The 57,304-nt window shown below is 74.2% G+C and carries 46 protein-coding genes and 2 pseudogenes (1 of these 48 cut by a window edge); 26 read left to right on the top strand and 22 right to left on the bottom strand.

Annotation, left to right across the window (positions count from 1 at the left end):
- Together AC4IJH_RS13965 and AC4IJH_RS13960 are read left to right on the top strand one after the other, a co-directional pair.
- Positions 1 to 665, top strand: the final stretch of a protein-coding gene (locus AC4IJH_RS13965; protein ID WP_490851976.1) for a S9 family peptidase. 1,420 nt of this gene lie to the left of the window's left edge; 665 of the gene's 2,085 nt are visible here — the last part of the coding sequence; the start codon falls outside the window, past its left edge; the stop codon is at positions 663 to 665.
- Between the two features lie 153 nt (positions 666 to 818).
- Entirely contained in the window at positions 819 to 2,645 is a 1,827-nt protein-coding gene (locus AC4IJH_RS13960; protein ID WP_490851975.1) for a CocE/NonD family hydrolase, read from the top strand.
- 10 nt (positions 2,646 to 2,655) lie between these two features.
- Here the strand turns inward: AC4IJH_RS13960 and AC4IJH_RS13955 are convergent, their stop codons facing one another.
- Both AC4IJH_RS13955 and AC4IJH_RS13950 read right to left on the bottom strand, forming a co-directional pair.
- Complete coding sequence (locus AC4IJH_RS13955) at positions 2,656 to 2,850, bottom strand: ferredoxin (protein WP_490851974.1); 195 nt, start codon at positions 2,848 to 2,850, stop codon at positions 2,656 to 2,658.
- A 74-nt stretch (positions 2,851 to 2,924) separates the two neighbouring features.
- Positions 2,925 to 4,130, bottom strand: coding sequence for a cytochrome P450 (locus tag AC4IJH_RS13950; RefSeq protein WP_490851973.1), 1,206 nt, complete (start codon positions 4,128 to 4,130; stop codon positions 2,925 to 2,927).
- 227 nt (positions 4,131 to 4,357) lie between these two features.
- Between AC4IJH_RS13950 and AC4IJH_RS13945 the strand changes: the two are divergent.
- Positions 4,358 to 4,516: pseudogene (locus AC4IJH_RS13945) on the top strand (DUF2867 domain-containing protein); the annotation flags it as partial.
- Positions 4,517 to 4,581: 65 nt separating this feature from the next.
- Here the strand turns inward: AC4IJH_RS13945 and AC4IJH_RS13940 are convergent.
- On the bottom strand, positions 4,582 to 5,382 hold the full coding sequence (locus AC4IJH_RS13940; RefSeq protein ID WP_490851972.1) for an ABC transporter ATP-binding protein: 801 nt from the start codon (positions 5,380 to 5,382) through the stop codon (positions 4,582 to 4,584).
- A 200-nt stretch (positions 5,383 to 5,582) separates the two neighbouring features.
- Here AC4IJH_RS13940 and AC4IJH_RS13935 point away from each other — a divergent pair, with 200 nt between their 5' ends.
- Positions 5,583 to 6,575, top strand: coding sequence for an ABC transporter substrate-binding protein (locus tag AC4IJH_RS13935; RefSeq protein WP_490851971.1), 993 nt, complete (start codon positions 5,583 to 5,585; stop codon positions 6,573 to 6,575).
- The gene (locus tag AC4IJH_RS13930) at positions 6,575 to 7,789 is read left to right on the top strand and encodes an alpha/beta hydrolase family protein (protein ID WP_490851970.1); all 1,215 of its coding nucleotides are present in this window, start codon (positions 6,575 to 6,577) and stop codon (positions 7,787 to 7,789) included. The genes AC4IJH_RS13935 and AC4IJH_RS13930 overlap by 1 nt, the downstream gene beginning before the upstream one ends.
- Before the next feature lie 84 nt (positions 7,790 to 7,873).
- Here AC4IJH_RS13930 and AC4IJH_RS13925 read toward each other — a convergent pair whose 3' ends face one another.
- Entirely contained in the window at positions 7,874 to 9,013 is a 1,140-nt protein-coding gene (locus AC4IJH_RS13925) for a M20 family metallopeptidase (protein WP_490851969.1), read from the bottom strand.
- Between the two features lie 166 nt (positions 9,014 to 9,179).
- Between AC4IJH_RS13925 and AC4IJH_RS13920 the strand changes: the two genes are divergently transcribed.
- Genes AC4IJH_RS13920 through AC4IJH_RS13910 form a run of 3 tightly spaced genes read left to right on the top strand, consistent with a single transcriptional unit; the run spans position 9,180 to position 18,132 of the window.
- A complete protein-coding gene (locus AC4IJH_RS13920; protein WP_490851968.1) occupies positions 9,180 to 16,493 on the top strand; it encodes an amino acid adenylation domain-containing protein in 7,314 nt (2,437 codons plus the stop codon).
- Positions 16,494 to 16,495: 2 nt separating this feature from the next.
- Positions 16,496 to 16,699, top strand: a complete 204-nt coding sequence (locus AC4IJH_RS13915) for an MbtH family protein (RefSeq protein WP_490851967.1) — start codon at positions 16,496 to 16,498, stop codon at positions 16,697 to 16,699.
- The gene (locus AC4IJH_RS13910) at positions 16,696 to 18,132 is read left to right on the top strand and encodes a DHA2 family efflux MFS transporter permease subunit (RefSeq protein WP_490851966.1); all 1,437 of its coding nucleotides are present in this window, start codon (positions 16,696 to 16,698) and stop codon (positions 18,130 to 18,132) included. Before AC4IJH_RS13915 ends, AC4IJH_RS13910 begins: the two co-directional genes overlap by 4 nt.
- Positions 18,133 to 18,274: 142 nt before the next feature.
- Here the strand turns inward: AC4IJH_RS13910 and fes are convergent, their stop codons facing one another.
- Both fes and fhuB read right to left on the bottom strand, forming a co-directional pair.
- Positions 18,275 to 19,483: an enterochelin esterase gene (gene fes / locus AC4IJH_RS13905; protein ID WP_490851965.1), complete on the bottom strand. Its 1,209-nt coding sequence runs from the start codon at positions 19,481 to 19,483 to the stop codon at positions 18,275 to 18,277.
- Positions 19,484 to 19,589: 106 nt separating this feature from the next.
- Positions 19,590 to 21,818: a Fe(3+)-hydroxamate ABC transporter permease FhuB gene (fhuB, locus tag AC4IJH_RS13900; protein WP_490851964.1), complete on the bottom strand. Its 2,229-nt coding sequence runs from the start codon at positions 21,816 to 21,818 to the stop codon at positions 19,590 to 19,592.
- Positions 21,819 to 21,978: 160 nt separating this feature from the next.
- On the opposite strand from fhuB, the gene AC4IJH_RS13895 reads away from it, so the two are divergent.
- From AC4IJH_RS13895 to AC4IJH_RS13830, 14 genes are all read left to right on the top strand, one after another.
- On the top strand, positions 21,979 to 22,755 hold the full coding sequence (locus tag AC4IJH_RS13895) for a 2,3-dihydro-2,3-dihydroxybenzoate dehydrogenase (protein WP_490851963.1): 777 nt from the start codon (positions 21,979 to 21,981) through the stop codon (positions 22,753 to 22,755).
- A gap of 435 nt (positions 22,756 to 23,190) precedes the next feature.
- Positions 23,191 to 24,339, top strand: coding sequence for an isochorismate synthase DhbC (dhbC, locus tag AC4IJH_RS13890; RefSeq protein ID WP_490852028.1), 1,149 nt, complete (start codon positions 23,191 to 23,193; stop codon positions 24,337 to 24,339).
- A 50-nt stretch (positions 24,340 to 24,389) separates the two neighbouring features.
- On the top strand, positions 24,390 to 25,997 hold the full coding sequence (locus tag AC4IJH_RS13885) for a (2,3-dihydroxybenzoyl)adenylate synthase (protein ID WP_490852027.1): 1,608 nt from the start codon (positions 24,390 to 24,392) through the stop codon (positions 25,995 to 25,997).
- A 19-nt stretch (positions 25,998 to 26,016) separates the two neighbouring features.
- Positions 26,017 to 26,649 (top strand): isochorismatase family protein, encoded by a 633-nt coding sequence (locus tag AC4IJH_RS13880; protein WP_490851962.1) that lies wholly within the window; start codon positions 26,017 to 26,019, stop codon positions 26,647 to 26,649.
- A 14-nt stretch (positions 26,650 to 26,663) separates the two neighbouring features.
- Complete coding sequence (locus tag AC4IJH_RS13875) at positions 26,664 to 26,894, top strand: phosphopantetheine-binding protein (protein WP_490851961.1); 231 nt, start codon at positions 26,664 to 26,666, stop codon at positions 26,892 to 26,894.
- Complete coding sequence (locus tag AC4IJH_RS13870; RefSeq protein WP_490851960.1) at positions 26,891 to 29,356, top strand: condensation domain-containing protein; 2,466 nt, start codon at positions 26,891 to 26,893, stop codon at positions 29,354 to 29,356. The genes AC4IJH_RS13875 and AC4IJH_RS13870 overlap by 4 nt, the downstream gene beginning before the upstream one ends.
- A 258-nt stretch (positions 29,357 to 29,614) precedes the next feature.
- On the top strand, positions 29,615 to 30,385 hold the full coding sequence (locus tag AC4IJH_RS13865) for a 4'-phosphopantetheinyl transferase family protein (protein WP_490851959.1): 771 nt from the start codon (positions 29,615 to 29,617) through the stop codon (positions 30,383 to 30,385).
- Between the two features lie 105 nt (positions 30,386 to 30,490).
- Positions 30,491 to 30,739: a LapA family protein gene (locus tag AC4IJH_RS13860; protein ID WP_490851958.1), complete on the top strand. Its 249-nt coding sequence runs from the start codon at positions 30,491 to 30,493 to the stop codon at positions 30,737 to 30,739.
- Positions 30,740 to 30,795: 56 nt separating this feature from the next.
- The gene (locus AC4IJH_RS13855) at positions 30,796 to 32,256 is read left to right on the top strand and encodes a CoA transferase (RefSeq protein WP_490851957.1); all 1,461 of its coding nucleotides are present in this window, start codon (positions 30,796 to 30,798) and stop codon (positions 32,254 to 32,256) included.
- Between the two features lie 116 nt (positions 32,257 to 32,372).
- Entirely contained in the window at positions 32,373 to 32,918 is a 546-nt protein-coding gene (locus AC4IJH_RS13850; protein WP_490852026.1) for a GNAT family N-acetyltransferase, read from the top strand.
- A 197-nt stretch (positions 32,919 to 33,115) separates the two neighbouring features.
- Positions 33,116 to 33,337 (top strand): hypothetical protein, encoded by a 222-nt coding sequence (locus AC4IJH_RS13845; RefSeq protein WP_490851956.1) that lies wholly within the window; start codon positions 33,116 to 33,118, stop codon positions 33,335 to 33,337.
- Between the two features lie 82 nt (positions 33,338 to 33,419).
- The gene (locus AC4IJH_RS13840) at positions 33,420 to 33,788 is read left to right on the top strand and encodes a glyoxalase superfamily protein (RefSeq protein ID WP_490851955.1); all 369 of its coding nucleotides are present in this window, start codon (positions 33,420 to 33,422) and stop codon (positions 33,786 to 33,788) included.
- Between the two features lie 66 nt (positions 33,789 to 33,854).
- Positions 33,855 to 34,763, top strand: coding sequence for an arginase family protein (locus AC4IJH_RS13835; RefSeq protein WP_490851954.1), 909 nt, complete (start codon positions 33,855 to 33,857; stop codon positions 34,761 to 34,763).
- 117 nt (positions 34,764 to 34,880) lie between these two features.
- Positions 34,881 to 36,959, top strand: coding sequence for a DUF5107 domain-containing protein (locus tag AC4IJH_RS13830; RefSeq protein ID WP_490851953.1), 2,079 nt, complete (start codon positions 34,881 to 34,883; stop codon positions 36,957 to 36,959).
- Between the two features lie 96 nt (positions 36,960 to 37,055).
- On the opposite strand, the gene AC4IJH_RS13825 is transcribed toward AC4IJH_RS13830, so the two are convergent.
- The 7 genes from AC4IJH_RS13825 to AC4IJH_RS13795 all read right to left on the bottom strand — a co-directional run bounded on the left by AC4IJH_RS13825 (position 37,056) and on the right by AC4IJH_RS13795 (position 43,729).
- Positions 37,056 to 38,588, bottom strand: coding sequence for a SulP family inorganic anion transporter (locus tag AC4IJH_RS13825; protein ID WP_490851952.1), 1,533 nt, complete (start codon positions 38,586 to 38,588; stop codon positions 37,056 to 37,058).
- 12 nt (positions 38,589 to 38,600) lie between these two features.
- Positions 38,601 to 39,203, bottom strand: coding sequence for a carbonic anhydrase (locus AC4IJH_RS13820; protein WP_490851951.1), 603 nt, complete (start codon positions 39,201 to 39,203; stop codon positions 38,601 to 38,603).
- A 94-nt stretch (positions 39,204 to 39,297) separates the two neighbouring features.
- Positions 39,298 to 39,705 carry a hypothetical protein gene (locus AC4IJH_RS13815; protein WP_490851950.1) on the bottom strand — a complete coding sequence of 136 codons (408 nt, stop codon included), beginning with the start codon at positions 39,703 to 39,705 and terminating at the stop codon, positions 39,298 to 39,300.
- Between the two features lie 474 nt (positions 39,706 to 40,179).
- Positions 40,180 to 41,580, bottom strand: coding sequence for an MFS transporter (locus AC4IJH_RS13810; protein WP_490851949.1), 1,401 nt, complete (start codon positions 41,578 to 41,580; stop codon positions 40,180 to 40,182).
- 42 nt (positions 41,581 to 41,622) lie between these two features.
- The gene (locus AC4IJH_RS13805) at positions 41,623 to 42,144 is read right to left on the bottom strand and encodes a glycine-rich domain-containing protein (RefSeq protein ID WP_490851948.1); all 522 of its coding nucleotides are present in this window, start codon (positions 42,142 to 42,144) and stop codon (positions 41,623 to 41,625) included.
- Positions 42,145 to 42,198: 54 nt separating this feature from the next.
- Positions 42,199 to 43,437: a hypothetical protein gene (locus AC4IJH_RS13800; protein WP_490851947.1), complete on the bottom strand. Its 1,239-nt coding sequence runs from the start codon at positions 43,435 to 43,437 to the stop codon at positions 42,199 to 42,201.
- Between the two features lie 142 nt (positions 43,438 to 43,579).
- The gene (locus AC4IJH_RS13795) at positions 43,580 to 43,729 is read right to left on the bottom strand and encodes a hypothetical protein (protein ID WP_490851946.1); all 150 of its coding nucleotides are present in this window, start codon (positions 43,727 to 43,729) and stop codon (positions 43,580 to 43,582) included.
- Positions 43,730 to 43,970: 241 nt separating this feature from the next.
- Here AC4IJH_RS13795 and AC4IJH_RS13790 point away from each other — a divergent pair, with 241 nt between their 5' ends.
- Positions 43,971 to 44,894 carry an NADP-dependent oxidoreductase gene (locus AC4IJH_RS13790; RefSeq protein WP_490851945.1) on the top strand — a complete coding sequence of 308 codons (924 nt, stop codon included), beginning with the start codon at positions 43,971 to 43,973 and terminating at the stop codon, positions 44,892 to 44,894.
- Between the two features lie 15 nt (positions 44,895 to 44,909).
- On the opposite strand, the gene AC4IJH_RS13785 is transcribed toward AC4IJH_RS13790, so the two are convergent.
- From AC4IJH_RS13785 to AC4IJH_RS13765, 5 genes are all read right to left on the bottom strand, one after another.
- On the bottom strand, positions 44,910 to 45,260 hold the full coding sequence (locus tag AC4IJH_RS13785) for a VOC family protein (RefSeq protein ID WP_490851944.1): 351 nt from the start codon (positions 45,258 to 45,260) through the stop codon (positions 44,910 to 44,912).
- A gap of 23 nt (positions 45,261 to 45,283) precedes the next feature.
- Complete coding sequence (locus AC4IJH_RS13780) at positions 45,284 to 47,998, bottom strand: GH36-type glycosyl hydrolase domain-containing protein (protein WP_490851943.1); 2,715 nt, start codon at positions 47,996 to 47,998, stop codon at positions 45,284 to 45,286.
- Positions 47,999 to 48,106: 108 nt separating this feature from the next.
- Positions 48,107 to 49,615 (bottom strand): bifunctional phosphatase PAP2/diacylglycerol kinase family protein, encoded by a 1,509-nt coding sequence (locus AC4IJH_RS13775; protein WP_490851942.1) that lies wholly within the window; start codon positions 49,613 to 49,615, stop codon positions 48,107 to 48,109.
- Positions 49,616 to 49,751: 136 nt separating this feature from the next.
- Entirely contained in the window at positions 49,752 to 50,234 is a 483-nt protein-coding gene (locus AC4IJH_RS13770; RefSeq protein WP_490851941.1) for a CBS domain-containing protein, read from the bottom strand.
- Between the two features lie 175 nt (positions 50,235 to 50,409).
- A complete protein-coding gene (locus AC4IJH_RS13765; protein WP_490851940.1) occupies positions 50,410 to 50,730 on the bottom strand; it encodes a DUF2795 domain-containing protein in 321 nt (106 codons plus the stop codon).
- A gap of 301 nt (positions 50,731 to 51,031) precedes the next feature.
- On the opposite strand from AC4IJH_RS13765, the gene AC4IJH_RS13760 reads away from it, so the two are divergent.
- Both AC4IJH_RS13760 and AC4IJH_RS13755 read left to right on the top strand, forming a co-directional pair.
- Positions 51,032 to 51,553 carry a phage holin family protein gene (locus tag AC4IJH_RS13760; RefSeq protein WP_490851939.1) on the top strand — a complete coding sequence of 174 codons (522 nt, stop codon included), beginning with the start codon at positions 51,032 to 51,034 and terminating at the stop codon, positions 51,551 to 51,553.
- Between the two features lie 84 nt (positions 51,554 to 51,637).
- Complete coding sequence (locus AC4IJH_RS13755; RefSeq protein ID WP_490851938.1) at positions 51,638 to 52,474, top strand: GNAT family N-acetyltransferase; 837 nt, start codon at positions 51,638 to 51,640, stop codon at positions 52,472 to 52,474.
- 45 nt (positions 52,475 to 52,519) lie between these two features.
- Here AC4IJH_RS13755 and AC4IJH_RS13750 read toward each other — a convergent pair whose 3' ends face one another.
- Genes AC4IJH_RS13750 through AC4IJH_RS13740 form a run of 3 tightly spaced genes read right to left on the bottom strand, consistent with a single transcriptional unit; the run spans position 52,520 to position 55,619 of the window.
- Positions 52,520 to 53,611 carry an enolase C-terminal domain-like protein gene (locus AC4IJH_RS13750; RefSeq protein WP_490851937.1) on the bottom strand — a complete coding sequence of 364 codons (1,092 nt, stop codon included), beginning with the start codon at positions 53,609 to 53,611 and terminating at the stop codon, positions 52,520 to 52,522.
- Entirely contained in the window at positions 53,608 to 53,763 is a 156-nt protein-coding gene (locus tag AC4IJH_RS13745) for a hypothetical protein (RefSeq protein WP_490851936.1), read from the bottom strand. The genes AC4IJH_RS13750 and AC4IJH_RS13745 overlap by 4 nt, the downstream gene beginning before the upstream one ends.
- A complete protein-coding gene (locus tag AC4IJH_RS13740; RefSeq protein WP_490851935.1) occupies positions 53,760 to 55,619 on the bottom strand; it encodes a thiamine pyrophosphate-requiring protein in 1,860 nt (619 codons plus the stop codon). The genes AC4IJH_RS13745 and AC4IJH_RS13740 overlap by 4 nt, the downstream gene beginning before the upstream one ends.
- Before the next feature lie 342 nt (positions 55,620 to 55,961).
- Between AC4IJH_RS13740 and AC4IJH_RS13735 the strand changes: the two genes are divergently transcribed.
- Positions 55,962 to 56,894, top strand: a complete 933-nt coding sequence (locus tag AC4IJH_RS13735) for an RNA polymerase sigma factor SigF (protein WP_490851934.1) — start codon at positions 55,962 to 55,964, stop codon at positions 56,892 to 56,894.
- 62 nt (positions 56,895 to 56,956) lie between these two features.
- Here AC4IJH_RS13735 and AC4IJH_RS13730 read toward each other — a convergent pair.
- Positions 56,957 to 57,304: pseudogene (locus tag AC4IJH_RS13730) on the bottom strand (PAS domain-containing protein); the annotation flags it as partial.

Here is a 57,304-nt window from a genome sequence, read left to right as displayed (position 1 = left end):
TGGACCTGGAGGTCGCCTACTTCACCTCCCGCGGCTTCGGCGTCGCCGAGGTCAACTACGGCGGCTCGACCGGCTACGGCCGTGAGTACCGCGACCGGCTGCGCGAGCAGTGGGGCGTGGTGGACGTGGAGGACTGCGCGGCGGTGGCCGAGGCGCTGGCGGAGGAGGGCACCGCCGACCGCGCGCGGCTGGCCATCCGCGGCGGCAGCGCGGGCGGCTGGACGGCGGCCGCCTCGCTCACCACCACCGACGTCTACGCCTGCGGCACGATCCGCTACCCGGTGCTGGACCTGCTGAACTGGGGCAGCGGCGAGACCCACGACTTCGAGTCGCAGTATCTGGAGACCCTCATCGGCCCGCTCTCGCAGGTGCCCGACCGCTACCGGGACCGCTCGCCGCTGCACCGCGCCGACCGCATGTCCGCGCCGTTCCTGCTGCTCCAGGGCCTGGACGACGCGGTCTGTCCGCCGGCGCAGTGCGACCGCTTCCTCGCGGAGGTCGCCGGGCGGGGCATACGGCACGCCTATCTGTCCTTCGCGGGAGAGGGGCACGGCTTCCGCAAGGAGGAGACCCTGGTCCGCGCCGTGGAGGCCGAACTCTCGCTGTACGCCCAGACCTTCGGTATCACCCGTACGGACGTGCCCGTGCTGGAGCTCCACAAGTGAGCCCTGCGGCCTGAAGCCGCAGGGCGGCCCAGGGGCGTAACCCGGCCATCAACAGCCGCCTGCGCCCCAGGTGTTGACGCCGGTGTTGCGCCCGTCACATCATGGTGCGCCCTTGCCGGCCGGCCGGTGTGCCCTGCCCCTGTGGAGGCCAGCGTGTTCCGCTTTGTCCCACGCGCCGTGCTCGCCGGGCTGTCCGGCGCGGCGCTCGCCGTGCCGCTCGCCCTTGCCGCACCCGCCAGTTCGGCGGCCCAAGGGCGCGGGGCTCAGACGTCTGCCGGGTATTCCGTCACCGCGCTGAAGCTGACGGTGCGCGCGGGGGAGCGCGACTGCGCGGTGGACGCCGACCTCTACCGGCCCGCGGGCGCCGACGCCGCCCACCCCGTGCCCGCCGTGCTGACCACCAACGGCTTCGGCGGCAGCAAGGCGGACGGCTCCACCGACGCCATCGCCAAGGCCTTCGCGTCCCGCGGCTACGCCGCCCTGGCCTACTCGGGCCTGGGCTTCGGCAAGAGCGGCTGCCCCATCTCCCTGGACGACCCCCGGGTGGACGGCGCCGCGGCGAGCGGCATCCTGGACCTCCTGGCCGGTGCCCGCGCCGCGGACGACGGCACCAGGGTCGACTTCGTGGCCAAGGACGGCCCCCGCGACCCACGGGTGGGCATGATCGGCGGATCGTACGGCGGCGCGATCCAGCTCGCCACCGCCTCGCGGGACCACCGGGTGGACGCCCTGGTCCCGCTGATCACCTGGAACGATCTGTCCTACTCCCTGGACCCCAACGCCGCCGGGCGCACCCACGGGGTGACGGGCCCGGTCCCCGGCGCGTACAAGTACCAGTGGGCCAACGGCTTCTTCCTCATCGGTGAGGCGCAGGGCCTGCTCAACCCGGGCCTGGACCCCTCGCGGCTGGGCGGCGGGGGCTGTGCGCACTTCGTCGCACCCGCGTGCGCCACCAAGCGCCTGCTGGACAGCGGGAGGTACCCGGACGGCCGTACGCAGGAGATGGTCGACTATGCGCGCAGCGTCTCCCCGGTTTCGTACCTCGCGACGGTCAAGGCGCCGACCCTGATCATCCAGGGCCAGGCCGACACCCTCTTCAACCTCAACGAGGCGGCCGCCACCTACCGCACCCTGCGCGCGCAGGGGACCGAGGCCAAGATGATCTGGCAGTCCTGGGGGCACAGCGGCGGGATGCGCAACCCGGCCGAAGGCGAACTGGACATCGCCAAGGGCAACTTGGAGACCAGCTACGTCGGGCAGCGGATCCTGGCCTGGTTCGACCGCTATCTGCACCGGCGCACCGCGACCGACACCGGCCCGGCCTTCGCGTACTACCGCGACTGGGCGCCCGGCAGCGGGGCGTACGGGACCGCGGGCGCCTTCCCCGCCGGGGGCACCCAGCGGCTGTACCTCTCCGGCGACGGCGCGCTCGTCGGCAGCCCGCAGGAGGTGGTCCGCGGCAGCCGCGAGTACCGCAACCTGCCCTGGGCGACCAGCCATTCGGAGAGCGCGCTGGCCCGTACGCTGGGCCTGCCGGACCCGGCGCCGTACGACACCGGCGGCACGTACCTGGACTGGACCTCGCGGCCGGTCCAGGGCGCGCCGGTCGATGTGGCGGGCGTGCCCAGGGTGACGCTCAAGGTCGCCTCGCCGCGCACCGAACAGGTCCAGCACTCCGGCGACGCGGCCGACAAGCTCGTGCTGTTCGCCAAGCTCTACGACCTCGCGCCGGACGGCACCAAGACCCTGGTGCACCGGCTCGTCGCCCCGGTGCGGGTGCCGGACGTCACCCGGGAGTTCACCGTCGACCTCCCGGGCATCGTGCACCGCTACGCACCGGGGCACCGGCTGCGGCTGGTCGTTGCGGCCAGCGACACCTCCTACTACGGCAACCGCGGCATCAAGCCCGTGACGGTCACCAGCGCACCCGGCGACACCGGTGTCCTCGAACTCCCGGTGGTGGGCGGCTCGTTGCGCTGAGCCGCCGCTATCAGTCGTCCTCGACGGTGATGGCCTGCACCGGGCAGGCGCGGGCGGCCTCACGGACCAGCGGGTCGCCCGCCCCGTCCGCCATGCCCGGCAGCAGCTCGCTGAAGCCGTCGTCGTCCTGGGTGAAGACCCTGGGCGCGGTCAGCACGCACTGACCGGATCCGATGCAGGTGTCCTGCTCGATGGTGATGCGCATCTGCGACCTCTCTCGTCCTGCGGTGGCACTGCTCGTGTACGGTGCCGTGCCGCGCCGGCCCGGCACGTCAACTGCTACCAACGCACCGGCAGTTCGACCATCCCCTGGAGGGTGTCGCCGGGCTTGAAGGGGATCTCGGCGGCGGGTACGGCCAGCCGCAGCGTGGGGATGCGCTCGAAGAGCGTGCGCAGCGCGATCTCCAGCTCCATGCGGGCGAGGTTCTGGCCCAGGCACTGGTGCACGCCGAAGCCGAAGGCGATGTGGTGGCGGTCGGCGCGGTGCCAGTCCAGCACATCCGGCTCGGGGAACGCCTCGGAGTCCCGGTTGACCAGCGACGTGGAAAGGATCACGCCCTCGTGGGCGCGGATCTTCTCACCGCCGATCTCGATGTCCTCGGTCGCCACCCGCAGCATGCCGTCCGCGATCGACAGGAACCGCAGCAACTCCTCGACGGCGGCGGGCATCAGGGACTCCTCGGCCCGCAGCGCCGCCAGCTGCTCGGGGTGTTCCAGGAGGGTGAAGGTGCCCAGCGAGATCATGTTGGCGGTGGTCTCGTGGCCCGCCACCAGCAGGATCATGGCCAGGCCCACCGCCTCGGAGCGGTCCAGGTGGCCGGCCTTGAGCCGGTCCTCGATCAGCTCGTCCAGCAGGCCCTCGTCCTCGATCCGTCCCGCGGCCCGCTGTCGCTGCTTGGCGTCGATCAGATCGTTGAGATAGGCGTCCAGCTCGCCCCGGGCCTCGATGGCGTCCTGGGCCGTACGGCTGGTGAGCATGCGACGGGAGCGGGCCTCGAAGAACTCGTGATCGGCGTAGGGGACACCCAGCAGCGAGCAGATCACCATGGAAGGAACGGGCAGCGCGAAGGCGGACACCAGCTCGGCGGGCGGCCCCTGGGTGAGTACGGCGTCCAGCAACTCGTCCACCACCCGCTGGATCTGGGGCCGCAGCTTCGCGATGCGCTTGACGGTGAAGCTGGGGATCAGCATCCGCCGCTGCACGTTGTGTTCGGGGTCGTCCACGCCCAGCAGGGGCGTCCGTATCCTGCGGATCGCCTCACCGCGCGCCACGGGAATGGGAAAGGCCGGATTCTGCCGGTCGGAGGAGAGCCGCGGGTCGGCGAGCAGGGCCCGCGCCTCGGCGCGCCCGGTCACCACCCAGGCGGGGCTGCCGTCGTAGAGCGTGACCTTCGAGAGCGGCCGCTGCTCGCGCAACGGGCGGTAGCCGGTGGGCGGGTGGTAGGGACAGGCGCGGTCCTGCGGAAAGGGAATGGTTTCGGTCATGTGGAGGCCTCCCGGATGAGGGGGGAAGGGGTTCCGTACCGATCTCAACTAGATGCCTGATGCATGGAAAAGGTCTACGCGCAGTTCGGCCAAAAAGTGCCCCCGTTCCCCGCGCGGCCGCGCGCGTCCGCCACGGCGTCAACGGACCAGGGTGGCGGAGCGTTCCGCAGGGACGGGTGCGGCGGTGGCCCGCTGCCCCTCGTCAGTCGCGGCGCAGGAAGGTGCCCAGTACGGTCGTGCGCACCCACAACGCGGCCGGGCGGCTGTACTTCGCCGTGGTCCGGCGGGCGCATCCCGCGATGGCGCGCAGGATGCTGCGCCGTACGCACCGGGCGCTGGCCCTGGCGGCGCCCGGCGCCGCGGAGCGCGAGCTGTCCCGGGGCGGGCGGCGTCCGCGGAAGCCGTCAGGGTCTGAACCGCCGCCCGCGGGCGGGCTGTTGGGGCCCTGGGGTCAGGCGCGCGCGGGGGCCGGGGCGGGTGCCGGGGCCGAGGGGACGACCACGGGGGAGCCGTCCCCGGGGGCCGCGAGGATGTCGGCGTCGATGCCGTAGAGGTCCTTGACCAGGGCCGCGTCGACGACCTCGCGGGCCGGGCCGTGCGCCACGACCTTCCCGGCGTTCATGGCGACGATGTCGTCGGCGTAGCGGGCCGCGCTGGCCAGGTCGTGCAGCACCATCACGACGGTGCGGCCGGCCGCCGCCACCTCGCGCACCAGCTCCAGCACCTCCACCGCGTGCCCCAGGTCCAGGGCGCTGGTCGGCTCGTCCAGCAGCACGATCGGCGTCTGCTGGGCGAGCACCATCGCCAGCCAGCAGCGCTGGCGCTGGCCGCCGGAGAGCTGGTCCAGGCGGCGCTCGGCGAGTGCGGCGGTGCCGGTGGCCGTCAGCGCCTCGTGCACCGCGGCCTCGTCCTCGCGCGACCACTGGCGGAACAGGCCCTGGTGCGGGTGGCGCCCGTAGCGCACCAGCCCGGCGACGGTCACCGCCTCCGGGGCCTGCGGGGACTGCGGCAGCAGCGCGATACGGTGCGCCGCCTGACGCTGTTTGAGCTGCCACAGGTCCGCGTCCCCGGCGCGTACGGTGCCCGAGCGCGGAGGGTGGAGGCGGGCGATGGTCCGCAAAAGGGTAGATTTGCCGCATCCGTTGGGGCCGACGATGGCCACGACCCGGCCGGAGGGGATCTCCAGGTCCACGCCGTTGACGGCGAGATGGCCGGGGTAGCCGGCGGTGAGCTGGTCGACGCGGAGTTCCACGGATACCGGGCCTTTCTGGGTCCCACTTGCGCGAAAGTCGTAAGGTAAGGCTAACCTAATGGTCGCCGGGCGTTCCGTGGGGGTCCGTGGGGCTCTTCGGGGCTGCCGTTTTCACCGCTGCCCCAGTGTCCTCGTGCCCTGGTGACCCCGCGCGTCTCGTATGCGCCCGACCGTCGTCCCTTCATGACCGGAGCCCTTCCATGACGTCCACCAGCCGCCGCTTCCCGACCGCCCGCCGTCGCACGCTCTCGTGCGTGGCCGCCGTGGGAGCGGCCGCCCTGCTGCTGGCCGGGTGCGGTTCCGACGCGGACAAGGGCGACAAGAAGGACGCCACGTCGCAGGCGGACGGCGGCGGTACGCGGACGGTCAAGGACGCCACCGGCAAGGCGGTCCAGGTGCCGGCCAACCCCAAGCGGATCGTCACGCTCACCCAGGAGGACCTGGACGCGGTGCTCTCGCTCGGCATCAAGCCGGTCGGCATCACCAACGGGCAGGGCCTGGCCGAGCCGCCCGCCTACCTCAAGGACAAGGTCAAGGGCATCGACGTCGTCGGCAATCTGCTCCAGCCGGTGATGGACAAGGTCGTGGCGGCCAAGCCCGACCTGATCCTGGCCGGTGACATGCAGGACGAGCAGGTCCTCAAGCAGCTGCGCGACATCACTCCCGCCACGCTGGTCACCATGGCCCCCACCGACGACTGGAAGCTCTCGCTGCGCGGCGTCGGCAACGCCGTCAACAAGCTCGACGCCGCCAACAAGGTCATCACCGCCTACGAGGCCAAGGCCAAGAAGACCGGCGGCGAGCTGGGCAAGTCCAAGGGCGCCGAGGTCTCCATCGTGCGCTGGAACCCGGACGGCCCCAGCTGGATGGAGAACAAGCAGTTCGCCAGCGGCATCGCGCTCGACATGGGCCTCAAGCGCCCCAAGTCGCAGAACAAGGACGGCAACGCGCACACCCCCACGCTCAGCCTGGAGAAGATCAACGAGATCGACGGTGACTGGCTGTTCCTGAGCACGCTGACGCCGGACGGCGCCAAGGCCCTCAAGGACGTCCAGAGCAAGCCCGCCTACAAGGAGCTGAACGCCGTCAAGAACGACCACGTGGTCACCGTGAACGGGTCGGTGTGGTCCACCCGCGGCGGTCCGCTGGCCGCCGACGCCGTCATCCAGGACATCAAGAAGGCGCTCTCCTGATGCGCGAGGGGGGCATGGGGCGCGCCGCCGCCCCTGGGGGAGTTCTCTCGCGCAGGACGCTGCTGCGCATCTCGGCGGCCACCGCCGCGGCGGCCGCCGTCACCGGCGGGACGGCGGGCGCGGCCCACGCGCTGGCCGCCCCGGCGGACGGGCCCGTCGCCCTGCCCGCGCCGAGCGGCCCGTACGCGGTCGGAACCGGCAGCTTCCACCTCGTGGACGACGCGCGGACCGACCCGTTCGCGCCGACGCCCACCGCGCGCGAGCTGATGGTCCAGGTCTGGTACGCCACCGCCGCCACGGCAGGCCGCGAGCGGGCCCGATACCTGGACCCCGCGCTGGTGCCGGTGGTGGAACAGCGCTTCACGCTGCCGGCCGGCTCCCTGGCGCGGGTACGGACCGAGACCTGGCAGGACGCGCCGGTCCACCCCGAACTGTGCCGTGCGCCGGTGGTGTTCCTCGGCCCGGGGCGCCAGGACCCGGCCGCCACCCTCACCGCCTTCGCGACGGACCTGGCCAGCCACGGCTATCTCGTCATCGGCGTCAACCACACCTACGACGGGCCGGTGCGCTTCCCCGACGGGCGGGTGGTCCCGCAGAACCCGGCCACCGGTGACGCCGCGCTGCTGCGCCAGTACTCCGATGTGCGCGGCGCCGACCTCAGCTTCGTCCTGGACGCGTTCACCGGGCAGCGCGGTCAGAGCCCCGCGCCGCAGCTCACGGCCGCCATGAGCCGGGAGCGCATCGGGGTCTTCGGGCACTCGCTCGGCGGCTCCGGCGCCGCCGAAGTGCTGCGGCGCGACGCCCGCTTCACGGCCGGGGCCTGCCTGGACGGCGCGCTGCAGACGGCCGCCGCGCAGACCGGCCTTGCGCAGCCCTTCATGCTCTTCACCGAGAACATGCCCAAACCGCCGCCCAGCTGGGCGGAGTTCATGGCGCACCACCGCGGCTGGGGCCGCCGGATGATCCTGGACGGGGCCCGCCACTACAGCTTCACGGACCTGGCGCCGCTGGGCGTCGGGCTCGGGCTGGACCGGGTCTGGCCGCCGGAGCAGTTCGCGAAGTACTTCGGCACTCTGGAGGGCCGCCGCTCCCAGTTCGTGACCGGGGTGTACGTACGCGCCTTCTTCGACCGCTGGCTCAAGGGGCGCGAGGAGCCGGTGCTGGACGCGGCCGACGGGCGCTTTCCCGAGGTCACCGTCGGGTGGAAGGTGTAACCGGCGGGGCGTGCCGAACAGGCCGAGGTGTCGAGGCCGTGCAGGGGCCCGGCGGGATGCGAACGTCCCGCCGGGCCACGGCCGTCACCTGTCCGCGAGGCGCCCGGCGGCGAAGTCCGCCGCCGTCCAGGCCATGCCCACCGCGCCGTCGAACAGGGCCTGTTCGGCGCGCGGGGAGAGCGCGGCCTCGGCGAACGCGGCCTCGTGGGGGCCGCAGGTGCCGCCGGAGATGTCCAGGACCGGATGGATCGAGGGGACGGCGTGCGAGACATTGCCCATGTCCGTACAGGCGAAGGCGGGGCGCGACTCGGGCTCGGGGCGGCCCAGTTCGCGGGCGTTGGCCCGCCACAGGGCGATCAGGCCGGGGTCGGTGCGGAAGTCGAGGTAGTCCGGCTCGGGGCGGGTCAGGGACACCTCGCAGCCGGTGGCCAGCGCGCCCGCGCGGAAGCACGCCTCCACCCGCTCGCGCAGCTCGCCCAGGTCCTCGGCGGCCGAGGCGCGGATCTCGTACTCCGCGGTGGCCCGGTCCGGGATCGCGTTGGGGGAGTGGCCCGCGGCCGTCGTGATGCCGTGCACCTTCCAGTGCGGGGGCAGCTGCTGGCGCAGCAGGCCGAGCGCCACCTGGGCGACGGTGAGCGCGTCCGCGGCGTTGCGGCCCTCGTGGGGGTTGAGGCTGGGGTGCGCGGGGCGGCCGGTGTAGGCCACGCTGAGGGTGCCCAGCGCGAAGGAGCGGAACTCGGCCACCTCGAACGGGCAGGGGTGCACCATCATCGCGGCGTCCACCCCCTCGAAGGCCCCGGCCTCGATCATCAGCGCCTTTCCGGCGCCGCGCTCCTCGGCGGGGGTGCCCAGGACGCGTACGGTCAGGCCCAGTTCGTCGGCGAAGGGGGCCAGGCCCAGTGCGGCGCCGACGCCGGCCGCCGCGATGAGGTTGTGGCCGCAGGCGTGGCCCAGCTCGGGCAGGGCGTCGTACTCGCAGGCCAGGGCGAGGGTGACGGGGCCGGAGCCGATCGTGGCCCGGAAGGCGGTGTCCAGGCCGTACGCCGGGGCCGTCACGTCGAAGCCGTGCTCGCGCAGCAGGTCCGCGCACCAGGCGGCGGCGCGGTGCTCGGTGAACGCGGTCTCGGGGTGGGCGTGGATGCGGCGGCTGAGGGAGAGCAGCTCCTCCCGGTGCCCGGCGACCCGTTCGCGTATGCGGGGCTTGAGGTCTGGCGGGGCAATCATCGGCGGGCTCCTGTGTTCGTGCTGGTCGGGGCGGGTGCCGGGGGCCACCCAAGGGTGGGGGCGGGGCACCGCTCGACCGAAACATAGCTTAGGCTTACCTAAGTCGCGCTCCCGGGGGTCCGGTGTGCGCTGGTCTGTCGTCGCCGTACACAAGGAGCCCCACTCCATGCGCCAGTCAGGTGCCACCCCTGCCACCTCCGCCGGTCCCGTCGCCGACGCGGCCGGCGCCCCCGAGGAACTGCCGCTGCTCGCCGCCCAGGTGGGGATCTGGCACGCCCAGGCCCTGGACGCGGACAACCCCGTCTACAACACCGGCGACTGCGTGGAGATCGACGGCCCGCTGGACGCGGACCTCTTCGAGCGGGCACTGCGCCGTACCGTGGCCGAGGCCCAGACGCTGAACCTCGCCTTCGAGCCCGGCACCGACACCCCCACCCAGCGCGTGGCCACCGGCGACGGCCCCACCCTGCGCCGCCTGGACCTGCGCGGCGCCGAGCAGCCCGAGCGGGCCGCCGAGGAGTGGATGCGCGCCGACCTGGCCCGCCCCGTCGACCCGGCCCAAGGGCCGCTGGTCACCCAGGCGTTGATCCGCGTCGGCCAGGAGCGCTACCGGTGGTATCAGCGCGTCCACCACATCGCCGTCGACGCCTATGCGCTGACCCTGATAGCCCGCCGCTGCGCCGAGGTCTACACGGCCCTGGCCGCGGGCGAGGACCCCACCGCGAACCCCTTCGGCACGCTCGGTGAGCTGCTGGCCGAGGAGCGCGCCTACAGCGACGGCGAACAGCGCGCCGCCGACCGGGACTTCTGGCTCGGCCGGCTGGCGGATGCCCCGCGCCCCGTCTCCCTGAGCGCCCACCCGCCCGCCCCCGCCCGGCAGGTGCGGCGCCACCCCGGCGCGCTGAGCGCCGAGCAGGCCGGCCGCATGGACCGCGCGGCCCGCGAGGTCAAGGCCACCTGGGCGGAGCTCGTCGTCGCCGCCACCGCCGGATATCTGCACCGCACCACCGGCGCCCAGGACATCGTCCTCGGCCTGCCCCTGATGAACCGCCGCGGCCCGGCCGCCCTGCGCACCCCGGCGATGACCGTGAACGTCCTGCCGCTGCGGATCGCCGTACGGCCCCAGGACAGCGGCGCCGACCTGCTGCGCCGCGTCGTCCTGGAGATCCGCGCCGTGCGCCGGCACCAGCGCTACCGGCTGGAGGACCTGCGCCGCGATCTGGGCCTGTCGGGCGACGCCCGGCCGCTGTTCGGGCCGATGGTCAACATCAAGGCCTTCGAGGGCGATGTGGACTTCGGCGGCATCACCGGCACGGTGCGCAACCTGGCCGCCGGGCCCGTCGACGACCTGGCCGTGACCGTCACCCCCGCACCCGGCGGCGCCCTCAACTTCGGCCTGGACGCCAACCCCGGCTGCTACGACGCCCCGGAGCTGGCCCGGCACGCCGACGGGCTGCACCGCTACCTGGACGGCCTGGCCGAACTGCTGCTGACGGACCCGCAGCGCCCCATCGGCGCCGTGGACCTGCTGACCCCCGAGGAGATCCGCGAGGCCACCGCGGGCCGCGGCGAGCCGGCCGCGCGGCTGACCCTGCCCCAGCTCTTCGCCGAACAGGCCGCCCGCACCCCCGAGGCCGTCGCGGTCGTCGACGGGGACAGTACGCTCACCTTCCGCGAACTGGAGCACGCCGCCAACCGCCTCGCCCACGAACTCGCGCACCACGGGGTCGGCGCCGGAAGCCCGGTCGCGCTCGCCCTGCCGCGCTCGGCGGACACCGTGATCGCCCTGCTCGCCGTCCTCAAGGCGGGCGGCGCCTGCCAGCCGCTGGACCTGGGCCACCCGCGGCAGCGGATCGCCGCGCTGCTCCAGGACGCCCGCCCGGTCTGCGTCATCGGCACCGCACCGGCCGTACGCGCCCTGCCGCCGCACCCGATGACGACGCTGCTCCTGGACGACCCCGAAACCCGGGACCGCCTCCAGGCCCGCCCCGAGACCGCGCCGCCCGCGCCCGAGCCGGGCCAGGCCGCGTACCTCATCCACACCTCCGGCTCCACCGGCCGCCCCAAGGGCGTCGTCGTCACCCACGCCTCCCTGGCCAACCTCCACGCGGGCCACGGCAGCGACCACATCGCACCCGCCGTCCGCCGCACCGGCCGCGCGCGGCTGCGCGTCGCACACAGCGCCTCCTTCGCCTTCGACGCCTCCTGGGACCCCTTCATCTGGATGGTCCACGGCCACGAACTCCACCTCCTGGGCGACGCGGCCTACCGCGACCCGGCCGCCCTGACCGGATACGTCCACCAGCACGCGATCGACTACCTCGACATCACCCCCTCCTACGCCGAAGCCCTCATCGCCGAGGGCCTGCTGGAGCCGGGACGGCACCGCCCGGCCGTGCTCGTCGTCGGCGGCGAGGCCGTGCCCGAAGCGCTGTGGCAGACCCTGACCGCCACCGAGGGCGTCACCCCGCTCAACCTCTACGGGCCGACCGAGACCACCGTGGACGCCTACTACTGGCGGCCCGGCGCCGACGGGGAAGCGGCCACCGGCAGCCCCGTACGCGGTTCGCGCGCCTACGTCCTGGACACCTCCCTGCGCCCCACGGCCCCGGGCACCACCGGTGAGCTCTATCTCTCCGGCGCCTGCCTGGCCGCCGGATACCTGGGCCGCCCCGACCTGAGTGCCGAGCGCTTCGTCGCCGACCCCTACGGCGCGCTGCACGGCGACCCGGGGGCGCGGATGTACCGCACCGGCGACCTCGTACGCAGGCGCCCGGACGGCACCCTGGAATTCCTCGGCCGCGCCGACGACCAGGTCAAGATCCGCGGCTTCCGCATCGAACTCGGCGAGATCCAGACCGCTCTGGCCGCCCACCCGGACGTCTCCCAGGCCGCCGTCATCGCCCGCGAGAGCGCACACGGCAAGCGGCTGCTGGCCTACGCCGTCCTGGCCGAGGGTGCCGCGGCCGGACCCGAGGCGCTCCGCGCCCACCTCGCGTCGCGCCTCCCCGAGCACATGGTGCCCGCGGCCCTCACGCTGCTGGACGCGCTGCCCCGTACGGCCAACGACAAGCTCGACCACCGCGCGCTGCCCGACCCCGAGCCCGCCGCCGCTCCGGCCCGCACCGCCCCGCGCACCCCGCGCACCCCGCGCGAGGAGATCCTGTGCGGTCTGTTCGCGGACGTCCTGGGCCTGGACGAACTCCCCGGCCCCGACGCCGACTTCTTCGCCCTCGGCGGCCACTCGCTGCTGGCCGGACGGCTCGCCGCCCGCGTCCGCGACGCCTTCCCCGCGGCGCAGGGCCTCGGCCTGGCCGATGTCTTCCGTCATCCCTCCCCCTCGGCGCTCGCCGGCTTCCTCACGTCCTTCCGCAAGGACGCGACCGCACCCGAGCCCCGCCCCGAACTCACCCCCGCGCCCCACCAGGAGCGCTCCCCGCTCTCCCCGGCCCAGAAGCGGCTGTGGTTCATGCACCGCCTCGAAGGCCCCAGCCCCACCTACAACATCCCCCTGCTCCTCACCCTCGACGGCCCGCTGGACCACGACGCGCTCCAGCTCGCCCTGGAAGACCTCACCCAGCGTCACCAGACACTACGAACGGTATATCCGGCCACTGACAACGAGCCGTACCAGACCGTCCTGCCCGTCGAACAGGCCCGCCCCCGCCTGCACATCGAGCCCCTCGGCGAGGACTCGGGCGACGCCGCCCTGCGCGCCGCCGTCCGCCACACCTTCGACCTGGCCGCCGAACCCCCGCTGCGCACCACGCTCTTCACGCGGGGGTCCGGGGGCCGTACCCCGGGTGAGCACAGCACCGACGGGCAGCGCGGCCACACCCTGCTGCTCCTGCTGCACCACATCGCGGGCGACGGCGCCTCCACCACCCCCCTGGCCCGCGACCTCGCCGCCGCCTACAGCGCCCGCGCCGAGGGCCGCGTACCCCAACTGGCGCCGCTGACCGTGCAGTACACCGACCACACCGCCTGGCAGCAGCGCCTGACCGGCACCGCCCAGGAGCCCACCGCGCTCGCCGCCCGCCAGCTCTCCCACTGGCGCAAGGCCCTGGACGGGCTGCCCGACCAGCTCGAACTGCCCACCGACCGCCCGCGCCCGGCCATCGCCTCCCACGACGGCGACACCGTCCCCTTCCACCTGGACGCGGACGCCCACACCGCCCTCAAGGCACTCGCCCGCACCACCGGCACCAGCGTCTTCATGGCCGTCCAGGCCGCCCTGGCGGCGCTGCTGACCCGGCACGGCTGCGGCACGGACATCCCCATCGGCACCCCGGTCGCCGGACGCGACGAGCCCGCCACCGAAGACCTGGTCGGCTTCTTCGTCAACACCCTGGTCCTGCGCACCGACGTCTCCGGCGCCCCCACCTTCCGCACCCTCCTGGAGCGGGTGCGCGGCTGTGTCCTGGCCGCCTACGAGAACGCCGACCTGCCCTTCGACCGCCTGGTCGAGGAGATCAACCCGCCGCGCTCGCTGGCCCGCCACCCGCTGTTCCAGGTGATGCTCGCCTGGCAGTCCGTGCCCGACGCCGCCTTCACCATGGGCGGCGCGAGGGCCCGTATGACGGCCGTGCCCTCCGGCACCGCCAAGTTCGACCTCACCCTGAACGCGGGGGAGCGGCCCGAGGGCGGCATCGCGGGCTTCCTGGAGTTCCGCACCGACCTCTTCGACCGCGCCACCGCCGAGGGCCTCGCCGACCGCCTGTCCCGGTTGCTCACCGCCGCGTGCGCGCACCCGGACACCCCCGTCGGGCAGCTCGCGATGACCGGCCGGGACGAGCAGCGCCGCGCCGTGGTGGAGTGGAACAGCGCCGCCGGCGCCCCCGCGCCCGCCCGCACCCCGCTCGCCACCCTCCCCGAGCTCTTCGAGTCCGCCGCCCGCAGCCACCCCGGCTCCGCCGCCGTCACCTGCGCGGGCGCGTCGCTGACGTACGCCGAACTGGGCGCCCGCGCCAACCGCCTGGCCCGCCTGCTGACCGCCCGCGGCATCGGCCCCGGCGCGATCGTGGCGCTCGCCCTGCCCCGCTCCCTGGACCTGGTCGTCGCCCTGCTGGCGGTCGCCAAGTCCGGCGCCGCCTACCTCCCCATGGACCCCGACTACCCGGCCGACCGCCTGGCGTACATGTTCCAGGACGCCGCCCCGGCCGCCGTGCTGACCGACTCCGCCACCGCGCCGCAGCTGCCCGCCCACGACGGCCTGCCCTGCGTCCTGGTCGACGGCACCGAGCAGGACACCTACGGCGACGGCGACCTCGCACAGCACGAGCGCACCCGTCCGCTGCTGCCCGGCGACACCGCGTACGTCATCTACACCTCCGGCTCCACGGGCCGCCCCAAGGGCGTTCCCGTCACCCACCACAACGTGCTGCGCCTGTTCACCGCCACCGACCACTGGTTCGGCTTCGGCAGCGACGACGTCTGGACGCTCTTCCACTCCTACGCCTTCGACTTCTCGGTGTGGGAACTGTGGGGCGCCCTGCTGCACGGCGGCCGGCTCGTGGTCGTACCCCACCTCGTCAGCCGCGATCCCGCCGCCTTCCTGGAGCTGCTGGCGCGCGAGAAGGTCACCGTCCTGAACCAGACCCCCTCCGCCTTCTACCAGCTCAGCGCCGCCGACCGGGAGCGCCCCGGCACCCGGCTGGCCCTGCGCTACGTCGTCTTCGGCGGCGAGGCGCTGGAGCTGGGCCGCCTGGAGGACTGGTACGAGCGGCACGCCGAGGACGCCCCGCGCCTGGTCAACATGTACGGCATCACCGAGACCACCGTGCACGTCTCCTACTTCCCCCTGGACCGCGCGAGCGCCACCGCCGAGAGCGCCAGCACCATCGGCGTGAACATCCCCGACCTGCGCGTCTACGTCCTGGACGAGTACCTCCAGCCGGTGCCGCCCGGTGTCACCGGCGAGATGTACGTCGCCGGGCAGGGCGTGGCCCGCGGCTACCTGGGCCGGGCCGCACTGACCGCGGGACGCTTCGTCGCCGACCCCTTCGCCCACCACTTCGGCGAGAGCGGCACCCGCATGTACCGCTCCGGCGACCTGGCGCGGCGCCGCGCGGACGGCACCCTGGAGTACTTCGGGCGCGCCGACCAGCAGGTCAAGATCCGCGGCTTCCGCATCGAACTGGGCGAGATCGAGGCCGCGCTGGCCGCGCACCCCGAGGTCGCCGACGCCGCGGTCATCGTCCGCGAGGACACCCCGGGCGACCAGCGCCTGGTCGGCTACGCCGTGCCCGTACGCGGCGAGGGCCTGGGCCCGGACCCGGCCGCGCTGCGCGAGCACACCGCCGGCGCGCTGCCCGCCCACATGGTCCCCTCGGCCGTCGTCCTGCTGGAGCGGCTGCCACTGACCGCCAACGGCAAGCTCGACCGCAAGGCGCTGCCCGCCCCCGACCTGGCCGGGGCCGTCACCGAGGGGCGGGCCCCGCGGGGCCCCCGCGAGGAGCAGCTGTGCGCCCTGTTCGCCGAGGTCCTGGGCCTGCCCCGGGTCGGCGTGGACGACAACTTCTTCGACCTGGGCGGCCATTCGCTGCTGGCCGTACGCCTGGCGGGGCGCGTCAAGGAGGCGCTGGGCGCCGACGTCGGCATCGGCACCATCTTCCAGGCCCCCACCCCGGCCGCCCTGGACAGCGCCCTGGACCGGGCGGGCGACAGCGCCGACGCGCTGGACGTCCTGCTGCCGCTGCGCCCCGCCACCGAGGGCGACCGCGCGCCGCTGTACTGCGTGCACCCGGCGGGCGGCCTGAGCTGGTGCTACGCGGGCCTGATCCGCCACCTGCCCGCCGATGTGCCGATCTACGGCCTCCAGGCGCAGGGCGTGGGCCCGGCCACGGCTCAACTGCCGCTCCCGCAGAGCCTGGAGGAGCTGGCCGCGCACTACGTCGAGCGGCTGCGCGAGGTGCAGCCGCACGGCCCCTACCGCCTGCTGGGCTGGTCCACCGGCGGCATCATCGCGCAGGCCATGGCCACCCGCATCCAGGACCTGGGCGAGCAGGTCGAACTGCTGGCGATCCTGGACGCCTACCCCGCCGAGGGCTTCCGCGAGCTGCCCGTACCCGACCAGGACGAGGCACTGGAGGCGCTGCTGACCATGGGCGGTCACGGCCCGGAGAGCCTGGCGGGCAAGCCGCTGGAACTGGGCGCGGTCACCGAGGTGCTGCGCCGCGAGGGCAGCCCCCTGGCCAGCCTGGACGACGCCACCTTCGAGGCGCTGAACGCCATCTACCTCAACACCAACCACCTTGTGCGCCGCTTCGACCACCGCGTCTTCGACGGCGAGGTCCTCTTCTTCCGCGCCACCGTCGACACCATCGACGACACGCTCACCCCCGAGACCTGGACGCCGTACGTCACCGGGCCCATCACCAACACCGATGTGGCCTGCTCGCACAAGGACATGACCCTGCCCGAACCGATCGCGCACATCGCGCGCGTGGTCGCCGACCGCCTGACCGCCCTGGAGAAGTAGCCATGTCCGACGCACCCGCCAACCCCTTCGACGGCGAGGGCGAGTTCTACGTCCTCGTCAACGGCCGCAACGAGCACAGCCTGTGGCCCGCCTTCGCCGAGGTCCCCGAGGGCTGGCGCACCGCCCACGGGCCCACCGAGCGGCAGGCCGCCCTGGACTGGGTCACCGCCAACTGGAGCGACCTGAACCCGGCAGCCGCCCGGTGACGCGCCGTTTCACGGTGTCCTCCCGCATCGCCGTCGTGATCGTCTACACGGCGGCGATGTGCATGAACGGGCTGGACTCCACCATCGTCAACCCGGCGCTGCTGACCATCGCCCGCGACTTCGGCGAACCGGTTTCGGCCGCCAACACCGTCGAGGTCGCCTTCCTGGTGAGCCTGGCCGTCGCCCTCCCGGTGGCGGGCTGGCTCGGCGACCGCTTCGGCACCAAGCGCGTCTTCCTGGGCGCCCTGGCGCTGTTCACCGCCGCCTCCGCGGCCTGCGGACTCTCCCAGGACCTCACCACCCTGGTCCTGTCGCGCGTGGTGCAGGGCGTGGCGGGCGGGCTGCTGACCCCGGTCGGCATGACGCTGCTCTTCCGCGCCTTCCCGCCGCACGAGCGCGTCAAGCTGTCCAAGGTGCTGATCGTGCCCACCGCCCTGATGCCGGCGCTCGGCCCGCCGCTGGGCGGCCTGCTGACCCAGCACCTGTCCTGGCACTGGCTGTTCTTCGTCAATGTGCCCATCGGCGCCGCCGCCGTGGCCCTGGGCGCGCTGCGGCTGCGCGAGGACGTGGCGGGCACCGAGGGGCGCTTCGACGCGGCGGGCTTCCTGCTCGCCACGCCCGCCCTCGGCCTGCTCACCTACGCCCTCGGCTTCGGCCCCTCCCACGGCTGGACCTCGCCGAGTGTGGCCACCGCCGCACTGCTCGGTACGGCGCTGCTGATCGCGGCCGTGGTCCACCAACTGCGCGCCGCCACCCCGCTGCTGGAGCTGCGCCTGCTGGCCGAGAAGGTCTTCCGCGCCGCCACCGCGCTGGCCCTGCTGACCTCGGCCGGGCTGATGGGCATCCTGTTCGTCTACCCGCTGCTCTACCAGGCGGTCCTGGGCGGCTCCGCGCTGGACGCCGGGCTGAGCGTCTTCCCCGAGGCGCTCGGTCTGATGCTCGCCTCGCAGGTGGTCGACCGGCTGCTGCCACGTATCGGCCCGCGGGCGCTGGCCGCCCCCGCGCTGCTGCTGGCCGCCGTGGTCTTCGCGGCGCTCGCGCTGCCCGCCGTGGCCGACAGCCAGTGGGCCGTACGGGCCCTGATGTTCTGCGTCGGACTGGTGCTGGGCGCCGGTGTCCTCACGATCCAGATCGCCGGCTTCGAGAAGGTCGAACCGCCCCGAATGGGCCAGGCGATGGGCCTGTTCACCATCGTCCGCACGCTCGGCGGCGCCCTCGGCATCGCGGTGAGCGCGGCGGTGGTCGCAGCCCTCGGCGGCTCCGACGCCTCCCACGGCACGACCGGCTCGGGCCCGTACCAGGCGGCCATCCTCGTCACCGCCGCCCTGGTGGCCCTCGGCGCAGCGCTCGCCCTCCGGATGCCCAGGACGGCCGCCGCACCGCCGCCCCTGGAGGGCGCCCCGGAGGACGAGCCGGTGCTCTCGACGGCGTGACGCGGGGCGCTGCGCCTGAGGCGTGACCGCGCCCGCGCCCCGAAAGGGGCGCGGGGCCGCGTCGATGTGCGGCTCCGCCGCGTGGGCGCGACCAGCCCGCACCGGCCCGCGGGTTCATGACCGCGTGAGCCCAGCGCAGCGGTCAGGCGGACAGCAGGTCCGCCAGCCCGTCGGCCAGCCCGCCGTGCCAACAGGCGTAGTCGTGACCACCGTTGAACTCGCGGTAGGTCACGTCGTACTCGCGGGCCCGCAGGACGTCGCGCAGATGGCGGTTCTGCGGGAGCAGCATCCACTCCTGGACGCCCACTTCGAGGCGGAGGCGGACCGGCAGGCGCGGTGTCGCCGCGTACTGCCGGGTCAGCCACTCGCTGCCGGAGTCGAACTCCGTACCGTCCGGCCACCAGAACGAGCCCGACTGGGACAGCGCCCTGCCGAACCGCTCCGGGCGGCGGAAGGCGGCGAAGGCGGCCGTCAGCCCGCCCGCGCTCTGCCCGGCGACGACGGTACGGGCCGCCTCGCCGGTGGCCGCGAACTCCCGGCCCGCCCACGGCAGCAGCCCGTCCGCGAGCCAGTCGACGAACTCCTCGCTGCAGCTGAGATCGGCCATCCGCCGGTCCCGGCCCATCGTGTCCACCAGCAGGGTCACGGTCGGCGGAATCCGGCCGCCGGCGGCCAGCGCGTCCAGCGTGCGGCCGAAGCCCAGCACCGGGCCCCACATCTCGCCGTCCAGCAGCACCGCGACCGCGTACGGGCCGCCGTCCGGCCGGTGCCCGGCGGGCAGATGGGCCCACACCCGGCGCCCGTCGACCTCCCGCTCCAGGGTCCGGCCCGCGGCGGCGCCCGGCGTGCCCTGCGCCCAGGGCTGGGGCGGGGCGTCGGGCAGCTCCATCACGGAGGAGGGGTGCCGGCCGTCGCGTGCGGGCAGGTCAGGGCCGTGGTTGAGCGGGTCGGGCAGCGCGGAGTCCAGGGTGCGCAGCCAGGAGGCGCGGTCCGTACGCAGCGTGTGCTCGCGCGGCCCGTGCCCGACGACGAACTGGTAGGAGGCCCGGTGGTCGCCGCGCAGCCGGTGGGTGAGCGCCCACACGTCCGTACCCGCCACCCGGTGCATCAGATGGGGCGTCAGATCGCCCGCGTGCCGGTCCTTGTCGGTGACGGTGTGCAGCAGCGTGAGGACGTCGTCGGCGGCGGCGTCCCGCCACAGGAAGGTGACCAGGCGGTAGGCGCCATCGCCGGGATCGGCCTCGACGAGCGGGGTTCCGGTGCGGGCCACCCGCTCCCAGAACTCCCGGACGGCGTCCGGTTTTCCGGCCGCCACGTCCGCCTCGAGGTTCCGCAGCAGCGGACTGTCCATGGGTACTCGTCTCCTTCGGTCGGTCATGAAAGCGCGGGGGTGGGGGGAACGCGCCCACGCGGCGGAGCCGCACAGCGACACGGCTCCGCGCCCCTTACGGGGCTGCTCAAGCGCGCGTCGCCGCCGAGCGGCCCAGCAGGACCCACAGCAGGAACGGGCCGCCCAGGACCGTGGTGACCACGCCGACCGGGACCTCGGTGCCGTTGAAGACGGTGCGGCCGACGGTGTCCGCGACGACCACGAGGGCGGCGCCGACCAGGACGGAGCCCAGGACGGGGACGCGCAGCGGGCCGGCGAGGCGACCGGCGATGACGGGGGAGGCCAGGGCGACGAAGCCGACCGGGCCGCAGATGCCGACGGCCAGTCCGGCCAGGGCGACGGCCAGCAGCAGGCAGACGATACGGACCTTGGCGGGGGCCACGCCCAGTGAGGCGGCGGTGGCGTCGTCGAAGCGCAGTACGTTCAGGTGGCGGGCGACCAGGAAGGTCAGCGGGATGAGCACGGCCAGGCCGATCAGGACCGGCACGGCCACGTCGTAGCCGCGCCCGTTGAGGCTGCCGGAGGTCCAGGTGTAGAGCGCGCTGGCGGAGTTGAGCGAGCGGCGGGAGAGGACGACCTGGGTGGCGGCGGAGGCCAGCGCGGACATCGCCAGGCCGACGACCAGGACGCGGTGGCCGCGCTGCCCGAGGCCGCCGGAGACCGAGGTGACCACGACGACGGCGACCAGGGCGCCGATCGGCCCGGCCCACCAGGCGCCGAAGGAGCCGGTGGCGGAGAGGGTGACGGAGAGCAGGACGGCGGCGGTCGCGCCGTCGTTGACGCCGAGGAGTTCGGGGGTGGCCAGCCGGTTCCTGGCCAGGGTCTGGGTGAGGCAGCCGGCCAGGCCGAGCGCGGCGCCCGCGGTGAGCGCGGCCACGATCCGCCCCAGCCGGAACTTCTGCACCAGCAGGACGTCGAAGTGGTCGCCGGCGCCGAAGACGGCGCGGAAGGTCCGTACGACGCCCATCTCGCTCTGGCCGGAGTGCGCGGCGAAGACCACGGCGGCGACCAGGACCGCGCCCAGCGCGAGTGCGGCCAGGGCCGGGCGGTAGGAGACGAGCAGGGACAGCCGGCCGCGGCGCAGTACGAAGTTCTCGCGGCGCGGCGCGGACGGGGCGGCGCCGCGGGGCCCGTCCTGGGCGGTGGCCGGTTCCGTCATGCCCATCGCGCCCAGGCGCTTGGAGCGGACCAGGGCGATCAGTACGGGCGCGCCGATCAGCGCGACGATGACGGCGACGGGCGCCTCGAAGGGCCGGGAGACCACCCGGGCCAGCACGTCGGCTCCGGTCAGCACACCGGCGCCGATCAGCGCGGCCGGCACGATCTGCGCCCCGGGCCGCGGCCCGGCCACGGTGCGGGCGACGAACCCGGCGAGCAGTCCGAGGAAGGAGACCGGGCCGACCAGAGCGACGGCGGACGCGGTGAGCAGGGTGACGGCGCAGGCCACCACCGTACGGATGAGCGCGGGCCGGTGGCCCAGGCCGCGCGCCAGGTCGTCGCCGAGCGCGAGGGCGGACAGCGGACGGGCTATCAGGAAGGCGATGAGGAAGCCCGCCAGGACCATGGGGGAGAGCGGGCCGATGGCCCCGAAGCCCTCGATGCCGGCCAGCGAGCCCAGGACCCAGTGCCTGAAGCCGTCGTAGGCCTCGGCGGAGTTGACGATGATCAGGCTGGTCAGGCCGCCGAAGGTGGCGCCGAGCGCGGCGCCCGCCAGCACCAGCCGCATCGGTGAACCGCCGCCGCGGCTGCCGGAGATCAGCAGGACGAGCCCGCTGGCGACCACCGCGCCCGCGAAGGCCCAGAGCAGATAGCCGTAGCTGGTCTGGACGCCGAGGAAGGCGATGCCGGTGACGACGCCCAGGGAGGCGCCCGCGTTGACGCCGAGCAGACCCGTCTCCGCCAGCGGGTTGCGGGTCACCGCCTGGAGCAGACAGCCGGCCACTCCCAGGGCCGCGCCGACCAGCAGCGCGGTCAGCGTGCGGGGCAGCCGCAGATCCCGTACGACCAGGGTGAGCCGGGAGTTGTCGCGGGCTCCGTTCCGGCCGAGCAGGTAGTCCAGCACCCCGGACGGGCCGACCTCGCCCGCGCCCACACACAGGGAGAGCGCGGCGAGCAGGAGGACGGCCAGCGCGAGTACGGCGACGGCGACGGCGGTGCCGCGCGAGGTGAAGCGCTGCCGGAATGCCGACGGGCCGCCGGATCCGGGCGGTTGGGCTGCCGGGGCGGTCTCGGCCGGTGCGGCGGGGGCGTCCGTGGGGACGTCCGACGTGCGGTGGCCCACTTGCGGGAGGGTCATAAGGTAAGGCTAACCTAATGGCGCCTCCGCCCCTTTAGGGGGAGGGGGAGTTGTGCGGCAATCCATGATCGCAGAGTGTGTCATGTTAGGTTAGGCTTGCCTTACTTCGACCGAGGGTCGGGATTCGGTGCCGGACTTCGGTATGTCGAGGGGAAACTCCATGCAGCAGCCAGAACTCGCAGGGCGGACCGCGCTGGTCACCGGCGCGGGGCAGGGCATAGGCGAGGCCGTGGCCCGCCTCCTCGCCGACCGCGGGGCCCGGGTCGTGGCCGTGGACCTGCTCCCCGACGGGGTCAAGTCCCTCGAGAGCGAGTGCGGTCCGCGGATCACCGGCCGCACCCTGGACGTCACCGACGGCGCGGCCGTCGAGACCGCCGTCGAGGACATCGAGCGCGAGATGGGGCCGGTCGACATCCTCGTCAACGTCGCCGGAATGCTGCGCATTTCGCCGGTCGTGGAGCTGACCGACCAGGACTGGCACGACACCTTCGCCGTGAACACCTCCGGCGTCTTCCACACCTCCCGCGCCCTGGCCCGCCGGATGAGCGAGCGCCGCAGCGGCAGCATCGTGACCGTCGGCTCCAACGCCGCCGGCGTACCGCGCACCCGCATGGCCGCCTATGCCGCCTCCAAGGCCGCCGCGACCATGTTCACCAAGTGCCTCGGGCTGGAGCTGGCCCGCAGCGGGGTGCGCTGCAACGTCGTCTCGCCGGGCTCCACCGACACCGCCATGCAGCGCCAGCTGTGGAACGACCCGCAGGCGCCGCTGCGCGTCATCGACGGCGACAGCGCCGAGTACCGCGTCGGCATCCCGCTCGGCCGTATCGCCGAGGCCGACGACATCGCCGAGTCGGTCGCCTTCCTGGTCTCCGACCGCGCCCGGCACATCACGATGCACGACCTGTACGTGGACGGCGGCGCCACGTTGCGCGCTTAGGCGCGCGGTTCTTCCGGCCCCTGTGCGGGGCGGGTTCGGCGCCGCCGGAACGCGCCGCCGTGGTGGACCGCCGTCGTGGCGGAGCCATTTTTCCGCTGCCGCGAACAGCCCTGGCGCTGCCGCGCGTGACACCGGCGCCGTACGGATCCGGCGCGCGGTCGTCGACCGATGAACAACCAGAACACGTCCGGTGAGCATGCACCGGGGAAACATCACGTCCGGTGGGACCACACCGGGGGAATGGAGCACCAGGTGACCACGGCCAACGACGTCGCCGAGCGGCCCGGAGCGGGTCGCGCCACGGACGGCGCCGCACCGCGGCAGCCCGGCCCCCGGCCCACGGGCGGTGTGCTGCCCGACCCGGAGGCCGCCACCCGGCAGGACTTCGAGAACGGCCCCGAGCCCGCGCCCCGCGCCCCGGCGCCCGCCTCTCCCGTGGGCGCCGCCACCGCCCTGCTGGACGCCTACCGCCCCGGCACCGCGCGGTTCCTGGCGACCCCCACCCGTACCCTCCTCGCCGAGGGCGTACGGGCCCAAGTGCCGCACGACGAGCGCCCGTTGGCGCTCCGCGTCGCCGAGACCCTGCGGGCCGAGCGGCACGCGGGCCACCCCGCGCCCGTCGTCGTCGGCGCCGTCCCCTTCGACCACACCGCCCCGGCCGTGCTCGCCGTGCCCGAGAGCGTGCGCCTGGCGCCCGCGCTGCGCGAGGACCCCCTGGTGGCGCTGCCCGCGCCGCAGCCCGCAGGGACCGGCTGGGACGTACGCCCCGTACCGGAGCCGCAGGAGTACGCGGCGGGCGTGGCCGGTGCCGTGAAGCGCATGCAGGCCGGGGAGTTCAGCAAGGTCGTGCTCGCCCGCACCCTCGAACTCACCTCGCCGAGCGACCTGGACATCCCCGCGATGCTCCAGCGCCTGGCCCGCCGCGACCCCGGCGGCTACACCTTCGCGCTGCCCGCGGGCCAGGGCCGCACCCTGCTCGGCGCCAGCCCCGAACTCCTGGTTTCCCGCCGCGGCACACAGATCGTGGCCAACCCCCTCGCGGGCTCCACCCCGCGCAGCCAGGACCTGGCCGAGGACGTCCGCCGGGCCGCCGCGCTGCTGGAGTCCGCGAAGGACCTGCACGAGCACGCGGTCGTGGTGGACGCGGTGCGCGAGGCGCTCGCGCCCTACTGCCGCACCCTGGACGTCCCCGCCCGCCCCACGCTGATCCGCACCGCCGCCATGTGGCACCTGTCCACCACCCTCACCGGCGAACTGGAGCAGCCGGCCACCTCCGCCCTGGAGCTGGCCTGCGCCCTGCACCCGACCCCGGCCGTCTGCGGCACCCCCACCGACCTCGCCCGCCAGGTCATCGGCGAGACCGAGCCCTTCGACCGCGGCCTGTTCACCGGCATGGTCGGCTGGGGCGACGCCGACGGCGACGGCGAATGGGTGGTGACCATACGCTGCGCCGAGGCCGAGGGCCGCACCCTGCGCCTGTACGCGGGAGCCGGCGTGGTCGCCGACTCCAGCCCCGAGGCGGAGACCGCCGAGACCGCCGCCAAATTCCGTACCTTCCTGCACGCGGTTGGAGCCGACCAGTGACCACCCCCGCACCGAACGGCGCCCCGGCCGCAGCGAGCGCCGACGCCCCCATGTGGCCCGCCGACTTCGCCGAGCGCTACCGCGCCGCCGGATACTGGCGCGGCGAGACCTTCGGATCGATGCTGCGCGAGCGCGCCCTGAACCACCCCGACCGCACTGCCGTGGTGGACCCGCACGGCGGCCCGGACGGCACCGGCCGGCGCTGGACGTACGGCGAACTGGACGACCGCGCCGACCGGCTGGCCGCCGGATTCCTGGCCAAGGGCATCGGCAAGGGCGACCGCGTCGTCCTCCAACTGCCCAACGTCGCCGAGTTCTTCGAGGTGATCTTCGCCCTCTTCCGCATCGGCGCGCTGCCCGTCTTCGCGCTGCCCGCGCACCGCGAGACGGAGATCCGCTACTTCTGCGAGTTCACCGAGGCGGTCGCCTACATCGTCCCGGACGTGGCCGACGGCTTCGACTTCCGCGCGCTGGCCACCTCCGTGGGATCCCAAGTGCCCACCCTTGAGCACGTGTTCGTGGTCGGCGAGCCCGGGGAGCACACCGCCCTGAAGGACGTGGCGCGCGAGCCGGTCGCCGTCACCGACGGCCCGGCCCCGGGCGACCTGGCCTTCCTGCAGCTCTCCGGCGGCAGCACCGGCATCCCCAAGCTCATCCCGCGCACCCACGACGACTACCTCTACTCGCTGTGGGGCTCCAACGAGCTGTGCGGCGTGGACGAGCACAGCGTGTTCCTGTGCGTGCTGCCCGCGGCCCACAACTTCCCGCTCAGCTCGCCCGGTTCGCTCGGCACCTTCTACGCGGGCGGCACGGTCGTGCTGTGCCCCAAGCCCGACCCCAGGACCGCCTTCCCCCTCATCGAGCGCGAACGCGTCACCCTCACCGGCCTCGTACCGCCGCTCGCCCTGGTGTGGATCGAGGCGGCCCAGGACACCGAGTGCGACCTGAGCAGCCTTGAGGTGCTGCTGGTGGGCGGCGCGAAGTTCAGCGAGCAGGCCGCGCGGCGGGTGCGCCCCGCCCTGAACTGCACGCTCCAGCAGGTCTTCGGCATGGCGGAGGGGCTGGTGAACTACACGCGCCTGGACGACCCCGAGGAGACCATCGTCACCACCCAGGGCCGCCCCATCTCCCCGGCGGACGAGATCCGCGTCGTGGACGACGAGGACCGGGATCTGGAAGTGGGCGAGACCGGCCACCTGCTCACCCGCGGCCCGTACACCATCCGCGGCTACTGGCGCGCGCCCGAGCACAACGCCCGCTCCTTCACCGAGGACGGCTTCTACCGCACCGGCGACATCGTGCGGCTGACCGAGACCGGCCATCTCGTCGTCGAGGGCCGGGCCAAGGACCAGATCAACCGCGGCGGCGAGAAGATCGCGGCCGAGGAGGTCGAGAACGTCATCCTCGCCCACCCCGCCGTGCACGACGTCTCCGTCGTCGCCGTACCCGACGACTACCTGGGCGAGCGCACCTGCGCGTACGTCATCCTGCGGGCCGGAGCCGAGCCGCTGCGGCCCGTCGCCGTCAAGAAGTTCGTCCGCGAGAAGGGCCTGGCCGCCTACAAGGTCCCCGACCGCGTCGAGTTCGTCGAGGCCTTCCCGCAGACCGGCATCGGCAAGGTCAGCAAGAAGGACCTGCGCGCCGCCCAGCAGCACTGACCACGAAAGGCACCTCACCATGGCGCTCCCCGCCATCGCCCCCTATCCCATGCCCACCGCCGACGAGCTGCCCGCCAACAAGGTCGGCTGGAGCGTCGACCCCGACCGCGCCGTCCTGCTCGTGCACGACCTGCAGAACTACTTCCTCGGCGCGTTCACCGAAGGGGCCTCGCCGGTCACCGAACTCCTGGACAACGTCGGCAAGCTGAAGAAGGACTGCGAGCGCCTGGGCGTACCGGTCGTCTACTCCGCGCAGCCCGGCGGCCAGACGCCCGCCGAGCGCGGCCTCCAGCAGGACTTCTGGGGACCGGGCCTGCCCGACGACGAGCACGCCAAGGCGATCGCCGCACCGGTGGCGCCCACCGCCGCCGACACCGTCCTGACCAAGTGGAAGTACAGCGCGTTCGTGCGCACCGACCTCGCGCAGCGGATGCGCGAGCAGGGCCGCGACCAGCTCGTCATCGTCGGCGTGTACGCCCACATCGGCGTCATGATGAGCGCCTGCGACGCCTGGATGCAGGACATCCAGCCCTTCCTCGTCGCCGACGCGGTCGCCGACTTCTGCGCCGCCGACCACGCCATGGCGCTGCGCTGGGCCGCCGCCAAGTGCGCCGTCATCACCACCACCGACACCGTTTTCCAGGGAAAGTGACGAAGGCACCCGCCATGTCCTTGACGATCGATCAGATACGCGCCGACATCGCCGATGTGCTCGGCGAGGACCCCGCGGACATCCCCGACGACGAGAACCTCGTCGACTACGGGCTGGACTCCATCCGCATCATGACCCTCATCGAGCGCTGGCGCGCCGACCACGGCATCGAGGCCGGATTCGTCGACCTCGCGGAGCAGCCGGCCATCGAGAAGTGGGCGCCCCTGCTGGGCGCCCGGGCATGACGGCGGGGGCGGCGGTGGCGGCACAGGCGCCCGCCACCGCCCCGGCCCTCACCGGCCCCGCCGCCGCGCCCCGCGCGGCCGGCCTCCCGCTGACCGCCGCCCAGCGCGCGGCCTGGCACAGCGCCGCCTCGGGCGCCTGCGGCACCGGCCACAGCACCGCCGAGAGCGTCGAGATCCACGGTCCGCTGGACGCCGCGCTGTTCGTGGAGGCCCTGCACCGGGTGGCCGGTGAGGCCGAGGCGCTGCGGGTGCGCTTCACCCGCACCCCCCAGGGGCCGCGGCAGATCCCCCTGGCCATCGGGCCGGTGCCGCACCCCGTCCCCGTACACAGCGCCGAGCAGGCGCCGCCCGGCCGGTGGCCCACCGGGGAGGCCGAAGTGCCCTTCCCCGTAAGGGTGCTGGACCTGCGTACGGAACCCGCCCCGGACGCCGCGGCCCGTTCCTGGACCCGCGCGGACCTCGATACGCCCCTCGACGCGGCGAGCGGCCCGCTGTTCGCCCAGGCGCTGCTGCGCGTCGGCGAGCACCGCTGGCTGTGGTACCAGCGCGTCCACCACGCCGTCATGGACGACTACGGGCGCGCGCTGCTGGTACGCCGTACCGCCGAGGTCTACACCGCGCTGGCCGCGGGCTCGGCGCCGGGCCCCAGCCCCTTCGGGCGGCTCGCCGACTTCGTGGCCTGCGACACCGCCTACCGCGCCTCCGGCGCCTTCGACCGGGACGGCGCGCACTGGCACACCGCCATGGCCGGGGTCGCCGACGCGCCCAGCCTCGCCGCCGCACCCGCCCCGCCCTGCGCGCACACCCTGCGCCGCACCGGCCACATCTCGCCGCGATCCACCGACCGGCTGGGGGAGTTGGCCCTCTCCATCCGCGCCACCTGGCCGCATGTGCTCATCGCCGCACAGGCGCTGTACGTGGCGCGCGCCACCGCCTCGCGCGAGGTCGTCCTCGGGCTGCCCATGGCGGGCCGCACGGGACCCGCCGCGCTGCGCACCCCCGGCCTGGCCGCCAACGTCCTGCCGCTGCGGCTGACCGTCGCCCCGGAGTCGACCTTCGCCGAACTCACCCGCCAGGTGGTGCTCGGCATCCGTGCCGCCCGCCGCCACCAGCGCTACCGCCCGGAGGACATCCGCGGCGACCTCGGACTCGCGGCGCGGGGCGGCACGCTGATCGGGCCGCTGGTCAAGGTGGTGCCGGCCGGTCACGGGCCGACGTTCGCCGGTGCCCGCTCCACCGTCCACCACCTCGCCTCCGGGCCGGTGGAGGACCTCACCGTCACCGTCACCATCACCGACCCGGGCCGGGGCGGGGGCGCCGGGCCGCGGGTGGACCACGACGCCAACCCCGACCGCTACACCGCGGCCGAACTCGAGGCGCACCAGGCCCGTTTCCTGGACCTGCTCACCCGCATCGCCGCCGCCGACCCGCACGCCCCGCTCGCCCGGCACGGCATTCTCACCCCCGACGAACACACCCTGGTCCTGGACGAGTTCAACCCGCCCGCCCGCGCCGTCCCGCCGACCACCTTCATCGGCCCCGTCGAGGCCCAGGCCTGCCGCACCCCCACCGCCGTCGCGCTGCGGGACGGCGAACTGTCCCTGACCTACGCCGAGTTGAACGCCCGAGCCAACCGCCTGGCCCGCCACCTCGTCACCCGCGGAGTGCGGCCCGGCGCGCTCGCCGCCGTCGCCCTCCCGCACGGCGTGGAGCGGGTCGTGGCCGTACTGGCGGTCCTGAAGGCCGGCGGCGCGCTGCTGCCGCTGGACCCGGCGGCTCCGCACGGCCGGTCGGCGCACGCGCTCTCCGACGCGGCACCCGTGTGTCTGGTCACCACGGCCGCCACCCATGCCCAACTGCCCGCCTTCGACTGCCCGTTGGTCCTCATGGACGGCCTCGATCCGTCCTCGTACCCGTCCGTGAACCCCGGCCGGCCGCTCACCCCGCAGCACCCCGTCTGCGTCTCCTACGCACCCGGCGCCTGCCCGCCGGCAGAGGCGGACGGCCCGGTGGGCGTGATCGTGGCGCACTCCGCACTCGACCACCGGGTGCGCCGCGCCCAGCAGGAGTGCGGGGCCCGGCCCGGTGCGCACCACGCCTACCGCTACGACGGCGGCGCGCCCGCGGAGGAGGACCTGGTCCGGCTGTGCCTCCCGCTGCGCACCGGCGGCGTCCTCGTCCTGGACGAGGCGCCCGCGATCAGCGCCGAAACGGCCCGGCACACCCGCCGGTACGTCCTGGACGGCTGCCTCGCGCCCTGCCCGCCCGGCGTCGGCGGCGACCTGTACCTGGCCGGCCCGGAAGTGGCCACCGGCTACCTCGGACACCCCGCCCGCACCGCCACCCGCTTCGTCCCCGACCCCTACGGCCCACCGGGCTCGCGCATGTACCGCGCCGACGCACGCGCCCGCTGGACCCATGACGGCGAACTGGAGGAACTGACCGCCCTTCGCGCCCCGTAAGGGGCGCGGGGCCGCGTCGATATGCGGCTCCGCGCGTGGGCGCGACCAGCCACAGACGGCCCGCAGTCGACCAACCGCTCCCCGTGGAACGGCTCGCACCGACTCCGGTCCCGGCGGATGCCGCCGCCGGGACCGGCCCCTTCCGGGGCGGGGCAGGCGGACCCCGCCGCCCCGCCCCCGGACCGGCCCGGGTACCGTCGCCGGGCAGCACCAGGACGGCCCCGCAGCCGGGGCCGCGGGCCGGAAGGAACTCGACGGATGACCACGGGCGAGGCACGTGCCCCCAGCGCGGCGCGGGACGACGGGCCCGGCGCGCCACTGGCGCCACTGGTGTACGACGAGCGCGCGCTGCCCGCCGAACTCCCCCTCCCCGAAGGCCCGGCGCCCGCCCTCTGGCTGGTGCACACCGCGCCCGACGCGGGCCTGGACCCGGCGAACCTGGCAGTGCTGGACGACGAGGAGCGCGCCAGGGCGGCCAAGTTCCTGCGGCCCGCCGACCGCGACACCTATGTCTCCTCGCACGCCGCGCTGCGCCGCCTGCTGGGCGCCCAGCTGCGCCTGGACCCCGCCGCGCTGCGCTTCCGGCGCGAGCCCTGCCCGTGCTGCGACGCCCCGCACGGCCGCCCCGCCGTCGCCGGGCCGCCCGCGCAGGGCGCCCCGCACTTCTCGCTCTCCCACACCGGACGGCTGGCGCTGCTCGGCTTCGCCCGTGCCCCGATAGGCGTGGACGTCGAGGGCCTGGTGGCCGACTCGGTGGTGGCCGACGTGGCGGCCGCGCTGCACCCGCAGGAGCGGCGCGAGCTGGCCGCCCTGCCCGCCGCCGGGCGCCCCGCGGCCTTCGCCCGCTGCTGGACCCGAAAGGAGGCCTGCCTCAAGGGCCTGGGCACCGGGCTCGCCGAGAACCGCACCGAGACCACCCTGGTGGGCACCGGAGCGCACCCGGTCCCGGTCCCCGGCTGGCACATCACCGATGTACGGGCACCCGAGGGCTACGCGGCGGCGTGCGCGGTGAGCACCGCGCACGCCTGAGCCCCTCACCCCTGAGGACCCGGCCGCCGCGCGCCCGCGCCGCACAGTGGCCATGCTGGAGGCCAGGGGCCGCCAGGCCCACTCCCCAGGGAAGGGTTCCAGGACATGAGTCCCAAGACTTCTTCGGGCGGATCCGGTGGCGGGGGCGGCGGCAAGGGCGGATTCGCGACGCCGGGCAGGCTGACGCTGATCGCCGTCGCCGTACTCGCCCTCGTCTTCATCTTCGAGAACACCCGGCAGACCAAGATCCGTCTGCTGATTCCCGAGGTCAGCATGCCCCTGTGGATGGCGCTGCTGGGCATGGGCGTCATCGGGGCGCTGTGCGGGAAGTTCCTGTTCCGCAAGCGGGAATAAGGCCGACAAGGCCGGAAACCGCCCCCCGGCGCGGCACCTGGTGCCACAATGCCTGTATGGGGCAACGAACTTCGTACAGCGCACCCGCCACACCGGTCGCACCTGCCACGGAGCGCCCGGACCGCACCGCCGCCACCGCCCACGCCTGGGCGGCGCTCGGCGGCGACCCGGACCTGACCGGCCGCATCGCCTACGACGGCGCCCCGGGCGCGCTCGCCTCCCGGCTCCCCGTCCTGCCGCTCGCCCGCGCCACCGTCGCCGTCTGCGCCTTGGCCGCCGCCGAACTCGCCGCCGAGCGCACCGGGCGGCCGGTGCCCGCCGTCCGGGTCGACGACGCGGCCGTGGCCACCGCCTTCGTCAGCGAGCGCCATCTGCGGGTGAAGGGCCGCGAGGTGTCCACCTTCGCGCCGCTCTCGCGCTTTTGGCCCACCGCCGACGGCTGGGTCCGTACGCACGCCAACTACCCGCACCACCGCGCCCGGTTGTGCACCGCCCTCGGTCTGCCGCAGAGCGCCGGGCCCGCCGAGGTGGCGGCCGAACTGGCCACGCGCCGGGCCGCGGAGACCGAGGAGAGCGTGTACGCGGCGGGCGGGCTGGCCGTCGCGGTACGCACCCCCGAGGAGTGGGCCGCGCACGCGCAGGGCGCCGCCGTGGCCGGACAGCCGCTGCTGACCCTGGAGCACCGCGGCGACGCGCCGCCGCGCCCGCTGCCCGCCCTCACCGGCACCCCGCTGCTGCCCGCCGCCGGGCTGCGCGTACTGGACCTGACCCGGGTGATCGCCGGGCCCGTCGCCACCCGCACCCTGGCCCTCCTGGGCGCGGACGTGCTGCGGGTGGACGCTCCCCAGCTGCCCGAGAGCCAGGACGCGCACAGCGACACCGGGTTCGGCAAGCGCTCGGCCGTACTGGACCTCGGCACCCGCACCGGCCGGGCCACCTTCGAGGACCTGCTGGCCACGGCGGACGTGCTGGTCACCGGCTACCGGCCCGGCGCCCTGGACCGCTTCGGCCTGGATGCCGGGGCGCTGGCCGAGCGCCACCCCGGCCTCGTCGTGGCCCGGCTCTGCGCATGGGGCGCGTACGGGCCCTGGGGCGCCCGGCGCGGCTTCGACAGCCTGGTGCAGGCGGCCACCGGCCTCGCCGTCCTGGAGGCGGACGCCGAGGGCCGTCCCGGCGCGCTCCCGGCCCAGGCCCTGGACCACGGCACGGGCTATCTGCTGGCCGCCGCGGTGCTGCGGGCGCTGACCGGCCGGGCCCGGCACGGCGGTTCGCCCCTGGCCACCCTCGCCCTGGCCCAGACCGCCCACTGGCTGCTCGAAGGCCCGCTCGCGCAGGCCCTGGACCAGGAGGCCGCGCCTGCGGACGACAGCTGCGACCCGGCCGCCCACCTGGCCGTGACCGACAGCCCGCTCGGGCTGCTGCGCCACGCCCTGCCGCCCGTCGCCTTCGACGGCGGCCCCGCCAACTGGGCCCGCCCGCCGGGCCGCTGGGGCACGGACGCACCGGTGTGGCGCTGAGAGCCCGTGTCCGGCCCCCGGCCACCCCGCCGTCCCCCCGCCGTACGAGGTCTTCGTACGATCGGTCGATGGCGGACGACGAGCGAGCGGGCGACGAGCGAGCGGGCTCCGGGCCCATGGAAACCAGCGGTCCGGGCCAGCGGTATCTGGCCCGCGCGGCGCGGGTGGGCATCCGGCACTTCAGCGCCGCGGACGGGCCGGAATTCACGGCGCGGGCGCGCGAGAGCGCGGCGCTGCACCGGCCCTGGCTGTTCCCGCCGGACACCGACGAGGCGTTCGCCGGGTACTTCGCCAGGCTCCAGGAGCCGCAGCGCGCCGGCTTCATGGTCTGCGAGCTGGCCGGCGGCGGCATCGCGGGCTTTGTGACGATCAACAACATCGTGCACGGCGCCTTCCGCTGCGGCGCGCTGGGCTACGGGGCCTTCGCGCACGCCGCCGGGCGCGGCCTGATGGCCGAGGGGCTGCGGCTCGTGGTGCGGCACGCCTTCGGGGAGTTGGGCCTGCACCGCCTGGAGGCCAATGTTCAGCCGGACAACCGGGCCTCCGTCGCGCTGGTGGAGCGGACCGGCTTCCGGCTGGAGGGCTATTCGCCGGATTTCCTCTACATCGACGGGGCCTGGCGCGATCACGAGCGCTGGGCCATCACCGGCGAGATGGTGTGATCCGGAGTTCTCGCCGATCAGTCACGGCCCTGCGCGGCAGCGCGCAGCGATCCCGTCGGTGAGGGTATCGGCGCAGGTCAGTGGCCGGATGCCCGGGCGACGGTGCGGTGCGCCGACCGGCCGGCGAGACGGCGGGCGAACAATTGACGGACATTCGCCGGGCCGCAGGGCCCCCGAGCAGGCGCATACTGGTGCCAATGACAAAGCCAGCAGTGCCTCAGCGTCATCTGCCCACCAGCCCCTTCAAGGCCGCGGTCGCTCCACCCAGCAAGGAGTTCGCTGTGGGGGACCGTGTCACTCACGATGTCTACGGCCTCGGGTGGGTCACCGGCATCGAGGAAGGTGTCGCGGCCCTGGTCGACTTCGGCGCCCGACAGGTACGGGTCGTCGCTCCGTACTCCAAAATGACCAAACTCTAGGGCGGCTTGCCCGCGGGGGTGCGGCGGTGTGCCCCGGCCGGGACGGAGCCGGATTGTCAGTGGCGGGTGAGACGGTGGCAGCATGACCGTCACCTTCAAGCGCTCCGTGCCCGTCTTCCGCATCTTCGACATCGACAAGGCCCACGAGTTCTACGTCGGCTACCTCGGCTGCGCCGTCGACTGGGAGCACCGCTTCGAGCCCGGCATGCCGCTGTACACCCAGGTCTCGCGCGGCGACCTGGTCCTGCATCTGTCCGAGCACCACGGCGACGCGACACCGGGCTCCACGCTGTATGTGGAGCTGGAAGGGGTGCGCGAGCTGCACGCCGAGCTGTCGGCCAAGGCGTACCCGTATCTGCGCCCCGGCCTGGAGAAGGACGAGATCGGCACCTGCCTGACCCTCACCGACCCGTTCGGCAACCGGCTGCGGCTGAACGAGCCCCCGCGATGACCTCCTCCTCAACTGCCCCTGCCCGCGCGGTTGAAGTGCGGCGCACCGACCCGTGAGGATGAGCCCATGCGCCGTACCGTGCTGATCGACGCCCCCTCCAACCTCGGGCTGCGCCCGCCCGCGCCCGGCACGGTCCCCGGCTGCGCCAAACTCGCCGGAGCGCTGCGCGAACAGGGCCTGCTGCGGCGGCTCGGCGCGCTGGAGGGCGGCGTCGTGGTGCCGCCGCGCTACGACCTCACCGGCTGGAAGGAGGGCGTGGACGGCGACTTCAACGCCCCCGCCCTCGCCTCCTATACGGCCCGCCTGGCCGACCGCGTCCAGGCGCATGTGCGCGCCGGCGACTTCCCCGTGCTGCTCGGCGGGGACTGCAGCATCCTGCTCGGCGCCGTCCTGGGACTGCGCCGCCTGGGCCGCTACGGCGTGGCCTACCTCGACGGCCACGCCGACTTCCGCCACCCCGGCAACGCCGGACCGGCAGGCCCGCTGGGCGCCGCGGCGGGCGAGGGCGTCGCCCAGATCACCGGGCGCGGCCAGGCCGACCTCACCGACATCGAGGGCCGCGCCCCGTACGTACGTGATCAGGACGTACGCATCCTGGGCATCCGCGACGCCGACGAGGACCAGGCGGAGCTGCGGTCCCTGGGCATCGAGCACCGCACGGTCGGCGCGCTGCGCGAGCGCGGTCCGGCCGCCGTGGCCCGCAAGGCGCTCACCCACCTGGGCAGCCACGAACTGGACGGCTTCTGGATCCACCTGGACGCCGATGTGCTGGACCCCTCGGTCATGCCCGCGGTCGACAGCCCCGACCCCGACGGGCTCACCACCGACGAACTGCGCGAGCTGCTCGCCCCGTTGGCCGCCTCCCCGCGCTGCGCCGGACTCGACCTGGCCATCTACGACCCGGACCTGGACCCCGGGGGCAGCGGCGCCGCCCTCCTGGCGGCCCTGCTGGAGGACGTCCTGACCCAACCTTGACCGCTCGGAACCGCTTCGGTCTCAAGAAGCCCTGTTCAGACCGGCGGTGACGATGTTCCATGGTCAACAGGCGGCCGCCGCAGCAGAGGTGGCCCGGTCCAACCTTGCGAGGCAGCCGTGGCCACGAGTGTGCGACGCACCACCCTGACCCTTCCCGCAGCGCCCCTCGGCCCGGAGAACCCGCTGCCCGCCCTGCGCGCGCCCCGCGACGTCCACCGGGCCGACCGCCGCGCCGGACCGGGCGCCACCATCCTCGCGCCGGGCACGCGGCTGCCCGCCGCCATGGCCCGGGGCATCGCCCACGAGCCGCTGCGCTCCCTGCTGCCCGTGCGTCGGCGCGACGGCTACGGCCGCAGCCGCTCGCACACCGACCTGGACGCCCTGGTCATCGAGAACGACCGGCTGCGCGCCACCGTCCTGCCCGGCCTGGGCGGGCGGGTGCACTCCCTGTTCCACAAGCCCACCGGTGCCGAACTCCTCTATGCCAACCCCGTCCTGCAGCCCGCCGAATTCGCCCTGAACGGCGCCTGGTTCTCCGGCGGCATCGAGTGGAACATCGGCGCCAGCGGCCACTCCACCCTGGCCTGCGCCCCGCTGCACGCCGCCCGCGTCCCCGCCCCCGACGGCGGCGAGATGCTCCGCCTGTGGGAGTGGGAGCGGCTGCGCGACCTGCCCTTCCAGGTCGACCTGTGGCTGCCGGAGGGCTCCGACTTCCTCTACGCCGGGGTCCGCATCCGCAATCCGCACCATCACAGCGCGCCCGTGTACTGGTGGTCCAACACCGCCGTCCCCGAAGGCGAGCACACCCGCGTGCTGGCCCCCGCCGAAGCGGCCTGGCACTTCGGGTACGAGCGGCGGCTGAGCCATATCCCCGTACCCCACTGGGAGGGCACCGACCGCACCTACCCGCGGCGCAGCGAGTTCCCCGCCGACCACTTCTACGACATCCCCGACGGCGCCCGCCGCTGGGTGAGCGCGCTGGACGGGTCGGGCACCGGCCTGGTGCAGACCTCCACCGACCTGCTGTGCGGCCGCAAGCTGTTCCTGTGGGGCGCGGGGCGGGCGGGCCGCCGCTGGCAGCGCTGGCTGACCGAGCCCGGCACCGGCGGCTACGCGGAGATCCAGGCCGGGCTGGCCACGACGCAGCTGGAGCACGTCCCGCTGGAGGCGGGCGGGGAGTTCGCCTGGCTGGAGGCGTACGGACCGCTCGCGGCGGACCCGGCCGCCGTGCACGGCGAGGACTGGACCGCGGCCCGCGCCGAAGTGGCCGGCCGTCTGGAGGCGGCGCTGCCGCGCGCCGCGGTGGACGCCGCCTTCGCCGCCTGGCGCCCCTACGCCGACCTCGACCCGAAGGAGAACCTGGCCACCGGCTCGGGCTGGGGCGCCCTGGAGGTCCTGCGCACCGGGCACGCCCTGCCCGGCACGCCCTTCGAGCAGGCCACGCTCGGCCCGCAGCAGGAGCCCTGGCGCGCGCTGCTGCACACCGGCGAACTGCCCTGCCAGGGCTCCTTCCCGGGCCCGACCCTGGTCTCCCCGGCCTGGCGGGACCTGCTGGAGTCCGCCCGCCCCGCGCCCGGTTCGGCCTACCGCCTGACCGACTACCACCTGGGGGTCGCCCAGTGGCACGCCGGTGACCGCGCCCAGGCCGTGCGCAGCTGGGAGCGCGCGCTGGCCCACCGGGAGAGCTGCTGGCCGCTGTACGCCCTGGCGGTCGCGGAGGCGGAGGCGGGGGAGCCCGCACGGGCCGCCCGGCGCTACGCCGAGGCCTTCGCCCGCGCCGTGCGCGACGTGGAGGGGGAAGCGGCGGGGGAGGGGACACCGGAGGACATCAGGGCGCTGCTGCCCGCGCTGGCCCGCGAGGCGGTCCCCGCGCTGCTGGCCGTGGGCCGTGCGCAGGACGCGGCGGCCGTCCTGGACCGGCTGCGCCCGGCCGACCTGGAGCGCGGGCGCTTCCTGCTGCTGCGGGCCCAGGTCCTGCTCGCCCAGGGCCTGGCGGACCAGGCCCGCGCGCTGCTGGAGAGCCCCTTCGAGGTCGCCGATCTGTGCGAGGGCGGCGAGGAGCTGAGCGACACCTGGTACGCCGTCGCCGAACGGCTCGTGGCGGGCGACGGCCCTGTCACCGAGGCGGTACGCAGCCGCGCCCGCGCCCAGCACCCGCTGCCCGAACGCCTGGAGTTCCGTATGCGCCCGGTGTGAGCACCGGGCGGGACGCCGCGGAGCGCCGGGCCCCGCCGACGGCCCGGCCCCGGTGCGCCGCCTCGCGCACCGGGGCCGGACCCGGCGGCCCGCTCATCACGAGTGTGACTCGACGGGCTCCTCCACCTGCCTTCGTCCCTTGACGGCTCCCTGCTGCACGGGCACGAAGTCCTCGGCGCGGCAGGTACGGCAGTGCCGCTCGGCCCATCCGGTCAGCGCCGCGGAGCAGGCGTGGTCCATGTGCCGCAGCCCGGACAGGTTCAGCTCCACCTCACGGTCCTTGGGCAGCGCCTCCAGCTGGTCCAGCAGCTTGGGCAGCCGCAGGAAGGTGGCGTTGCCCACCACCCGTACGCGGACGGCGCCACTGCCCTGGAGGTTCTCGGTCTCCAGGTGGACGTGGGAGGTGTCCCAGGCCGTCTTGGCGATGGCCAGCAGCAGCCCGATGATGACGCCCTCGAACATGTTGGTGGCCACGATGGCGATCGCGGTGACCGCCAGCACGACGGCCTCGCCGCGGTGTTCGCGCCACAGCGGCACGAAGTCCTTGACGGGGATCAGCTTCCAGCCGGCGTGCACCAGCACACCCGCCAGCGCCGCCACCGGGATGATGCCGAGCGCGGCGGGGAAGGCCGCGGCGAACACCAGCAGCCACACGCCGTGCAGCACCCGTGAGAGCTTCGTCTTCGCCCCGGCCTGGACGTTGGCGGCGCTGCGTACGATCACCGCGGTCATCGGCAGCGCGCCCAGCGCCCCGCACACCGCGTTGCCCGCGCCCTGGGCCATCAGCTCCTTGTCGTAGTCGGTACGCGGGCCGTTGTGCAGCCGGTCCACCGCGGCGGCGCTGAACAGCGACTCCGCGGAGGCGATCAGGGTGAAGGCCAGGATGGTGCCGACGACCCCGAAGAGCGCGCCACCGTGCACCAGGCCGCCGAACGCGCTCGCGCCGGGCGGCTGGATGGCGTCCAGCAGCCCCTGCACCTCCACGCGGGCGATCGGCAGGTCCAGGGCGAAGACGGCGATGGTCGCCAGCGCCACGGCCACCAGCGGTGCGGGCAGGATGCGGGCCGCCTTCTTCCAGCGCGGCCACAGCACGAGTACGGCGACGGTGCCGACGCCGACCGCCAGCGCGGACAGCGCCGCCGGCGAGGAGAGGGTGTCGGCGGCCAGGGCGGGCAGCCCGCCCAGGTTGGCCAGGCCGCTGCCCGGTGCCTTGGCATCCGTCAGGGCGTACAACTGCCCGGCGATCAGCACCAGTCCGATGCCCGCGAGCATCCCCTGGACCACCGCCGAGGAGATCGCGCGGAACCAGCGGCCGAGCTTGAGGGCGCCCATCGCCAGCTGGAGCGCTCCGGAGATGAGCACCAGCGCGCCCAGGGCGCCGAGGCCGTGCTCGGTGACGGCCTCGTAGACCAGCACCGTCAGTCCGGCGGCCGGGCCGCTGACCTGGAGGCTGCTGCCGGGCAGCAGTCCGGTCAGCAGACCGCCGACGATGCCGGTGACCAGGCCGAGTTCGGCCGGGACACCGGAGGCGACCGCCACGCCCACACACAGCGGGACGGCGACGAGGAAGACCACGATGGACGCGGTGAAGTCCGCGCGCAGGAAGGACGGTTTCTTGAGGCTCTTCATGGTCGGCCGCCTTCAGAGGGGGAGAAACAGGTCGGTTTCCGCGTGGTGCGCGGCGACCAGGCCGGTGTGCACCTCGTAGTACCAGCCGTGCACGTTCACCTCGCCCAGGTCCAGGCGCTCGCGTACGCACGGGTACTCGCGCAACCGCCGTACCTGCTCGCGTACATGGCGCTGCACGGCGGCGGCGACGGTGGGCCCGTCGTCCGCCGGCAGCTCGAAGGAGAGCTGGCGCTCCAGCCAGTCCCGCACGGCGGGCACGGCCTCCAGGTTCTCGCCGCGGACCTTGGCGCCGACCGCGCCGCAGTGGGAGTGACCGCACACCACGATGTCGGCGACGCGCAGGACGCGCATCGCGTACTCGATGGTGGCGGCCTCGCCGCCGGGCGGTGTGCCCTCCTCGTACGGAGGCACGGCGTTGCCCGCGGTGCGCAGTTCGAAGAGCTCGCCGGGGCGGGCGCCGGTGATCAGGGACGGTATGACCCGGGAGTCGGAGCAGGTGATGAACAGGGCTAGGGGTGACTGGCCGGCGGCGAGACGGCCGAAGTTCTCGCGCTCCTCACGCCGGTCGGCGATGCGAGCGGTGAAGCCGCGGGCATGCTGGATGAAGGTCTCCACGACAGGGTGTCTCCTGCAGGTCGGTGTGGGGGTGCCATTTCAGGGGATGGCCTGACCCGTTGATCGGGTGGGTGTGGGGAAGCCCCTGGACCTGTCAGCAGCGGAAGACGCAGTGCAGTGTGAGCAGCGCGCCGGGTCTCGACGCATGGCCGGTGCGGCCGCGCACGGGGGTAACTCCCGTACCTTTACGGACACATGATGTGCCGTCAGCGCAGCAGGTGCACGGTGGCGTCGGGCGGTTGTCCGACGCGGGGGCGCAGACGCTGACCCGTCCTGCGCGGCGCGCGTGGTTGCGTTCGGCGTCCCGGCCCGCGCACTCCTCGGTGTCCTCGACCGCCTCGCGCAGGCCCGGGGAGGACGGCGCGGCGGTGGTCGAGGGGGCCGGTGAGGCGGGTCCCGCGGCCTGTGCCGCCGCGCCGAACAGCAGCGCCAGGACGACGAGGGCGGTGGTCACGGCCGCCCGGCGCAGGCGAACGAGTGCGGTGCGTGGGTCGTTGCGCATGATCGCCTCCCGATGCGGCCGGCCGCCCGGTGGCCGGCTCCGACACGGGGAGCGGGGCCCGACCGGGCAGGGTGATTATTTTTACGGCTAAAGGCGCTCTAACAGTGCAGCACCCAGGATTTGCTGACAAAAGACTAAATAGCGCCATGTGGAATCGGCGGGGCCGGTTTCCGACCGTCGGTGGACCGCGGACCGGCGCCGCCGCGCCGCGGCAGTCGCGGTCCGGCGCCCCCGTGCTCCGTCCCAACTCCGGTGTCCCTTGCGCCCGTTCGGTGCGTTCTCGCAGGTGAGGGCGGTTGCCGGGGGAGCGGTGCCGGAGGGGGCGACGGTGGCGGGCGGGGGCCACGGACGCGTCGAGGTGTTCTACCCGCGGTCCGTGCCCGCCCCGCACGGCGCGGAACGGACGGCGGTTAGTCCGTCAAGTCGACGTCTTTCGGCCGGTGCCGGCCCCGCGTCGGAACCATCCGGAATGGCTCATGAGCCACCGGCCCCCCTGGTTGTGCCCCGGCCGCGAGGGGCCTCCTCGCGCGGGCGGGCCGCCAGGGCGGCCACCGGCACGACCGCGAGGGCCAGGACTGCCCCGCCCACCGCGAGCACCGGGAAACTGCCCGCCGCCACGACCAGGCCCGAGGCCATTCCGCCGGTGGCGCCGGCGATGGCGATCCCCACGTCGACCAGCCCCTGCGTCGAGGCGCGGGTGGCCAGCGGCACCGCGTCGGTGACGATGGCGGTGCCGCTGAGCAGCCCGAAGTTCCAGCCCAGGCCCAGCAGTACGAGGGCGACGGCGAGCACGGGCACCGAGTGCGGCGGCGCCAGCGCGGCCAGCAGTCCGGCGGCCGGCAGCGTGAGGCCGCCGGCCGCGGCGACGCGCCGCGCGCCGAGCCGGTCCACCAGCAGCCCGGTCAGCGGCGAGGGCAGGAACATCGCCCCCACGTGCAGCGCGATAACCAAACCGGTGGCCCGGGTTCCGTGCCCGTGTGCCTGCATGTGCACCGGCGTCATCGTCATGACCGCGATCATCACCAGCTGGGTGAGCACCATGACCGCCGTGCCGGTGACGACCCCGCGCACATCCGTACGGGCGGGCGCGGCCGGTGCCGCCTCGTCGCCCGGGTCCGCGGCCGGGGCCTCGGCGGCGAGCCGGCGCGCCAGCCGCAGCGGATCGGGCCGCAGGAAGCAGCCCAGTACGACGGCCGCCGCGGTGAACGCGGCCACCGCCAGCAGGAAGGGACCGGCCAGCGCCGGAATGCCCCAGGCGCGGGCGAGGTCGCCGGAGACGTCCACCAGATTCGGGCCGACGACCGCGCCGAGCGTGGTGGCGAACAGCACCGTGCTGACCGCGCGCCCGCGCCGCGCGGGTGCGGCCAGGTCGGCGCCCGCGTACCGCGCCAGCAGATTGGTCGCGGTCCCGGCCCCGTACACCAGCAGCGAGGCGAACAGCAGAGCCGGGCTGCCGACGGCCGCCGCCACGACGACCCCGAGGCTGCCCAGCGCGCCCACCGCGTACCCCGCGGCCAGTCCCGGCCTGCGGCCCCAGCGCTGGCACACCCGGCCCACGCCCACCGCGCCGAGCGCCGCCCCGCCGGTGAACAGCGCGGCCGGCAGCCCCGCCAGCGACGTCGAGCCGAGCATCTCCTGCGCCAGCAGCGCGCCGACGGTGATCCCCGCGGCCAGTCCCGCGCCGCTGAGGACCTGGGAGAGCACCAGCACGGTCAGGACGCGCTTTTGCTCAGGGGGCTCCAGCGCCCGTGCGGGCGCACCCGAAGTCCCGTGCGTCTCGGGCGAGTTGGCGGGCTCGGACGCCCCGGAGGGCACCCGGTCCGCGGGCGGCGTGGTGAGGTCGGGCGTGGCGGGATCGCCGGGCCGAGCGCTCATGGTTCCTTTCCCCGTGTCGTTCGTGGCCGCGTCGGCGGCGCGTTACGCCGCCTCCAGCGGCTGGAGGTCGGCGATCTCCTCCAGCGACATGCCCATCTGCTCGTGCAGGAAGCGCACGATGGTCCAGTGCGGCAGCGCGCCCTCGTCGAAGGGCCCGAACTCCCGGCAGTACAGCGGGATCCAGCGCAGCGCCTCCTCGATGGCCTGCTCCCGGCCCGGCTCCTGCTGGTACTCCTCGTACGCGATGGAGCGGTGCTCGATGAAGAAGCGCCCCGGCAGCCGCTGTTCGCACCACTCGCGGTACTCACGGGTCTGCAGGATCAGGTAGTGCCAGATCTCGTCGATCTCCTGCTCGACGGGCAGGAAGAGCCCGCTGAGCCGGTCGTGGTGGCGCGAGACGAGGTAGAGGTAGCGCAGGCACTCGGTGACCTGGCGCTCGACGTAGGCGCGCGGCGCGTCGGTGGCGGCGGCGAAGTGCGCCACCACCTCGGCGTGCAGGGCGTCGCCGAGCAGGGCCTTGAGGTCCTCGTCGGTCACATGGGTCTGCGTGGGCTGTGTCGTCATGGTCATCCCGTGTGGAGGGGCGGTCGTTCGATGCGGGTCCGTGGCCGTGGCCGGTCAGTGCTCCCGTACGAGCCAGACGTACTTCCCCGACTTCCCGACGGGGATGTGGTCCTGGTGCTCGACGCGGCCTGCCCGGCCGGTCAGTTCGGCCACCCCGCGCTCCAGCGCGGCGGCCTCGGACGGCTCGAGCGGGGCGCCGTCGAAGGTGGTGTACCGCAGCAGGGCCCTGGCCGGGTCGGCGACATCCAGCTGGTGGACGAACACCCGCGAGGAGACGGCGGTGATCCGGTCGTCGAGATCGCCCTGGGCGACCGGCCCGTGCGCGGTGTCCAGGAGCTCCTTCTCGCGGCCGCAGAACCGGGAGATCTTCGCCGGGTCCGGCGTCCCGTCCAGCGTGCGGGCGCAGTCCCCCGAGCGGTAGCGGATCAGCGGCATGTACGGGTTGCGCACACTGGACACGATCAGGCTGAAGATCTCGCTGCCCTCGGTGACCGGGACCAGCTCGACGCTCATCCTGTCCAGGTAGGGGTGGTACCGGCCGTCGCGGTCGCTGTAGTAGAGGTAGCCCAGCTCCGTACTGCCGAACAGGTCCACGACCGGGCAGGAGAAGTGCCGCTGGAGATAGCGCCGCACGGTCAGCGGCGTGTACTCGTAGGCGTGCACGATGCTGGCCGGCTGCGGGAAGCCCTCCCACAGGCCCCACTCGACCGCTTTGCGCACCAGATGCGCCAAGTGGTAGCCGGAGCAGTCCAGGTGGTACCAGCCCAGCGGGTGCGACTGGCGGGCCGTGCGGATCTCGGCGAGCATCCGCTCCACGTCCGCGGGCTGCCACAGCGCGGGGTCCAGCTGCAGATTGAGGTAGAGGGTGCGCGCGTCCAGCCGCCGCTCCTCCAGCTCCGGTACGGCAGCGGGCTGCTCCCCGCGCTTGTTCGCGTTGACCCGGGCGACGTGCTCGGTGGCCAGCACCGTGGTCAGGGAGACCCGCTGGCACCCCTGCTGCCAGGTGTCGGCGAGGTCGGGGTGCTCGCTCCACAGCTGGTAGTAGGAGTGGAGGAGGAAGTACGGGGGCCGGATGATCTGCATACGGGCGTGGTTGGTGCCCGTGGAGAGCACGAACTCCGCCTGGCCCGCCTCAAGTGCCGCAGCCAGCGCGGGAGTCATCCAGTTGTCCGGGAAGCCGCGGGCGATCTCGGGCTTCTCCAGGATGGGGAAGTGGCCCCGCTCGATGGACGCGCGGTAGATCGGGATGTCCCTGACCTGGTCCACGACGTCGGCGCTCGGCTGGCCGTCCATTGCCACCTCGGTTCTGCTCGGATAACGGACCCCGGGGCGCGGCCCGGCGGGGGTGCCGGGAAGCGGACCGGCGGTGCGCTCGGCACCCCGGACCGCCCCCGCGGCTCAATCAGCTTTCTGGCAGCGGTGGTTCAGCCGCGGGTCAGCAGATACAGCCGGACTTCGTCGCGCTGATGCAGCCGGACTTGGAGGCGCTGATGCACCCGTCCTTGCCCGAGTCGCGCGGCGAGTTCACGGCGATCCACTCGCGCCAGACCTTGTCCTGGGCCATCTTCGCGATGAGCTTTTCCATTTCGGGCCTCCGAAAGGTGGGGGTACGGCGAGGACCGTGCACGTTCGCCGCCGCAATCGAACGTAAAAGGCAGGCCAAGTGCATGTCAAAGCATGGCAATGTCCAGGTGGCTCAAATGCTGGCCCGCGAGGCGACTTTGGCTTGATCCTTTCTGAGTGATCTCCCGTCCCGCCGGTACGCCGTACGGATGTAGTCGGTCATAAGCGGAATGTTCACCCGGTGTTCCACGTTGTCGCAGATCATGAAGGCAATCCTGACGAACAACTACGGCGGCGCCGACGTCATCGAGTACGGCGAACTGCCCGACCCCAAGATCGCTCCCGACTGCGTGCTGATCCGGGTCAAGGCGGCCGGGGTCAACCCGGTGGACTGGAAGATCGTGGCCGGCTACCTCGACCCGATCATGAACGTGCACTTCCCGCTGATCCCCGGCTGGGACGTGGCGGGCGTCGTCGAGGCCGTCGGCGCCGACGCCACCGAGTTCCGGGTCGGCGACGAGGTGATGGGTTACGTACGCAAGGACGAGGTGCAGCACGGCACCTTCGCCGAACTGGTCTCCGCCCCCGTGCGCACCCTCGCCCGCAAGCCCGCCGCGCTCTCCTGGCAGCAGGCCGCGGGCCTCCCGCTGGCCGGACTGACCGCCCTGCAGTCCCTGGACCGCGTGCGGGTGGGCAAGGGCGACACGGTCCTGGTGCACGCCGCGGCGGGCGGGGTCGGCTCGCTGGCCGTACAGATCGCCGTCGCCCGGGGCGCCCGCGTGATCGGCACGGCGGGCGAGCACAACCACGACTTCCTGCGCTCGCTGGGCGCCGAGCCGGTGACGTACGGGGACGGGCTGGCCGACCGGGTGCGGGAGCTGGCGCCGGACGGCGTGGACGCGGTCATGGACTTCGTCGGCGGCGGCGCGGTCGACGCCTCGCAGGAGATCGTCAAGGACCCCGCCCAGGTGGTCTCGATCGCCGACGGCGAGGTGACGGCCAAGGGCGGCCACATGGTGTGGGTGCGGCCCGACGCGGCCGGCCTGGCCACGCTCGGCGACCTCGCCGAGGCGGACCGGCTCACCGTGCACATCGACACCGTGCTGCCGCTGGCCCAGGCGGCCGAGGCCTTCGGGCGCAGCCAGTCGGGACGCGCCCGCGGCAAGATCGTGCTGGAGGTTTCCTGAGGCTCCTGGGGCCCGTCACCCCGCCTTGCGGTCCACGTACTCGAAGACCGCGCCGTCGGGGTGGCGGGCCACCAGATTGCGGCCGATGGGGGTCGCCAGCGGGCCCGCGATGATCTGCGCACCGACCGCGGTGAGATCGGCGTGCGCCTGCTCCACGTCCGCCACCGCGATCGTCGCCGCGACCTTGCGCAGCACGGACAGCTCGGCCTCCGGGCCGCTCATCAAGAAGAAGCAGCCGACCGCCGCGACCGAGACGCCGCCGCGCTCGAAGCGCATCGCCTCGGCGCCGGTCAGACGCTCATAGACACCGATCGCGGCGTCCAGGTCATCGACGCACACCCGTAGCGAAGTACCCTGAATGTCCATGGCGCCGAGCCTAGTTGATCCGATCACCGCGTTTCACGCCGTACGCGGAAGGCGGTACGCCGCCCGGGCCCGACCGGCAGCCGGAAGCGGACGAAGCCGCCCTCCTGTCGCGCGGGTGTGCGGATGCCCTCCACCCGCACCTCCAGATCCCGGCCGCGCAGCCCGCCGGGCAGCGCCAGTTCGACCTGGAGCACATCGGCCGCCAACGCCCCGATCGCCCCGCTGACTTCGTCGCCCGCGCAGGTCAGGGCGAGCAGCCCGTCGTCGCGGTGCCAGTCCTCGAAGGGCAGCGCCGGGTCGATCCGCAGACCCTGCGCGGTGGGCTCCACCCCGCTCAGCCACATCGCCGCGTTCAGCGGCTCGGAGTGCGCGAACAGGATCTGCACCGGCCAGGACTGCATGGAGAACAGGCCCTCCCACGCCCAGGTCTCCCCGGGCCGCGCGTCGTCGGAGGGCAGATAGCAGTCCGGGCCCGACCACACCCCGAACCACAACTGCGGGTAGATCTCGGCGTGGTGGGCCAGGGTGTTCTCGCACAGCTCCCGCCAGCCCTCGCGCGGATCGACCCGGGCCAGGCCCCGGGCGAGGGTGGAGTTGATGGCGTACCACTGGCCACCGCCGGCCACCGCAGGCCTGCCCTCCGCGCCGCCGGCGAAGACCCGGGTGGCCAGCGGGTCGGCGCAGCGCTCGCGGATCCGCGCCACCAGCGCGCGCTCCTGCTCGGGCCGCAGGATGCCGGCGATCAGCGCCCAGGGCTGCGGCTCCAGATACAGGTCGCGGTGGCCGATCTCGGTGTCGCGGTCGGCCCAGCCGCGGTTGAGGTGTCCCTCGCGCCAGCACGCGCGCACCGCCTCGGCGAACTCCTCGGCGCGCTCTCGCGCCCGGCGGGCCACCCGGGCCGCGTCCGGGCCGCGGGAGAAGTCGGCGAGCTCGGCGAAGCGCCGCAGGACGTGCACGGCCATGGCGGTGTTCAGCGTCGACTCGCCCTCCTGCCACACCCGGTCCACCGGCACCCCCGAGGAGGCGACGATCTCGTCGTTCCAGTCGCCCAGCCGCAGCCGCAGCAGGCCGTGCGCGCCGGTGCCGACGGTGGTCAGCAGATGGTCCAGGGCGCGCAGGCAGTGGTCCCACACCGGCTCGGGGCGGGTGTAGGGGGCCGGCCAGTACGACACGCACTGGCGCAGGAAGGCGCGGTCACGGGTGGCCAGGACGTACTCGCTGACCAGCCACAGCAGCCACAGGTCGTTGTCCGAGGGGCACCACAGGGCGTGCTCCCACAGCCCCGTGCCGTGCTCGGAGTAGGCGATCTCCCCCTCGGGGGTGGTCTCGGCCATGGTGAACCGCACGGCGTCGGCGGCCAGTTCGGGCGCCGACCACACCAGCGCCAGGGCGTTCTGGCAGGTGGAGCGGGGGCCCGCGTTGAACCCCGCGAGGTACTGGTAGGCGCCGCCCTGGGAGAGGGTGTGGGCGCGCAGGCCGTGGTGGTAGGTGGCGCCCGAGCGCAAGTAGTAGGCGCTCCAGGCCAGTTCACGGGTCAGCCAGGGCTCGCGGGCGCCGTACTCGAAGCGCGGCAGCGCGCGCCGCCAGGCCGCCCGGGTGTCCTCGAAGAGCGCGGCCGCGTCCTCGCCCAGCGCGGCGATCTCCGCTGCGGCGTCCACGGGCGGCACCGCGCCGTACCCGTAACCGAGCACCCGCCGCTCGCCGGGCGCCAGTTGGAGGTCACAGGTCAGCAGGAAGGAGGCGTCCTGCCCGCCGCCGCCCGGCTCCAGAGGGCGGCCAGGCGGATCGAGCAGCGCGTCGGGGCGCGTGCGGCCCCCTTCCCCGAAGAGCCCGGCGCGGTCCGCCGCCCAGCCGTCGACGGGGGTGTCCCCGATCGGTGCGCACAGCACATCGGGCTCGGTGCGCGGGACCGGGCCGACGGGGAAGCCGATCTCGTGCGAGAGCGGGCCGTGCGGGTGCCGGGCCACCAGCGCGCCGCGCGGCCCGGCGCCTTGCCGCCAGTCGGCGCCGTATCCCGCGTACACCAGCGCGGAGGACTCGTCGCGGCGGGCGCGCGCCTGGGGCCCCAGGGGCGCGAGGTTGAGGTTGTGCAGCCGTACGTCCCAGTGCTCGCCGTGCCGCAGCCGCCGCGGGCGCGTGCCCAGATTGCGGATCTGTACACAGGAGGCGAGCAGCCGGCTCTCGCCGAAGGGGGCGAACACCACCCGGTCCAGCTCGATGTCCGCGCGGCGCACGGTGATCCGCAGATAGCCGCAGCCGAACACGCGCCGGATCTTGGTGCCCTCGGCCGGCAGGTCGGAGTAGTACGTGGACCACACCGTGCCCGCGTCGCGGTCCAGGAGATAGGAGACGCCGCCCGCGAACGCGCCGTGCTCGGGCCGGAACTCGTTGATCCAGCGGGCCCCGTGCTCGTGCGAGTACAGCTGCACCCAGCCCTCGTCGGTGGCCACGGCCACGATGCGGTCGTTGCCGATCTGGTGCCAGTGCAGCCGCGAGACGCCGTCCGCGTCCGCGCCGCCGTCCCCCTGCGCCCCGTAAGTGCGCCAGCGCGCCCGCGGGTCGGTGCGCTGGTCCAGCTCGTAGACGAAGGCCGGCAGCCCCGCCCCGTCGCTGCTCCACCGCCCGAAGATCCCACCGTGGCGGTCCCGCTCCCCGCCGGTGTGCTGCTTGTGCTCGCCCATCGGGTCTCCGTCCACAGCCGGCTTCGCGTACGAGACCTCGACCGTACGGTCCGTCACCGGCCCGCTCCACCAGGCGCCCCGATAAGGGCGAGGGGAACCGCGCGACCGGCCCCCACCGGCCCGCGGTGCCATGACGGCCCAGCCAACGGCCCCCTCGCGGAGCGCTCACGCGTCGGGCAGCAGCCGATACACCGTCAGCGCCTCGTTCTCCTTCTCGAGCACCAAGTCACCCGGCGTGGCGGTCACTTCGCCGTCGTACGCCAGATCCGTGCCGCTGGCCAGGCCGCCGATGTGCAGCGAGCGCAGCCGGGCCTCGCCCAGCACGGGGGAGTGCCGCAGCACGCCGGTCAAAGCCGCCGCCAGCAGCCGCGTACGGGCCAGCCGCCCGCCGTGCACCACCCGTACGTCCAGCACCCCGTCCGCCAGGTCGTGGCGGCGCACCGGTGCCAGCCCGAGGCCCCGATAGGAGCAGTTGCCCGCGAACAGCAGCCACACCGCGCGCCGCTTGCCGTTGATCTCGGCCTCCAGCGGGCGGGCGGTGCGCAGCACGTGCCAGGCGGCCAGCACCCCGGCGGGCCAGGCCCCGATGCGGCCCGCCCACTTCTCCCTGATCCGCACCAGCTCGGGATAGGAGCCGATGGAGAAGGTGTTGAGGAAGTACGTGGTCTCCCCGCGCGGGGTGCCGTCCTGGTTGACGGGGCGGAACCCGGCCAGGTCGACGGCGACCGCCTCGCCGCTCTCCACCGCCCGCGCGGCCTGCGTGAGGGTCTCCACGCCCAGGTCGTAGGCGAAGTGGTTGCGGGTGCCGCCCGGCAGGACGGCCAGCGGGAGCCCGTGCCGGGCCGCGACGGTGGCCGCGGTGTTGATCGTGCCGTCACCGCCCAGCACGCCCAGCGCCCCGCCCTCCAGCGCGGCGCGTTCGGCGGCCTCCTCCAGGGCCTTGTCCAGCGGCGGGGCCCCTTCATCACCACCCTCGCCGCACACCACGACCTGGGCCAGCGGCAGTACGGCGTGCACCTCCTGGGCCCGGTCGGGGCGCGGCCCCGACCGCTGCCCCGAGCCCTGGTTCGCCACCACGAACAGGCCCTCGCCGCGGGGCAGCGCGGGCGCGTCGGCGCGCGGCCTGGCCGGCGGCGCCAGCTGCGCCCTGGTCGGCGCGATCCCGCGTACCGCGAAGGCCGCGCCCGCCCCGAGCGCGACCCCGGCCAGCACGTCGCCGGGATAGTGCACGCCCGTGTAGATGCGGGAGAAGGCCACCGAGGCGGCCAGCGGCGCCAGCGCCAGGCCCCACCACTTGTTCTCGAAGGCGACGCCGGTGACGAAGGCCGCGGCCGAGGCCGAGTGGCCCGAGGGGAAGGAGGTGGTGAAGGGCTGGCGGGAGAGCTGGCGCATCAGCGGCACCGGGTCCAGCAGCGGGCGGGCCCGCCGTACCGAGCGTTTGCCCAGGGTGTTGACCGTCGCCGAGGCGGCCGCGAGGGAGGCGGCGCCGCGCAGCGCGGCCCGGCGGGCGGGCCGCCCGCCGAAGACGGCGGCGCCCGCCGCGACACCGAACCACAGCACGCCGTGGTCGGCGGCCCGGCTCAGTCGTGGCAGCACGCGCTCGGCGCCCGGCCAGTGCCGGTTCGCGATCTGCTCGAAGGCCGCACGGTCCCAGGTACTCAACAGCTTTCGCATGCGCCACCTGTACCCCATACGCGCCGGTGGATGCGTCAACGCCACCGCGTGGGGCCGCGCCTTCCACCTGCGTGCTGCGCGCGGCACGGTCCGCCGCGCGGGGGGTACGGGCCAGGGGGCCGTCATCGCGGGCCCGTCACGGCAGCCCGGCGACCGGTCCCGTACCGGCCGTGCCCGGACCGGTCCCGGCCGTCCCCGCCCAGCTGTCCGGCGCGGCCCGGCTGATGTCCGCGAGGGCGGAGCGCGGGTCCTGGTGCCGGGCCAGATCGCCGATGCTGACCACGCCCACCGCGGTGCCGCCCTCGACCACCGGCAGCCGCCGCACCGCGTTCGTGCGCATCAGGGCGACCGCCGTGGACACGGGCTCCTCGGGGCCGACGCAGACCGGCTCGGGGGTGCACACCGACCGGCAGGTGACGGTGAGCGGATCGACGCCGTCCGCGATCGCGCGCAGGGTGATGTCCCGGTCGGTGACCACGCCCAGCAGGACGTCGTCCTCGGTCACCAGCACATCGCCGATGTCCTGGGCGCGCATCACCTGTGCGGCCTCCACCAGTGAGGCGTCGGGCCGTACCGTGGCCACGGCCGGGGTCATGACGTCCTTCACCAACTGTGCCATTGCCAGCTCGCCTTCTGTGAGTTCGGTGGCTGCGGCCCGGCCCCGGCCGCCCCGGTGCCCGGTGCCGTGACCGGCCCGATGCCGGCTGGACCGGCTCCGCCGCAGTACCCGCGCGGCGGCCGTCCATGCCTGGCCCGGCAGGGGCCACGCACGTGCAGGACGTCGGCCGGCTCGCTCAGCGGTCCGTCAGCAGCGCCCGTACCACGTCCTGCACCGTGCGGTACGGGTCCTCCCGCGGCGGCAGTGCCCGTACCGCCGCCACCAGTTGGCCGGGGGCGCGGCACTCCAGCAGGGCGCGCACGAGGGCGCGCCGGTCGGCGGGGAAGACCTCGTGGTGCAGGTGGCGGGTCAGCTCGAAGGCCAGCAGCTCCGTCGGTGCCCACGGCCGGCGGCGTGGCACCGCCCGCGGCCGGGTCTGCGCCGCCCGCTGCAGGGCGTGGCCCGGCGTGGGGTGCTCGCCCCACGGGACGCTCGGCTGTTCGCTGGGACGCGGCACGACGGCCTCCTTCCGGCGAGTGTGCCGAGGCGGGTACCCGGGCAGCCGTGCGCCACACGAGGCGCCCGTCCCCAGCGGGTTCCGACTCGTCGCGAAAACAGGGTGTTTGGGGCTGCGTGCGCAGGGCACCCGGGGCCCGGCCGCGCGGCTGAGCGGCAAGTGAACGGCCGTGGGGGAGCGAGGAGAAAGAGGGGATGGGAAACCGGGCGCGGGATGTGGGGTCCCGCGCCCGGACTCATGCGGGTGGGGCGGGCGGTGCGATGGCCCGTTACGCGCTGCGGGTGACGGGTACCCGCGCCCCATGACCGACAGGACCGAGAGGGCAGAGACCGACCGGACGGACCGCGCACCGGACCCCCTGCGCCCACCGGCCCGTGACCTCGCCGAACCGGTGGCCCGGATGGTGGCCGAGGAGATACGCCAGGAGTTCCGCCGGGAGTTCCGGCACGGGATCGAGGCCGTGCGCGAGGAGTTGCGCGCCGAGTTGCGCCGGCGCTCGCGCCGACGCACCGTGCGCCTGTACGGCGGGGCGGCCGCCGCGGCGCTGGCCGCGGGCGGCGCGTTCACCGCGTTCCTGGTGCTGGCCACCGGGCTGGCGATGCCCGGCTGGGCGGCGGCGCTGATCGTCGCCGTGGTGCTGGCCGCGCTGGCCGTGACGCTCAAGAACGCCGCCCGCAACCGGCCGCACGACCACACCCACTCCGGGGACGGCGGCACGGCAGCCGCCGCCCACGCCCCCGGCACCGCCTCCGCACCGAGCCCCGGCGGCCTGGGCGCGGCCGGCGCGCGCGCCCCGATGCGCCCCGGTCGCACGGAGCGCTGAAGTGGATACCGCACTGCGCCCGTTGCGCGTCGGACAGTGTGCGCTCCGCCGAAGTCCGTTGAGCGGTTGTGCTTTCATGGCCACGTGATCATCAGACGACGGAGGACGGCCGACCTAGAAGGCTGCGCGCGGATTCTGGCCGAGGTGCACGAACACAGCGGCTATCCCCACCACTGGCCCGACGACCCCGAGCGCTGGCTGACGCCCGAGGGGCTCACCGATGCCTGGGTCGCCGAGGAGGACGGCCGGATCGTGGGCCACGGCGCGCTCTGCGGCCGTGCGGTGAACCGCCTGTTCGTCAGTCCGGCCGCCGGCGGCCGGGGGACCGGCGCGCGTCTGCTGCGTACGCTGGAGCGCGAGGCGGCCCGGCGCGGCCTGCGCGCCGTCCTGGAAGTAACGTCGTCCGACACCGCGGCCATCGCCCTGTACGAACGGCTGGGCTGGGTACGCCGGGTGACCGAGTACCAGGACTGGGGAGAGGAAGCTCAAGTGGAGGTCCACCGCTACGAGGCGCCCGAGGCGCCCGACCCCGCCGCGGCGGGCGACGCGCCCACGACGCCGAGCACCCCCGCCCGCTTCAAGGACCTGGCGCTGGACGCCAACGACCATCAGGCGCTGGCCGATTGGTGGTGCGCCGCCATCGGCTACGTACGCCGCGACACCCCCGGTGACGCCGCGGCCCCCGTGCACTGGCCGGTGCCCATCGTCGACCCGACCGGCGGCGGCCCGCTGATCTGGATCAACCGCGTCGAGGAGGCCAAGACCGTCAAGAACCGTATGCACCTGGACGTGTTCGGCGACACCGCACGCCTGCTGGAGCTGGGGGCCACCCTGGTGCGCCGGCGCGGCGGCGACATCGAGTGGGACATCCTCGCCGACCCGGAGGGCAACGAGTTCTGCGTCTTCGTCCCGGGGGAGTGACCCGGGGACCCGGGGAGTGAGCGGCCGGGGAGCGGGCCGGGCCGCTCACAGCACCCGGTAGGCCGTCGCCGCCTCGTGGCGGAAGCTCAGGCCGTGGCCCGGCAGGCCCTTGCCCGCCGGCCGCACCGTGCCGCCCGAGGGGTCCAGGCCGCCGTCGAAGAGCATCGACTCGATGCGCACATGGTCGTGGAACCACTCGATGTGGCGCAGGTTGGGGACGCACGCGGCCGGGTGGGCGTGCACATGCGGGGCGCAGTGCGCGGAGACCTCCAGGCCGTGCGACTCGGCGACGGCCGCCGCGCGCAGCCACACCGTGATCCCGCCGCAGCGGGTGGCATCGATCTGCAGGCAGTCCACGACGGGCGCCATCCGTGCGAAGTAGGGCAGGTCGTAGCCGTATTCACCGGCCGCGACATCGCTGACCACCAGGTCGCGCACCACGCGCAGGCCCGTCAGGTCGTCGGAGGAGACCGGCTCCTCGAACCAGCCCACCCCCTGTTCCGCCAGCGCCTTGCCCACCCGGACCGCCTGCTTGCGGGTGTAGGCGCCGTTGGCGTCCACGTACAGCTCGGCGCGCGGCCCGATCGCCTTGCGGGCGTGCCGTACGCGCTTGAGGTCCCGCTGGACGTTGCGGCCCCACTCCTCGCCGATCTTGATCTTGACGCGGTTGATGCCCTGGCCGTGCACCCACCCGTTCAACTGCGTTGCCAGATGGGTGTCGTGGTACGTGGTGAAGCCGCCGGACCCGTACAGCGGCACCTCCTCGCGCACCGCGCCGATCAGCCGCAGCAGCGGCAGCCCCAGCAGCTGCGCCTTCAGGTCCCACAGCGCGATGTCCACCGCGGACAGCGCACAGGCCACCATCCCGGGGCGGCCCGCGTTGCGCACCATCCGGCTCATCGCCTCGTACGCGCCCGCCACGTCCAGCGCGCTGCGGCCCAGCACGCAGCGGGCGAGCAGCTCGCGGACCACCGATCCCGCGTCCGCCGCCGCATAGGTCCAGCCCAGGCCGGTGGTGGTCCCGCAGCGCGCCTCGACCACCACGACGGTCGTGGTGTCCCAGGCCAGGGTCCCGTCGGCCTCCGGCGCGTCGGTGGGGACGGTGTAGGCCGTGACGTCCAGCCGTTCCACTTTCATCGTGCTCGGCAGCTCCCATCGGTCAGCACGTGGAGGATGCGGCCCAGGGCGGTCAGGGCGCCGAGGGCGGTGTGCCGGGCGAGGCGGGAGAGGACCGGGCCACGGCGCCCGGATGCCGTGGCCCGGCGAGCGGAGGCCGTCAGGCGTGTCACCCCTCGCTCCCTTCGGGGGAGCCCGGCTTCCCGGACGGCGGCGGCTCCGGTGTCCCCGGCTTGTGCCGCCCGGGCAGGAACTCCTGCACCTTCGCCTTCAGACCCTGCTTGATCACCGACCCGCGGTCCGCGTCCCCCTTGACCACCGCCTCGGCCGTGGCCTCCATCTGCTGCCAGGTCGCGTGCGGCGGAATGGGCGGTACGGCGGGGTCGGTGACGAACTCCACCACCGCGGGCCCCTGGGCCGAGAGCGCCTGCCCCCACGCCTCCGCCACGTCCTGCGGCTTGTCCACCCGTATCCCGACCAGGCCCAGCGACCCGGCGAACGCCGCGTAGGAGACGTCCGGGATCTCCTGCGAGGGCAGGAACTGCGGGGCGCCGCCCATCGCCCGCATCTCCCAGGTCACCTGGTTGAGATCGCGGTTGTTCCACACGCCGATCACCAGGCGCGGATCGTCCCAGGCGAAGCGGTACTTGGCCGCCGTGATCAGCTCCGCCAGCCCGTTCATCTGCATCGCGCCGTCCCCCACCAGCGCGATCACCGGCCGGTCGGGGTGGGCGAACTTCGCGCCGATGGCGTACGGCACCGCGCACCCCATCGTCGCCAGCGTCCCCGACACCGAGGCCCGCATGGTGCCGCGCATCCGCAGGTGCCGCGCGTACCAGTTGGTCACCGAACCCGAGTCGCAGGTCACGATCGCGTCCGAGGGCAGCAGCGGATCCAGCGCGTGGGCGACCAGTTCGGGGTTGACGGGGTCGGCGCTCAGCGAGGCCCGCCGCGCCATGACCTCCCGCCAGCGCTGCACGTTCGCGATCAGGTCCTCGCGCCAGCGCAGGGACTCCTTGCCGTCCTTGGGCTCCAGCAGCGGCAGCAGCCGGGCCAGCGTCGAGCGGGCGTCCCCGACCAGGTTGACCTCGTAGGGGTAGCGCATCCCGATCATGTGCGGGTCCAGGTCGATCTGTACGGCCCTGGCGTGCCCGAATTCGGGGAGGAACTGGCTGTAGGGGAAGCTGGACCCGATGGTCAGCAGGGTGTCGCAGTCCCGCATCAGCTCGTAGGAGGGGCGGGAGCCCAGCAGGCCCACCGGGCCGGTGACGTAGGGGAGTTCGTCGCTGAGCACATCCAGGCCCAGCAGCGCCTTGGCGACCCCCGCGCCGAGCGTGTCGGCGGCCTGCACGACCTCGGCGCGCGCCCCCGCAGCGCCCTGCCCGACCAGGATCGCCACCTTGCGGCCCGCGTTGAGCACCTCGGCGGCGCGCTCCAGCGCGTCGGCGGAGGGCACCGCCGTCCAGCCGCTGCGGTCCAGGCTGGAGGGCACCATCTTGAACGCGTGGCCGGGCGGCTCGTAGTCGAGCTCCTGGACGTCCGCGGGGACGATGACGGCCGTGGGCGCGCGGCGGGCGTACGCCGTCCTGAAGGCGCGGTCCAGGACGTTGGGCAGCTGCTCGGGGACGGTCACCGTCTCCACGAACTCCGAGGCCACGTCCTTGAACAGGGTGTGCAGATCGACCTCTTGCTGGTACGAGCCGCCCATGGCGCTGCGGTGGGTCTGCCCGACGATCGCCACCACCGGCACATGGTCCAGCTTGGCGTCGTACAGCCCGTTGAGCAGATGCACCGCGCCGGGCCCCGAGGTCGCCGCGCACACTCCGGCCCGGCCGCTGAACTTGGCGTACCCCACGGCCTGGAAGGCGGCCATCTCCTCGTGCCGGGCCTGGACGAAGCGCGGCTCGTTCTCGGCCCTGCCCCATGCGGCGAGCAGGCCGTTGATGCCGTCGCCCGGGTAGCCGAAGACATGCTCGACACCCCACTCGCGCAGCCGGGCGAGGATGTGATCGGAGACCTTCTGGCTCATCGTGCTGGCTCCTCGGGGTCAGGCGGTGCCGTACGGGGCAGGGGCGGCATCGGCGTACGGGCCGGCCGGGCGCGCTGCCAGGGCCGAGTAGCCCCGCGCCGCCCGTGGGAAACCTGCGGAACGGGCCGTTTCTGCCGGGCAACAGGCAGGCAAGTGCCGCAACCGGAAGGGGATATGGGGGATCGGACGGCAAGGCGTTTACCGCCATCGGGTGCGGGCACCCGAACCGATGTGCTTCGGACCGGAGGCACGCCCGCGGGAGCCCCTGCGCTCTCTGTGAGTGTGCTTATTCGGTCGCGCTCCCGTGGGGACCTTTCGTCCACCGATCAGGGAGCCCGGAAAATGCCCTCAGCACCCACCCGGCACGGCACGCTGCATGCGCTCGACCAGCCGACCGCACCCGGTGATCAGCCGGTCCAGCCCGCCGCGCGCGAGCCCGCCCGGCAGCCCACCCGCGGCGAGCGCCGCCAGGACGTCAGGCGGACCGGCAAACGGCGCAACAAGCACCCCCACGACGACGCGCCCGACACCGCCGAGGACTTCCGTCGGCTGATCGCGATGCCCGACGGGCCCGAGCGCGACGAGCTGCGCCAGCGCATCGTGTGCGCCTGGATCCCCATGGCCGAGCGCCTGGCGCGGCACTTCCGCAACCGCGGCGAGACCACCGAGGACCTCACCCAGGTGGCCGCCCTCGGCCTGGTCAAGGCCGTCGACCGGTACGACCCGGCGCGCGGCTGCGCCTTCGAGAGCTTCGCGGTGCCCACCATCGTCGGTGAGGTCAAGCGCCACTTCCGCGACCACATGTGGGGCCTGCACGTGCCCCGCCGCGTCCAGGAGCTGCGCAACCGCGTACGCGCCGCGACCCACGAACTGTCCCACTCACTGGACGACCACGGGCCCTCCGCCGCCCGCATCGCCGAGCACACCGGCATGTCCGAGGAGGACGTGCTGCTGGGGATGGAGGCCCTGGAGAGCTTCTCCACGCTCTCCCTGGACGCCGAACTCCCCGGCGCGGACGACGGCTACGCCCTGGTCGACACCCTCGGCGGCCCCGAACCCGGCTTCGACCTGGTCGTGGACCGCGAGGCCATCAAGCCCAAACTGCGCAAACTCCCCGAGCGGGAGCGGCAGATCCTGTATCTGCGCTTCTTCTGCGACATGACGCAGAGCCGTATCGCCGACCGCCTGGGCATCTCCCAGATGCACGTCTCACGCCTGATCAACCGCACCTGCACGCGCCTGTGCGACCAGGTGGGCGGGCGCGAGGCGGCTTGAGCGCGGACCGCCTGCGAGCGGGCCGCCGTGGCGCCGTGGCGCGCCGGGTCACGGCCGGTGCGTCACGGCCGCAGCGCCAGCGCCAGATGGCGCGAGACGCGGTCCACCACCCCCGCCTCGGCCATGCTGAAGGCGCGTCTGCCGCCCGTACGGAAGAGCGTCAGCACGCCCCGTACGGCCTGCGAGGGCAGGCGCGCGGGGACGCACAGCAGCGAGGTGACCGCGGCCCGGGCCAGCAGCGGAGCGCCCTCGGCGTCATGGCCGAAGGCGGACAGGTCCTCGGGGCGTATCTGGAGGTTGGCGTTGCCCGACCGCGCGGCCTCCACCACCAGCGGGCAGGAGGCGGGGTCCTGGCCGGCCAGCGCGGCCAGCAGCGCCGCGTGCTCCTCCTGCCCCTGCGGCCCGGGGGG

The sequence above is a fragment of the Streptomyces sp. UF-297 genome, from assembly GCF_058245575.1.
This window is presented reverse-complemented; position numbering and strand designations above follow the sequence as displayed.

Bases quoted from the DNA above. Each gene is read 5' to 3' on its own strand.
- AC4IJH_RS13955 (WP_490851974.1), bottom strand. From the start codon at position 2,850: ATGCGCATCACCATCGAGCAGGACACCTGCATCGGATCCGGTCAGTGC.
- AC4IJH_RS13950 (WP_490851973.1), bottom strand. From the start codon at position 4,130: ATGACCGAAACCATTCCCTTTCCGCAGGACCGCGCCTGTCCCTACCAC.
- AC4IJH_RS13935 (WP_490851971.1), top strand. From the start codon at position 5,583: ATGACGTCCACCAGCCGCCGCTTCCCGACCGCCCGCCGTCGCACGCTC.
- AC4IJH_RS13930 (WP_490851970.1), top strand. From the start codon at position 6,575: ATGCGCGAGGGGGGCATGGGGCGCGCCGCCGCCCCTGGGGGAGTTCTC.
- AC4IJH_RS13925 (WP_490851969.1), bottom strand. From the start codon at position 9,013: ATGATTGCCCCGCCAGACCTCAAGCCCCGCATACGCGAACGGGTCGCC.
- AC4IJH_RS13920 (WP_490851968.1), top strand. From the start codon at position 9,180: ATGCGCCAGTCAGGTGCCACCCCTGCCACCTCCGCCGGTCCCGTCGCC.
- AC4IJH_RS13915 (WP_490851967.1), top strand. From the start codon at position 16,496: ATGTCCGACGCACCCGCCAACCCCTTCGACGGCGAGGGCGAGTTCTAC.
- fes (WP_490851965.1), bottom strand. From the start codon at position 19,483: ATGGACAGTCCGCTGCTGCGGAACCTCGAGGCGGACGTGGCGGCCGGA.
- fhuB (WP_490851964.1), bottom strand. From the start codon at position 21,818: ATGACCCTCCCGCAAGTGGGCCACCGCACGTCGGACGTCCCCACGGAC.
- AC4IJH_RS13895 (WP_490851963.1), top strand. From the start codon at position 21,979: ATGCAGCAGCCAGAACTCGCAGGGCGGACCGCGCTGGTCACCGGCGCG.
- AC4IJH_RS13885 (WP_490852027.1), top strand. From the start codon at position 24,390: ATGTGGCCCGCCGACTTCGCCGAGCGCTACCGCGCCGCCGGATACTGG.
- AC4IJH_RS13880 (WP_490851962.1), top strand. From the start codon at position 26,017: ATGGCGCTCCCCGCCATCGCCCCCTATCCCATGCCCACCGCCGACGAG.
- AC4IJH_RS13875 (WP_490851961.1), top strand. From the start codon at position 26,664: ATGTCCTTGACGATCGATCAGATACGCGCCGACATCGCCGATGTGCTC.
- AC4IJH_RS13870 (WP_490851960.1), top strand. From the start codon at position 26,891: ATGACGGCGGGGGCGGCGGTGGCGGCACAGGCGCCCGCCACCGCCCCG.
- AC4IJH_RS13865 (WP_490851959.1), top strand. From the start codon at position 29,615: ATGACCACGGGCGAGGCACGTGCCCCCAGCGCGGCGCGGGACGACGGG.
- AC4IJH_RS13860 (WP_490851958.1), top strand. From the start codon at position 30,491: ATGAGTCCCAAGACTTCTTCGGGCGGATCCGGTGGCGGGGGCGGCGGC.
- AC4IJH_RS13855 (WP_490851957.1), top strand. From the start codon at position 30,796: ATGGGGCAACGAACTTCGTACAGCGCACCCGCCACACCGGTCGCACCT.
- AC4IJH_RS13850 (WP_490852026.1), top strand. From the start codon at position 32,373: ATGGAAACCAGCGGTCCGGGCCAGCGGTATCTGGCCCGCGCGGCGCGG.
- AC4IJH_RS13845 (WP_490851956.1), top strand. From the start codon at position 33,116: ATGACAAAGCCAGCAGTGCCTCAGCGTCATCTGCCCACCAGCCCCTTC.
- AC4IJH_RS13840 (WP_490851955.1), top strand. From the start codon at position 33,420: ATGACCGTCACCTTCAAGCGCTCCGTGCCCGTCTTCCGCATCTTCGAC.
- AC4IJH_RS13835 (WP_490851954.1), top strand. From the start codon at position 33,855: ATGCGCCGTACCGTGCTGATCGACGCCCCCTCCAACCTCGGGCTGCGC.
- AC4IJH_RS13825 (WP_490851952.1), bottom strand. From the start codon at position 38,588: ATGAAGAGCCTCAAGAAACCGTCCTTCCTGCGCGCGGACTTCACCGCG.
- AC4IJH_RS13815 (WP_490851950.1), bottom strand. From the start codon at position 39,705: ATGCGCAACGACCCACGCACCGCACTCGTTCGCCTGCGCCGGGCGGCC.
- AC4IJH_RS13810 (WP_490851949.1), bottom strand. From the start codon at position 41,580: ATGAGCGCTCGGCCCGGCGATCCCGCCACGCCCGACCTCACCACGCCG.
- AC4IJH_RS13805 (WP_490851948.1), bottom strand. From the start codon at position 42,144: ATGACGACACAGCCCACGCAGACCCATGTGACCGACGAGGACCTCAAG.
- AC4IJH_RS13800 (WP_490851947.1), bottom strand. From the start codon at position 43,437: ATGGACGGCCAGCCGAGCGCCGACGTCGTGGACCAGGTCAGGGACATC.
- AC4IJH_RS13795 (WP_490851946.1), bottom strand. From the start codon at position 43,729: ATGGAAAAGCTCATCGCGAAGATGGCCCAGGACAAGGTCTGGCGCGAG.
- AC4IJH_RS13790 (WP_490851945.1), top strand. From the start codon at position 43,971: ATGAAGGCAATCCTGACGAACAACTACGGCGGCGCCGACGTCATCGAG.
- AC4IJH_RS13785 (WP_490851944.1), bottom strand. From the start codon at position 45,260: ATGGACATTCAGGGTACTTCGCTACGGGTGTGCGTCGATGACCTGGAC.
- AC4IJH_RS13775 (WP_490851942.1), bottom strand. From the start codon at position 49,615: ATGCGAAAGCTGTTGAGTACCTGGGACCGTGCGGCCTTCGAGCAGATC.
- AC4IJH_RS13770 (WP_490851941.1), bottom strand. From the start codon at position 50,234: ATGGCACAGTTGGTGAAGGACGTCATGACCCCGGCCGTGGCCACGGTA.
- AC4IJH_RS13760 (WP_490851939.1), top strand. From the start codon at position 51,032: ATGACCGACAGGACCGAGAGGGCAGAGACCGACCGGACGGACCGCGCA.
- AC4IJH_RS13750 (WP_490851937.1), bottom strand. From the start codon at position 53,611: ATGAAAGTGGAACGGCTGGACGTCACGGCCTACACCGTCCCCACCGAC.
- AC4IJH_RS13740 (WP_490851935.1), bottom strand. From the start codon at position 55,619: ATGAGCCAGAAGGTCTCCGATCACATCCTCGCCCGGCTGCGCGAGTGG.
- AC4IJH_RS13735 (WP_490851934.1), top strand. From the start codon at position 55,962: ATGCCCTCAGCACCCACCCGGCACGGCACGCTGCATGCGCTCGACCAG.